The following is a 57671-nucleotide window of genomic DNA, read 5'->3' as shown; positions in this document are numbered from 1 at the left end:
TGTTTTTAATAGCGAGAACAATAGGCTCGTCGTCACCGATAAACGCTGCCTGAAAACATGGGAGCAGATGCCGCTTGGCGAAGGTCAAAGAATAAGCCGGGTTACCCAAAGCGGCAATTCTCTGTGCCTAGATATGCATGCGCCTTTTCCTCTTCAAGTCATCATTGAGCTTACTGCTGATGCGGAGCTTAGCTACACCATTACAGCGGATCTTGACGCTTCCTTTGAGAAACTAGCTTTCCCCGCTGCTTTTGTCACCCCAGATAGGAACCATTACTTACTTCAGACGGATAGTGAAGGCTTGCTGCTTCCCGTGGATGATAACTTCTATCCGCTGGAGGAGCAACCTATCTTCTTCTGCGGCGGGGGCGCCGCTATGGCCTGGATCGGCATCACGGATTCGTCGATGGAAACAGGCTATATGGCCATCTTTGAAACACCCTACGATGCGGCAATTTCACTCCATCGCGAACAAGAGTTGATCACCTTCGCGCCCGTCTGGCTTAGTTCAATGGGCAAGTTCGGCTACGAACGCAAAATCCGGTACGTCTTTTTCGATAAAGGCGGTTACATTGCTCAGTGCAAAAAATACAGATCCTATATTTGGCCGAAAAATAACGTATTGACCCTCAGGGAAAACCAGGAGCGGTTCCCGGCTATCGAGAAAGTGCTAGGAGCCGTGCACATCTACATTTGGGACAAGGCGCGTGAAGTGAGCTTTGCCGAGCGGTTAAAGGAAGCCGGGATCGATAAAGCTTTATTTCTCTGGAATGCCAATCACCTGCCGTATCCGGAACGTGATCACAGCAGCAAGCTGAAGGAGCTTGGCTACGGAACGGGAGGCTACGAGCTTTTCACCGACATTCATCCGGATTCCGAACAGACAGCTGTCCGTTTAAAAGAAATTCCTCTCAAACGCAATGTATACCCCGGCTTGTTCGATCAGCTTGTGTCAAGAAAGCGGGATGGCACAACCTACGTTAACCAGTTCGGAACGTATGTATGTCCGGAGGCGGTTAGGCCGGAGATGATGAAGCGGGTTGAACGAGAGACCAGCATCTATACGCATGAAACGTATTTCCTGGATGTGTATCAAGCCAACGGCATATACGAATGCTACCATCCGGAGCATCCCTTGTCCCGCCAGCAATACGCAGAAGCGATTGTTCGAAATTACGAGCTGCTCGAGGAGAAATACGGCGTGTTCCTCGGCGGAGAATTCGGAGCGGACTTTACCGGTTCGCACGGTGTATACGTGCATGGCATGATGACGCTTCAGCGTACTTGGTTCGGTTCCGAAATCAACGAGAAGGGCACTATTTATCATTACGGGGATTGGAAGAACAATGCCAGACCGTCGATCATGCTAGGCGCGCGAACGGCGCCGGAACCTTATTTGCAATACTCCATTAACGAATATACGCGGGTTCCGTTGTACGAGTTGGTATATCACGATGCGGTCGTCACATCTTGGCGTTGGGAGGATTGCAACCATCATAATCCGGAAATATGGTGGAAAAAGGATCTGTTTAATATTTTGTACGGAACGGCTCCCTTATGGTCCATTGATCAAGACCGGTGGGAAAGCTTTCAAGTTAGCTTTATTGAGAGTTACAATCGCATTTGTCCGTGGCTGCAGGAAATCTGCTACGATGAGCTGCTAACCCACCGCTTTGTCAGCGAAGACCGCAGCGTACAGGAATCCCGGTTCTCCTCAGGAAAGCGAGCTGTGGTGAACTTTGGAGACAAGCCCTATTCGTTCGAAGGTCAAACGATTCCAGCGAGGGGCTTCCTCACCTTATCCAATAAAGGAGAGGGTCAACAGTTCTTCTGATAAGTATTCCGTTGATCGCACTGAAGCATTACCGTAGAATTCACATTCCGAGCGGCCAATCCAGAGAAACCTTTACCGTGACGCCCCAGATGCTCATGCTGCTTGATGAATCCATGGAATGGGTCGTGGAGCCGGGCGAGTTTCTGCTGATGCGGGGTGCATCGTCCTCGGATATCCGTCAAGCAATCAGCCTGTTCGTTGATTAGAACGTAAGAGAAGATGAAAGGGGATCAGGCAAATGCCGATCCCCTGCTTTATTTCTATTGCTTATCGTATACGGTTCTTGCTAGTTCTTAATCCCTTCCAGGATTGCTGCCGTATTTGAGAAGCTGTAAGTTCTGTCGATTGTTTGATAAGTCGTGAAAAATGATGGGTCGTCTTAAAGCCGCAGCGTTCGGAGATTTCAGTTATAGTCAACCCGGTATGAACGAGCAAATTAATTGCCTGCTTTATTCTTAAGCTCCATAAATAATGGATTGGCGTGTCGTTCTCGTATTGACGGAATAAGCGTACGAGATGCTCGGAAGAGACGCCCGCTTGTACAGCCAGCTCCTGCAAAGATATATCGTTCGCATAATTTTCCTGCATCCACGAAATGGCCTTATATACGGATGGATGTTTTTCCCTTTCGTTCACCAATCGCAAAGATTCCGTAGGATACAGCTGAAGTGCCGCTAAACCAAGCGTGCAAATGATTGGATCATCAGAATATGAGCTGTGCTGGAGAGTCAGAATCAAGTCCGTTAATCGATTCATCTCCTCTGTCAATGGAAGAACGGAAGGCAGTCCGTCAAGAAAAGCGTACAGCTCCTCAGACAAACCTTGTACATGAACAGCAACCCAACGATGCCAGGTATCTTCCGCCTTTGCGAAAGCAAAGGCTTCTTCCCGGCCTGGCATTAATTTGACTACACAGCCGGGTTGAACGCTTAGAAGCTGTCCATTGATAACAATATTCATAGAACCGGTATAGAGCATAACAAGCTGTATGTCCTGCTGAATTCGCGGACCGAATCGTCCGCCGGGCGGATATACGATTGAACCTGCGGTAACCGAATGTACGCTTTCCAAAGAAATAGCAGGGGCTGGCGATAGGGTCATAAAATATTCACCTTCCTGGCTCAAGCTTCAAATGTAATTGTAGTTCCGTCTCCATGTGATGTCAATTACAGACACATTACTGATAATTGCAGTCATTGTCGCGACAGCATTTCCGAGATATGCTGATCATGTTGAATGGATAAAGATAAATTTGAAAGGAGATCAGAAATGAACACGACGTATGTGCCGCCGCTACAGCCGCTGAAATTGGAGGATGTTGATTTTTTTAGGGAGAAAGGTTATTTTCTATTCCGCAAAGGAATGAGCGACGATCTTATCGATGCATTTAACGGACACATTTATGATATTCGCAACCAGAATCCAATGCCGGAATGGGCTGCTGTAGAAGAGAGCAAAAAGTATGCGCTGCGCCTTTTCAATCCGCATAAGCATGATAGCTTTTCCCGACAACTTATGAAAAATGCTGTCATTAGAGGAGCTCTTGCACAGCTAATGGGTAAAGAAGCCGTTTGCGTTCAGAGCATGTATTTCTACAAAGAACCCGGCTCTCCCGGCCAAGCCTCACATCAGGATTACTACTACATTAAGAACGATCCGATGACGATGATCGCGGCTTGGACAGCCATGGAGGAATCCGTAGACGAAGAAAACGGTTGTCTTTGGGTAATGCCCGGGACACATAAATTGGGCCTGTTGCCGCACGGCGCTGTCAAAAATCTGGAGGAGCATGAATCGTGGACGGAAGAAACCGAAGGCGTGGACACGAGCAGGCAAATTCCAGTCATTATGGAAAAGGGAGATATCCTGTTTTTCAGCGAGCTATTGATCCACTCTTCGAATAAGAATAGAAGCAAGGATCGTTGGCGCCGTTCCTATGTATGCCACTATATCCGCGAGGATTCGAATGTTCTGCACCGGGAAGACTTGCGTCAGAAATATCCGTTAGTATAAACCGGTTAAAGGTTTTTAACACTCGTTTAAAGCGACTCGCGGAATTTCCCGGGAATCATGCCGGTTAGCTTCTTAAAGACGGTAGTAAAGTACGTGGCATTCTCAAATCCGACCATTTCGGCAATTTCAAACAATTTCAAATCCGGCGATTTCATTAGGATTTTCGCCTTTTCCACACGAAGCTTTGTAAGATGCTCAATAATGGTTTCGTTGTTTTTTTTCTTGAAAATTTGGCACATATACTTGGGGCTGAGGTATACTTCCTCAGCCAATTGCTGAATCGTTATATTTTCCATGTAATTCGTTTCAATATACATTTTAATTTTATTTACAATTTTCTGGTTTTTGGAATGATGTTTTTTGAAGAAATAGGTAGAGGTAATGCTCAGCAGATTTGCAATATATACCCTAAGCGTATCAATATTACCGATTCCTTTAATCTGTTCTAATGTTTCGTTAAGTGAAGTACCGATTATTGCTTCATACGATTCGTCAAGCTCATGCAAATTGCGAGCCAAATGAAAGATGAATTCTGTACATAGATTATACACCTGCTCTACGCTCATGTTGGAAAGAATAACATCGTTGAACATGGTGTCAGAAAGTGAAATAACACGATCTGTATCACCGAGCTTTAACATCGTCAAAAGCTGATTCTCAATTTGATAAATATGTCTGTAATGCTCCCTTGTTTCCAAATTCTGATCTAAATCATCGATCGTGATGACAGAGCTTTTCCCTGAGAAAAAAGTATATTGAATGGCAGATCTTGCTTCCTGATAGGATCGGCTTAAATCAAGTATGGACGTGACGGCAGAGCCCATGCCAATGGAAACCGATACTTTAACAAACTGCCCGATGCACTTCACAATTTCATCACACAGTATCATATGCCTGTTTCCCTGAATGGATTTGCAGTTAAAAAGAATAACCAATTCGTTCTCCAACGTATTAGCAAAAGCAAATCCTGAATCTGCAACACCAAGCAATTCGCTGACAACATTGTGAATAGCAAAAAATAGAAGCTGTTTTTTCTCTTCATTATAGGCTTCAAGCGTTGTTTTATAATCATCAAGCTGAAGCAGGCCAACAATGACCGGTTCACCCTTCTGAAAGGGAACATGATAATAAGAGGCCTTCTCATAAGCTTCATATTCGTTTGAATAATAACCGGATATAAGTTGGACGAGAAGCCTCTCCCTTAGTGCAGGCAGACTGTCTTGCAGCTGCTTGCGAAGACGCTCCGTCGTCTGAACACGGCTTCGTTCCATCTGAATGTTGTGAGTCACTTTCTGAATGACCTCAATGAGTTCCGGAATTTTCACAGGTTTAAGCACGTATGCCTCAGCTTCGAGACTAAGGGCCGTTTTGGCATATTCGAAATCCTGAACTCCGCTGATGAGAATAACGCGCGTCCCGCTCGCATCCTCCAAGAGCTTTTGCGCCACTTCCAGTCCATCCATCATCGGCATTCGTATATCTGTACACAGGATATCCGGCTGAAGCTCTCTGCATAACTCGTAAGCCGTTACTCCGTTATCTGCAAGTCCAACGATTTCAATGCCGTAGTCCGACCATGGGATCACCAAGCTGAGTCCTTCACGTACAATATCTTCATCATCGGCAATGATCATAGTTAGCATTATAATTCCTCCATTGTTTTTCTGGCCGGTATGTTTATGATTGCTGTTAGCCCCGCATCCTCATTCACTTCGTAATGAAGGCCGTATTCATCGCCGAACCATTGCTTGATCCGTGAGTTTACGTTGCGTATGCCGAAAGATGTGTTGCCTTCATTCTCAGTTCCGAGCAGCTCGTTTATTTTTGCAACCGTATCCATATTACCCGAACCGTTGTCAATGACTTGTAGAATAATCTGTTTCTTGTGGATTGTTCCTTGAATCCGAATGTCTCCTCGTCCGTTCGTTTTATCGAATCCGTGGATAATCGCATTCTCGACAAGCGGCTGCAGCAGCAGTTTTACCGTAATATAGGAATATAGTTCTGGTGAAACTTGAATGCTGTAAGATAGCTTTTGATTCATTTTTATTTTTTGTATCGTCAAATAGGAAACGACCTGATTCAGCTCGTCCTCCAGCTTGATCATGCTCTGGCCCTTGTTCAGACTTAGCCGAAAAAAGTCAGACAACGAGGTAACCATCTGGCTAGTTTCTGGAGCCTTGTGTTTTAGCGCCATCCAATTAACGGAATCTAAGGTGTTATATAAGAAATGCGGATTAATTTGAGCCTGAAGCGCTTCAAGCTCCGCTTTTTTCTTAGTAACCTCCGATATATAGAGCCTGTCAATCAAATCCCGCGTACGTTGAATCATCTGGTTGAAGCGCTGGAAGAGGTAGGAGAACTCGTCATTTCGCTTATAATCCATCGAAACGTTATATAAATTTTCTTCTGCTTGCCTGATCGATTTTATAAATTTACGAATCGGATTCGTAATTGAATTAGAAAGCACGAGGCACAACAATAGGGCAAGTATCATACTAACCACCACAATCAGAACCATCAATTTTCTAAGGGAAACAAGCGGTCCGTTTAAGTCCATAACGGGGGTGAGGGTAATGATTTCCCAACCGAGTGTAGGTAAATGTTTACTTGCAACTAAGTTAGATACACCGTTCACAGGCATTACGGATGCCATAAATGCCCCATTGCCGGACAAGATCGAATGATGAATAGGAATCAGTTCTTTAAACGGTTCATTAGCTGCATTCATATCCGATCCTGCCATAATGGTTCCTTTTTCATTGACCAAATAGACAAGGCTATTGACAGAAGGCTTCATCGTAAGCAGTGTTTCATTGAAATTATTTATGCTTACATCGGCCGTGAGCAGGCCCGCGAAGGTCAATGACAAATCATCAAGCGCATAGAGCCGCTTAACAAATCTGATAGAATAGTTGTCTTTGCTGCTGTCACCGCTCTTGTATAAGCCAAGCACTTTGTATTTCTCCTTGAATGGAATGGATTGAAACCAGTCTAGATTCTGAATGACCTCTATGTTAAAAATATTCCCGATGAATGAAAACCGGCTGTACTCGGAGCGATCCATCAGGTAGAGCTCGAGTTGAAACTTGTTATCTGTCCGCTCATTGGAGCTATATGTTGCCAGCATCGCGTTCAATCGAGTCATCTCGTTAATCAGGCCGTAATCATCTGCTGGTTTGTCGGAGGATAGGATGGACTGAAGCTCAGAATTCATGTAAATGCTGGTCGTCATATTGTCAATCTCATCAACACTCTTCGTTAAATTAAGCTCCATCATCGTCATATTGCGTTCAATGGAATTTTTCATATTTTCGTTGTTAACGGATGAAGCATTATAAAGGGTCACGATAATAATAGAGGAAGGCAGAAGCACCAGAGCTAGAAAATAAGTAAGCAATCTTGTCCTTATGCTGATATTATTAAAGATCAAATCATAAATACTGCGCAGCCCTTGCATGACTCGCTTCCTTTCACGGAGAATAATCCCAAGCCCATGACCTTGCCCCAAATAGATGGACACAGAGAAAACCTCTATAATAAATCATGGAGGGGTTCACTATGGGACAAGGGAAGAAGTACGATAAAGCATTTAAGGAGCAGGTAGTCCTGCGTATCTTGGCTGAAGAATCAACGGTTGCAGAAACAGCCAAGGAGCTGGGTGTACACTATACAACGGTGAGGGACTGGGTCAGATTTTATAAACGCGACGGAGAAAGTGCCTTCCCAGGCAGCGGCAATCTTAAGGCAGAAGATGAGGAAATGCGTAAGCTCCGTAAGCAACTTGCTGATCTAAAGGAAGAAAATGAAATCCTAGAAAATGCGGCAGCCTACTTTGCGAAAAATCTGAAATAAACACGTTTAAGTTCATCTATGAACACCGCTTCGAATTTCGGATTGCGAAGATGTGCCAGGCTTTAAACGTCTCTAGAAGCAGCTATTATGCTTATATCAAACGACCAGAAAGCAATAGAAGTATTGAAAACCGGAAGCTGCTGGATACGATACGAAACATACACATAGGTAGCCACATGATCTATGGGTCTCCGCAAATCACCAAGAATTTACCGGCAGACCTGAAAGCTAGTCGAGGCCGTGTAGCCCGCCTTATGCAGGCAAACGGGATTCGGTCTAAAGTGGTCAAGAAATATAAGGCTACAACAAATTCTAAGCACAATCTACCGGTAGCAGATAACCTTCTGAATCAGAATTTTGAATCGAGTAAACCATGCGAAAAATGGCTAACAGATATTACGTATATCCCCACCGATGAAGGCTGGCTATACCTTGCTGGTGTCATGGATCTGTATGGCCGCTCTCTCATTGGATGGGCGATGGACAGCCGCATGAAGACGGAGCTAGTCTATGCTGCGTTGGAACAAGCAGTAGGCCGCACAGACGCAACAAAAGGTTTAATTGTTCATTCTGACCGTGGCGTTCAATATGCCAGCAAGAAATACCAACGTCTCCTGAAGAAACACGGCTTCATCTGCAGCATGAGTCGCAAAGGAAATTGCTATGACAATGCACCGATGGAATCTTTTTGGGGTAAGCTCAAAATGGAATGGCTGAATGAGCGCAAATTCAAGACTAGGGCTGAGGCTAAGAAAGCTGTATTTGAGTATATCGAGCTGTTCTATAATCGGAGGAGGGCACTCCTCTAACGGATATATCCCGCCATTACAGCTATCCAAGGCGGTTTAATGAATAAACTAATATTTGTAATTGAGGCTTTCTTACTGTCTACTTTTTTAAGGCAAGGTCAATCAGCCGCTTGTTGCAGAAGTGGACATCTATAGGGACAATCTTCGTATTTCTGTAAGAGCCTCCAGGCCCATTCACCGGCTGGAATGCGATCGTGAACGTGTGTTCAACCATGTGCCGGGCTTTGAGGCTGTGCCGCTATACGTAGAATTCGAGATATCGGACAAGGTCGAGTTTCGTATACGGGTAGAACATTCGGACTAGTATAATTTTTTAGGCGTTGTAGGTGTGTTCGTTATTCCATTCTGTTTCTATAATAGCCCGGAGGACAGCCTACTCGCTTTTTGAACAATCTAGAAAAATAGTATATACTGTTGAATCCGCATTCCGCACTAATTTTTTCAATGCTGTCGTTGCTGTTAATTAAGCGGATTTTGGCTTCCTCTAAGCGCTTCGCAATTAAGTCTTCTTTTGGACTCGTTCGGAAAAAGGTCTGGTACAGCACCGAGAACCGTTCCGGGCTTAAATTAACAAGATTGGCCATCCGTTCTACGTTCCATTCCTCTGCGTATCGTTCATGGACCGCAACTCTAGCTTCAATGAATTTCTTCTTGAACTCCCTCTCCGTAGGCGTATATTGCTCCATCTCTATAACAAGCTGCTGCTGCCTGCCAATCGTGCACATGACATCTTGAAGCTCAATATCTATTTTTTGTTCCCAGAACGGTCTTTTATGCGCTAGCTCGGCTTCGATGGCACGGAAATTGGCGGACAATAAATGCTTCTCACCCGTGCGGATTAGACTGTTAAGGGCAATACCGCACTCCTGCGCAAGCTGCTTCACGCCGCTGCCCTCAATATGTGCCCAATCATTGCGGAAGCCTTCTTTCATGCCGGCCGGTGTCCCGTGATACTGCGGGAACGAGGGGGCGTATAGGAGGCAATCCCCGGGCTCGCCGAGTTCCATCCCCGCAACGGTACGGGTGAAAAAAGGGGTGGAAAAACAGAGCAGGACGTAGCAGTCTTCGCCACGAGGCCGATCGACGACGAAGTCGCTTCGGTGGGGCGTATCAATGCCTAACAATTTGATATGGCTTTGTATGGTCATTGCTTCTTCAGCTCCTATCCTAGTTTCGAACGATTTACAAAGGAAAAGTTTAAATTATATAATGATTAGTTCATTTAAAACGAGGTTTTTTGTCTATATGATTAATCCTATCACAATCGATTAATACAAACAAAGTTAGAGGAGGTCACCTATTGAAAGCTCAAATTCTACATGAACCAGGGGTGCTGAAGCTGGAGCAGATCCCCATTCCGCCATGCGGAAGTCAGGATGTGCTCATTAAGCTCAAAACCTCTTGCATTTGCAACGGCTCTGATCCAGCCATTATGGCTGGAGCACATTGGGATACGTTCCCGATTGTATTCGGTCATGAAGCTTGCGGGACGATCGTGGAATGCGGCAGCGAAGTGAGCCGATTTCAGGTTGGCGACCGCGTCGCATGGTGGTTCACAGTCGGCGCATTCACTGAATATGTAATCGTCAAGCCGGAACAAGTGGCTATGGTCAAGCTGCCAAGCAGCATCAGCGATGACGAGGGACCATTATTCGAGCTTGCAGGAGCAGCGATTCGTGCGGTTGCAGCAGCAGAAATAAAATCTGGCGATAAAGTACTGATCGTGGGTCTTGGCCCGAGCGGGCTAATAATGTCTCAACTGGCCAAAAACATGGGAGCGGGAACGGTTATCGGATGGGATCTATATGCGATGCGCCGGGAGCTCGGCTTAAAGCTAGGATGCGACGGCGTATTCAATAACGACAGCGGCACCGTTAGGGAACAGGTCATAAGTGAATTCGGCGAGATGGATATTGTGATCGATGCTTATGCAGACGACCAATTGCCGGGAGCGCCAACGATAGGTGATGCTATCGCAGTAATGCGCCAAGGAGGTACGCTCATCTCTTACGGACACCCTCAGCGGGGCAGAATGATCGATATTTATCATTTTCAGCGCAAACAGTTGACGATGCGCGGTCCGGTTAACGATATTGAACTCGTTAGGGAATATTTGCAAAAGGCGGTAGATTACGCGTTGCAAGGGAAACTCAGCCTAGCTCCGTTAATAAGCGGCAGGGTCGCGTTGGATCAGGTAGCTGAGGGGCTGGAGCTGGTCGTTAATCATCCTGAGCAATATTTGAAGCTGTTGGTAGACATTCAGTAAGGAGGACAGACAATGAAATTGGCCATATCGGGTCAGGTTTTTGCAGAAACGCATCATTTAGAGGAGACGCTTGAAGTCATCAGCCGGTACGGGGTAAAGACAATAGAAATTTGGCCCGGAAACATCGCTGCTCTGGAAGAGGAGGTATGTCCGGATACCTATGAAGGACGTGATGTTTCATCAGCCAAGAAGGTGCTCGATCAGTTCGGGTTCTCCGTCAGCTGTGTATCGATGTCTGCCGCGTTTCACTCCGTTATTTCCGCTGACCTCGGCACATATGCGGCTGCACTTGTCCGCGCGGTAGAGGTAGCCAAACAGCTTGGAGCAAAGCTCGTGAATCATTACTGTTATAATCTGTCGCTCAATATCGTACCTGATCTGGAACGCATTAAACAAGCCATGACGCCTGCTTTGCGCTTAGCGGAGCGCGAAGGCATCGTGCTTTGTCTGGAAAATGAGGCGCATGACGCGACGCAAACGCCTGAAGGCATGCTGTCGATTATTAAGGCCATGGATTCTCCGAATTTCAAGACGAATTATGACGCTGCCAATTATTATCACGCTGGGCAGGAAGGCTTTCCGTTCGCATACAATCTGCTAAAGCCGCATATCGCTTATGTGCATTTGAAGAACGGTTGCATCTGCAATCCAACGCTTGGACATTCGGAGAAGAGCAAAGGATCAGTCATGACCGGTCCGCTTGCTCCGAACTATATTTATTACCCGACGCTTCCAGAGGGGGCGGTTAACATAGACGGCATGCTGGATCGTTTAAGCAAGGACGGCTATAGCGGTTACTGCACGATTGAGCCGCATACGAAGCCGGAGCTGGCTGAGCATTATTTGCAAGTTGAAACCGCATACGTCAGGGAACGCGGATATTTCTAACCCTATAACCGAAGAGGTGGTATATATAATGAAAGCAGCTATTCTTGAAAAACCAGGCGTCCTTAAGATTAAGGAAATAGATATTCCGAAAATAAAAAGCGATGAAATCTTGCTCAAGGTGCAAGTCGCGTCCATATGCAATGCGACGGACAACCATATTTATCATGGGGATTTCGACGGATTCCACGATTTTTATCCGCAAATTCTAGGTCATGAGGTTGCAGGCGAAGCCATTGAAATCGGTGCGGATGTAAAGGATATCAAGCTCGGAGATATTATTGCCCTATACACGCCGCGCGGTGCATTCTGCGAATATACGATTGTTAGACCGACAGATGACCTATGGGTGCGGTTGCCGGAATCTATCCCTCTTAGAACGCGTTCATTGGTGGAAATGTTCCACGGCGCCTATGTTTCTGCGGTGCATCCTGCTCAAATCAAACCTCACGAGACGGTGCTAATCGTGGGACAAGGCCCGCTTGGTCTGACAGCGGCCGCGACGGCAAAGCTGACAGCTCATCAAGTGCTAACCGTCGATGTCCATGAATTCCGCGTGAAAAAGTCATTGGAGATTGGTGCGGATGCCTCCTATAATCGTTCAGAAATGACGACCGATCAAATCGTAGAAGCGGTTCGCAGTCAAACCGGCGGCAAAGGCGCGGACGTTGTTGTGATGTGTATCTCAGAGGATCGGAGCGCGGAACGTGACGCATTTGACATGGCGCTGAAGTCGCTCAAGATGAGAGGCAGAATAACGGGGCTGTTCGTGGATGCCAAAGGTATTGAGAACAATCACCGTCTGAATCCAAGACTGTTGCTTCGCAAGGAAGCAACTTTCGCTCATACCTTGCAAGTATACGGTTCGCAAGCCGACGAGCTTAAGGCATTCCAATTCGCGGTAGACAAGGTTGCTGAAGGGAAAATTAACTTCGATGCTTTCGTTACGCATGAGATCGGCTTCGATGAGCTTGAGTACGGCCTTGACTTGTGCGTCAACCATATGAATGATGTAATTAAAGTCGTATTATATCCAAGCCGTTAGGGGAGATAGGAACAACGTTTGAGGTATAATAGATGCACGCAGCAATAAACGTATTTAATTATAGAATGAACCTGTCGATTTACTCGTTATACCGAAATCTTATACATGATTACGACCCTATTAAAAGATCTCGTCTCCATGTTGTCATTAATTTGGTTCTTTTAGAGTCGTATTAGCCTTTTGATTGGATTTCATCCAATCAAAAGGCTAGTAACGAGCTGAATACAAGGTTTGATTGGATTTGGTACAGTCAAATGGACGCCTACGGGCTGATGGGCGCAAGAATGCCGGATTAGACTGTATGTTTTCCAATCAAGTGTCACTTTATCGGCGAATGAGCCCGATTTGACTGTATGAAATACAGGCAAAACGTAACAACCCTATGCAATGGAGGGCAGTGCTTAGGAGTCGGTTGGAATGATCAATAATGAATCGACAGTCTAGAATGAATGGTGTGACACGGATGGATTACGAATTTTTCAGCGGTTTTACCCCCCGCATCATTGAGGTGGCTAATAGAAACAAACATGTGTGGGAAGTATTGAATTATCAAATCGTTAGGGAGCGGACGGGACTGCACTCGCTAGGTTACGTGTACGAAGGAGAAGGCGTTTTGCAGTTTGACGGAGAAGAGCGCACACTAGCCAAAGGCTCTCTGTTTCAAATATGGCCGGGCGAGCCGATGCTGTTAACGTCCAGCAAGTCGGAGCCCCTTCATTTTTATTCCTTCCAGTTTCAATATCGGACGGTCTATTGGGACGGCGGTGAAATGCACAGCAGAGAGTCATCGGGCAAGCTACCCTTGCAGCTTCGCAGCGTCGGTTCCGAGCAGTTGGCGATAGAATCGGCATTTCGAAGGGCATATGAGCTTTGGTCGGAAAAAAACAATGGCTATGACTGGTATGTAAAGCTGCAGCTATTCAATGCGCTTCAAATGATTCATCAATTGGGGCCAATAACAGAGGATGCTTCTACATCCGAATTTGCCGTCCGGAAAGCGATCCAATATATGAAATCGAATTATAAACAAGAACTTACTCGAGATCGTATGGCTGACCACGTATCGCTCTCTCCGGGTTATTTCTCCGTTTTGTTTCGGGAGCATACTGGCATAAGCCCGATCCGCTATTTAAACAAAATCAGAATCGACCATGCCAAGCTTCTTCTTCGAAACTCTGCTCATTCCATAAAACAAGTCGCTGAAGAAAGCGGGTTTGTGGATTCCTTTTATTTCTCCAGACTGTTTCAGAAGGAGACGGGAATGTCTCCGCGGGACTATCGAAAGTCCTAATCGTATGAAGCTCTGTTTCCAATAGCAGGGCTTTTTTTTTGCGTGGAAACAATCAATGTAATTAGCGATTTCATTTTTTCCAGATTATTTCTGAAAGAGACTGAAAGACTAAATGAAATCGCAATGTAAAGACGATTTGTTTAATCTAACAAAAATCCAGATTGTCATAACTTTTCTTCATGTACCTATCCGTCCCCGCGTTGTAGAGTGTAATTATAAACGATTACAAAAACGTAATGCGAAGGGACTGTGAAAAATGGCTAAACCAAAAATCATTGATGCCGACGTTCATAATGCAATTGCTCATTCAAAGGATTTGCTTCCATACCTGCCCCGGGTATGGCATGAATATTGGCTTTCAGCCGGTCCTGGTTACGGTGGAGGCTGGCACTCGCCCCTAAGCGTGCTTCGCACGGATGCAAAGACCCCCGAAGGCGGCATTCCCGGGAGCGATCCATCATACATGCTTCAGCATCATTTCAACAAATATAGCATTGATTATGGCATCCTCACTGGTTCAGGCATTCTCGGCATATCGTTAAATCCGAACCCGGATTACGGCAACGTGGTCGCGAGCGCCTACAATGATTGGCTGGTCGAAACCTGGCTGAAGGCGAGTCCGGTATATAAAGGCTCGATTCTCATCAATCATGCCGATCCGCTGGCAGCTGCGAAAGAAATCGACCGCATGGCGGTCCATAAGGATATGGTGCAGGTCATTATGTGCAGCGGCTCCCGCATGCTATACGGCCAAAGATTTTTCCATCCGATCTATGAAGCGGCAGAACGGAACGGTCTTCCTGTCGCCGTTCACCCCGGCACGGAAGGCAGAGGCATATCGGGCGCGCCGACTCCTTCCGGGTATCCGACGTCCTATTTCGAATGGCATAACATTCTTCCGATCAACTATATGGCCCACGTCAATTCTTTGGTATGCGAAGGCGTATTCGAGAAGTTTCCTAAGCTGAAGTTTGTCGCCATTGAAGGCGGGATCGCCTGGCTTCCCCATCTCATGTGGCGGATGGACAAAAATTACAAGGGGCTAAGAGATCTTGTGCCTTGGCTGAAGCGTCTGCCGTCCGAATATATCAAGGAGCATATTAGATTGACGACACAACCGATCGAAGAACCGGAGAATACGGAGCATTTGAATCAAATACTGGACATGGTAGATGCAAGCAAAACCGTCATGTTCTCATCCGATTATCCGCACTGGGACTTTGATAATCCGAAGATGGCGCTGCAGCCGATTCGCAAAGATCTTCGCCAGCGAATTCTGGCGGATAATGCGATCGAGCTGTACGGTCTGCATGAAGCTCCAGTCATCAAGGAGGATGCCTAAGCCGATGGAAAAAACACAAAATCGTTACGAAGCGGCATCGGTCGAGGAGCTTCGGCATGCGGGAAGAAAAATCGTTACGCTCAAAGGAATGGAAATAGGCGTATTTGCGCTAGGAGAACAGTTTATGGCGTGGAGAAATATTTGTCCCCATGCAGGCGCTCCCGTGTGCGAAGGTCCGGTTTGCGGCACCCGATTGCCGTCATTGGTGTACGAGTACAAATACGGCAAAGACAAGGAAATCGTTCGCTGCCCTTGGCATGGCTGGGAGTTTGATTTATGGACCGGTCAGCACTTGGTTGACGAGAAGGTAAAGTTAAGAGGCTACAAGGTCGAGGTAGAAGACGGGCTCGTGTATGTCGTTATGTAGGACGGGCGAAAGTTCGACTAGACAAAGATACGGTTAGGATCGATGGAGGTTACTACAATGATAAGTATTTATTCAAGAAGCAATCCGGTTGACATTCTGATCATCGGAGGCGGTCCGGCAGGCTTGTTCGCGGCTTTCTACGGCGGTATGCGCCAGGCAACGGTAAAGCTTCTGGAAAGCATGCCGCAGCTTGGCGGGCAGCTTGCCGCTCTATATCCAGAAAAGTATATCTATGACGTTGCCGGTTTTCCGAAAGTGACAGCGCAGGAGCTGGTTGATCGCCTAAAGGAACAATTAAGCCATTTCTCCACGGATATCGGTCTGGAAGAGAAGGTGCTGAACGTAATCAAGCATGATGAGTGGTTGTTTGAAGTCGTTACAGATAAGACCAATCATTTCGCCAAAGCGGTTATCATCACGGGCGGAGTCGGAGCTTTTGAACCGAAACGGCTTGAGCTTCCCGGGGCGGCTAAGTACGAGAACATAAACTTGCACTATTTCGTAGACGATCTCCACCGTTTCAAAGGCCAGAAGGTGCTGATCAGCGGAGGCGGGGACTCCGCGGTCGATTGGTCGCTTATGTTGGAGCCGATCGCGGAGCAAGTGACGCTGATTCATCGCCGGGATAAATTTCGTGCGCATGAGCATAGCGTGCAATCGTTAATGGATTCCAAGGTTCGCGTTCTTACGCCGAAAGAAATCGTTGCTTTGCATGGCGATGAACGGATCGAGGCGGTGACTCTCTTGGATGTGAAGACGAATGAAGAATCCCGCCACGAGGTAGATGCGGTTATCGTAAACTACGGTTTCATATCGTCGCTCGGTCCGATCGCGGAGTGGGGAATAGACATTCAGAACGGTTCCATAGCAGTGGATACCCGTATGGAGACGAGTATACCGGGCATCTTCGCTGCAGGCGACATTACGACTTATCCAGGCAAGCTGAAGCTGATTGCCGTCGGATTCGGAGAAGCGCCGACCGCCATAAATAATGCCAAAGTGTATGTTGACCCGAATGCGAAGCTGTCTCCGGGGCATAGCAGCAACATGAAACGAGCTTAATACTTTGAACATGGGGAAGTGAGCAGCATGCATAACGTCGCGGGTCATGTCAGATCGCCGGAAGCCGTTCTTGAAGTAGGCTTGCGGGTACCGTTCGGATGGGCAGCTAAGCCAGTCGTTCCTGGCGAAGGGAATGTCACCGAGCTGCATTGGGAGCGGCAAGACGCGTTATTATCGGACCATGCCCGTCTTCGGATCACGGTAGCCGTTGACGTGAGGGATAACAAACGGATCGAAGTGTTTGCTTTGGGTACAGGCTCCGTTCTGGGCACGCTGGATATCCGATTTGCGCATGTTTTTCAATTGTATGAGCTGCCGCTGCCTTTAAGCGCTGCACTGGCTGCCGTGAAGAAAGGCATCGGTCTTCGAATGACAGAAGGGGATTCGCCGCTTTGGTTTTTCGTGCAGGATGAGGCAGCCGGTCTTCGCGAGCCTGTATTAATGCCTCATTTGATGATAGGAAGTTCCGGCGAAGCGGCCGCGGCCTTCAATCAACGCTTGGATTCGCTCGCCAGCATTCAGCAGTTCGGCTGGATGGAAGGCTGCGTGCTGGATGGCCTAATGGATTCGGGATTTACGGCGACCGCTCGGAAGCATTTGGATCTGTACGTGAAGGAGAACGAATTGATTTATGAGGATCCGAGAAGCCGGCCGTGCGACGGCTCCTTCTATGGAATCGAGTCGACACTGCCGATCGCGATGCTGACAAAGCTTGAGCCGACCCATCCTCTTGTGGAGAAGGCTGTTGCGTATATGGCATCTCATGCCGATGGACACGGAATCATTAAAGACGGCGATACGTTATCTGCGGAAGGCAGCTATACGATTGGTTATCCGCTTGCTGTCATCGCTGCAAGGAGGAAGGACAAGCAGCTGGCTGAGATCGCGTTCAAGCAGCTGATACTGCGAAGAGATCTTCTATGGGAAAGCGGGGCGCTGTTCCTGAGACGACAGGACGACGGGACTCGAACTTTCCGTAATTGGGGAAGAGCTTACGCATGGCATCTGCTCGGGCTAATCCGTTCGCTTGAGGAGCTTCGGGGCAAGGGACTGCTGACCGCTGACCAAGAGCAGCTGATAGAGGAGGAATTCGTTCATACCTTGCGGCAAGCCTATCGTTTCCGAGACGAGCATGGCCTATGGAGCTGTTTCCTTGATGAACCCGTGACCGGGGTTGATACGTCAGCTTCTGCAGGAATCGCAGCGGCAGCGGCCATCTCCAGCCGGATTGGCATACGGCCCTATTCCGAATGTGGCGATGCGACGTTGTCCGCGACCTCGCTGCTTCGTTATTTAACGCCTGACGGACTCGTAACAGGAACGGCCCAAAGCAACAAGAACGGGGAAGAGCTGCAGAGGAGCGGGTACAGGGTCATTTCGCAAATGACGATGGGTTTGTTGGGGCAACTGCTTGCAGCAATAGGACCACAATAGGTGACGAACAAAAAAACGCGAGCCGCATCCGGCCCGCGTTTTTGTTTCAGTGAATGCAAGCCGCGGTTACTGTTCCTTTCCAACATCTGAAAACTATGTTAACATTGTTCGTACAAACGTAACGGATACTCCTATTACGACTGATACGAAAGCATAGCTTAAGCAGAGGTGACCGATGCATACACTAAACCGGGATTTGCCTATACCGTTATATTATCAAATTTATCAGATTTTGGAATCCGAGCTTGCGGATGGCAGCCGAAAGCCAGGCGACTTTTACTCCACTGAGGTAGAGCTGCAATCCAGGTTCAAAGTCAGCCGGGCAACGATACGAAACGCGCTTACGATGTTGGAAAACGGCGGTCATATTACAAGAATAACGGGCAAAGGGATTCATCTCGCTTCCGAGAAAGTAAAGGTTGATCTGCTTGGATTAATAAGCTTCAGCGAAGAAATGAGACGCCGCGACATGATTCCGGGCACTCGGCTCTTAGGTGTCAGCTTGTTAAATCCGCCAAAAAACATCTCAGCGGCATTGCTCCTTAAAGAATCCGCAGAAACGCTGCTGATTAACAGAATTCGTACCGGTGACGGGAACCCGATTGTTTATTCTCAATCCTATTTGCCATCAACATTAGGAATGACCTTGGACATGGATTATTCGGGTTCCTTGTATGAGCAGATCCAGATTCAAACCGGCAGAGCGGTAAGCGAAGCGCTGCATGTGATCGAGGGAGCCGTTCTGGAAGGAGATATAGCGAAGCTCTTGGGCGTCGATTCCGGCTTTCCCGGATTGCGATTCCGCAGAACCGCTTTCGATGAAGAGGGCACGCCGCTCGTTTATGAAGAAGGTATGATTCGAGCGGACAAATACTCCTACGAGGTTCGTCTTAAGCGAGGCTGAATCACGGATACAAAGTGCAGTGAAAGATAGGACTGATTATTCTTGCTTTTTTGAGGATAATCGGTCTTTTTTATTTGTACGAACAAACGAAATATGTTCTGGACAAAACAGATAAGGCAACTTATAATTAAAACAAATATACGATTGTACGTACAATCGAAATAACGAAAGAAGGAAGAAAGGAGCCGCTTGCCATTGCATTTAGGGATCGATTTGGGAGGGACTCATATAAAGTCGGTCATTCTTGACGCACACAGAAAGGTGTTGCAAGAACGACAAACGGAGACGAACGCGGCAGCAGGAGTTGAAGCAGTTACTGCAAATCTGTCGGAATTGATTCTTGATTGCGAGAGAGCTTCCCCAGGCAGCGTGCAGAGTATCGGCATTGCGGTACCTGGCGTGTTGGACCAGGAACGTGAGCATGTGCTGCTGCTTCCGAATTTCCCTTTTGACTGGAGCGGGAATCCGTTAAAGGACCAACTCCTTCGAATGACAGGCCGGAGCGTGGAACTGGTCAACGATGCGCGGGCGGCTGCGGCTGCTTATGCCGAGCTTCGGGCGGGGGCAAGCCGTGGCTGCTCCGACTTTGTTTTTCTTGTAATCGGAACCGGCGTTGGCGGAGGAGTGGTTCACAAGGGAGAGCTGATCATGGGCAGCCGAGGCGTTGCCGGCGAATTGGGGCATCAAGTTATTCGTCCTGGAGGATTGCGCTGCGGCTGCGGAAACAGGGGATGCTTGGAAACCATTGCCAGCGGTCCCGCAATTGCTTCTGCTGCTGTCCGTACCATCCTGCAAGGGCTGCCCACGCTTATACGGGACCTTGTGAAAGGCGATATGGGTCTGGTGTCGTCACGAATCGTAAGCGAAGCAGCAGAACGGGGCGACCGGCATGCGATTGAAATTTTAACGGAAGCGGCGGATGGCCTCGTGCAAGCGATTCGCAACAGCATCGCTTTGCTCAATCCGGAAGCTGTCATTATCGGCGGCGGGGTAGCCCGCTCCAAAATGCTGCTGGAATTGGTGCGCAATGGCTTGGAACGCGAGGTTATTTTGTTCCCGCCTTCGCTAGGCGGCATTGCGGTCAAAGAAGCGGAATTCGGAACGTATGCCGGCGCTGTCGGTGCCGCTGCTTGGGCAATGTCAACGAGATAAGGCTAGATACACGGAGGTGGGCTTTTTGAAGAAGCAACGAATGGCAAGAACGGTACTAGGCGATGTGCCTGCTGAGGAGCTCGGAATTGTATATGCCCATGAGCATTTGATTATTCAAGGCGGGTTAGGCGTCATGAAAAATAAAGACCTGCTGCTGAACCGGCTTGATTACGCAGCGGCCGAGATGAAGGACTGCATGCAATACGGTGCGCAGACCTTTGTCGATTATATGCCGCTCGACTGCGGTCGGAACCCGTCAGCGCTTGTAGAGCTAGCCCGTCTAACAGGGGCGCATATTATTGCGGTGACCGGCTTCCATAAGCCGATGTACTATGACGATCTGCATTGGATTTATCATTATCCGGTGGATAAAATTGCAGAGCTGCTCATCGCGGAATGCGAAACCGGAATGGACCGTCACAGCTACAACGGACCGCTGGTGGACCGGTTGGAGGCAAGAGCCGGAGTGCTTAAAGGAGCCTCCGATTATAACGTTATTGCACCTGTATCAAGGAAACTGTTCGAAGCGGTGGCCATTGCCCATCTGGTTACAGGTGTTCCGATCGCGACCCATACGGAGCACGGAACCTGCGGTATGGAGCAGATAGAGCTGCTGGCTAAGTTTGGCGTCGATCCGAAAAATGTAATTATATGCCATATGGATCGCAATCCGGATCTTTACTTGCACAAGGAGCTGGCGGCAACCGGTTGTTACTTGGAATACGACAATGCCTCGCGAATCAAATACCATTCCGACTCGCACGGAGTGGAATTAATTCTTAAATTAATTGAAGCAGGGCATGAGAAGCAACTGCTGCTGGGAACGGATTTCGCCCTGCGCTCCTATTGGAAAGCATACGGAGGCGGACCGGGAATGGCGCATCTGCTGGCGTCTTTCGTCCCCCGCCTGCAAGCAGAAGGATTGACCGCCGATCAGTTGGGACGTTTGCTGCGCCACAATCCGGCAGAGGCTTATTCTGTGAAGCAATTGCGACGATAGGGGAAAGGTTGGATAACATGATGCGTTTTAGTAACCAGTATGTTCTAGTTGTCGGCGGTACCGGAGGAATCGGACTTGAGACGGTCAAACGGTTCGTTATGGAAGGCGCTTGGGTAGCGGCAGTCGGTTTGGAATCGGAAGATCAACTCTCTGAAGCTCAGCGGAATATTTTGTCCAATCCGAATGTCGTCTATTTAAAGGCAAATGCCGCCGCAACAGCAGACATGGACAACATCGCCGCAGAGCTGGAACAGCGCTTCGAACGCCTGGATGTGCTTGTGCACGCAGCTGGAATTAGCGCAAGAAGGTACGGGGATGGTCCTATTGACGAATGCACCGAGGAGGGCTGGGACCAAGCCATGAACGCTAACGTCAAGAGCGTCTACCAGAGCAATCGCATAGCGCTGCAACAGATGCAGCGCCAAGGAAAGGGAGCCATTGTCAACATTTCTTCGGTACTCGGCATGGCTGGCACAAGAGCGCACTTTACTACGCATGCCTACGCTGCCAGTCGGGGGGCCGTCATATCGTTTAGCAAGTCGGCGGCGGTGTATTATGCGAAGAACAACATTCGAATCAACGTCGTATGTCCAGGATTGCTCGATACACCGATGTCCCAGAGAGCCGTATCCGATCCGGTTATAAGAGAAGCATTAACCGAATTTCAGCCTCTGGCACCGCATATTGGTTATCCGGACGACGTAGCGGAGGCTATCTTATTTCTGGCAAGCGAGGATTCCAAATTTATAACGGGCATCGCGCTGCCGGTCGACGGCGGCTGGAGCGCACAATAACATACTCAAAGGGGAAATAAAAAAATGTCTAAACCTATTAATGAAGCTTACAGCATATTGGAAACCGATTATTTGGATGGAGCCAAAAAAGTGATCGAGCGCGTTGAACAAACGCAGATGGATGTCATTAACCGAACTGCTGAAATTTGCTTTAACAGCATCAACAACGGCGGCTTGGTCCACTTGTTCGGAAGCGGGCATTCAAGGATGGCGGTAGAAGAAATGTATCCCCGTTACGGCAGCTTTCCCGGCTTCCATCCTATGGTTGAGCTTTCGCTGACCAACCACCATGCGGTGGTGGGAAGCAACGGACAGAGACAGGCAATGTTTCTGGAAAACGTGGAAGGTTTTGGACGCGTCATTGCGGACAATTTTCACTACGGACCTCATGACAGCATCATCCTATTCTCGCATAGCGGGGCAGGAAGCGTCATAATCGACATCGCTTTAGCCATGAAGGAACGTGAAATACCTGTCATTGCGGTAACCTCCGTTGGCCACAGCCGGCAGAGTCTCTCCAAACACAGCTCGGGTTCAAGGCTGTTCGAGCTTGCCGACATTGTCATCGACAACGGCGCCGTTCCGGGAGATGCGATGGTCAAGATCGACGGCCTGCAGACACCTGTGGGACCTGGATCTACGATAGGAAATACGGTTATCGTCAATCTGATTAAATGTAAAGTCGCGCAGAAACTGACGGATGCAGGGAAACCGCCGAAAGTGATCACGAGTTCGATATTCGTAGGAGATGAGGAATCCAACCGTCTCTTTAATGCTTCCTATGAGGAATATTGGCGTACGACCAGATCAATATGATTAACAGCGGAGGGAAGAGGACAGTGACGACTAGCAGTAAAAACGTTGATGTACTTGTGCTAGGGGGAGGCGCAGCCGGTGTATGTGCCGCGGTTAGCGCAGCGCGCGGCGGCCTAAAGGTGCTGCTTGTCGAATCGCAAGGCTGTTTGGGAGGCTCCCGAACAGCAACGGGAGTCGATACTTTCTATGGCTTTTATACACCCCAGCAGCAGCAGCGGATCGTGGGCGGAATTCCATGGGAGCTTGCGCAGCAATTAATCAAGATGAATGCAGCCTTCGAACGGAAGAACACTTATGGAGCCGGAACAGGAATTACTTATGATGTGGAGCTGCTGAAGGTGGTGTATGAGGATGCGGTGCTGACCTCGGGAGCGGAGCTCTTGTACCATACGTATGCAAGCCTCGTGCATCAATCGGAGGGGCGCATTACCGGAGTGGTGCTTGCCAACAAGCTGGGGTTGACGGAAGTATCGGCGAAGATTTATATCGATGCAACCGGCGATGGCGATATCGCGGCAAGAGCGGGTGCTCCTTTCGAGAAGAGCGACGCGATGGAACTGCAATCCTTGTCCACCATCTTCTTTATGGCTAATATAGATACAGATGCGGCCAAGAAAGTCAGTCACGCGGAGCTGGCCTCGATGATGAAGGAAGCCAATCAGTCTGGCAAGTATGTGCTGCCTCGCGAAGAAGGCTCTTGGCATGTCACCCCGAATCCAGGCGTCATCCAAGCCAACATGGTGAGGGTAGGCGGGGTGGATGCTACCGATCCATTCGCATTGACGATTGCCGAGGTCGAGGGCCGCAAGCAAACGCAGCAGTATGTGCGATTCCTTAAAGATTGCGTGCCGGGCTTCGAGAATGGATTCCTTATCGGTACCAGCCATCATATTGGAGTCAGAGAAACGAGAAGAATCATCGGCGGTTATATGCTGACGGAAGAAGACGTGGTCGCCGGACGCAGGTTCGAGGATGGAATCGCCTGCTGCGGCGCGCCGATCGAGGATCACGGGGCGGGCAAGGACACGCGCTGGGTGTATGTGCAAGGAGACGGTTATTACCATATTCCGTACCGTTCCTTGGTTCCGCAACGTATCGATAACCTGCTGGTCGCAGGCCGATGCTTATCTGCAACGCACGGCGCACAGGCTTCCGCGCGCAATTCAGCGCAATGCATGGCGATGGGGCAAGCTGCCGGCACAGCAGCGGCGATAAGCATCGAGCGGAATGTTGCGGCTAGGGATATCCCTTCTCAAGCTCTGCAGGAAAGACTTGTCTCGCAAAACGCGATAATTTAGTTTCGATGAGGGGTTGTGTGCATAAATGAACAAAATAGGTCGCTGGAGTTCGGACATCGATGAATTGCCCGCCTATCATTATACCGGCGGATATCCGTTCTTTGCCAAAGACAAAGCCGGTAATGACGCGAAGCTGCCCGAGGATCCCTGCTTTCTATTGGGCAATTATCGAGCTACCGTATTCGCGCATGCAAGCGGAACGTATGAATTAATAACCGGTGAACGCGGTTGGGCTAGACTGAATCATGCAGGAAAAAATAAAGGATGGAATCAATCCATTGTCCGTATGGCAACCGGGGATGAGCAAGCGAATCGAACGTTCGCAGCGTATTCGTTAGTTGAAAGCCAATCACTGGATCGGATTAAAGCCGATTCCAAGTTCGGAATCGGCTACGCAAACTATCGATATGAATTGCCTGAGCAGTTGTCCATTTCCAAAGTGATTTCTATTCAACCTTCAATGGAGCTGCATAAGGGCAATCCGTCCATGCTCATTCAGCTGACTTTCCAAAACGATGGACCAGCTCCTCTGACGATTCAATATACCGAAGAGCTGCTTATTCAATACATGATGATGAACGACCAATCCCATCCTTCCGGCAAACGGCTTGTCGAATACCGAAATAAGCTGTCTGTTCAGTCTGATCTGCAAATTGCAAAAGCTAACATTATCTGTGAGCCGGTCAAGCTGCTTGTTTTTCCAGATCGTTTGGAGGATAGCTATACGCATGATATTGCACCTCCTACGGTGTTCATGCACGCGGTAGCTGCAGCTTCCCACTCTAGCGAAGCAGCTTTCAAGAAAACGGAGTCGGGTGACCTCTTGTGTGCGGAATATGAGCTTGAGCTTCGTTCCGGTGAGCAGAAGTGCATCCAGTTCATTGTCGGGCTGACATTCGACCCTTCGGATGCTGCGGTTGAACGACAGATTGAAGACATGCTTCTACACGCAAAGCCGAGTAGCGGGGACACAGGAGCCTATGCGCATTTGTGGAGCCGGACTCTTCCTCTCTTAAGGGAGGAGAACGATCCGATTCTTCGTTGCGAAATGGTATGGAACGCGTACGTGCTTGAAGCAATGGCAACCTACAGCCAGTACTTTCAAGAAACCTATATCCCTCAAGGGTCGGTGTATGCGTATCATCTGGGAGAAAATGCTTCCAATCGAGACCATCTGCAGCATTGTCTGCCGCTCGTTTATACCAATCCTCCATTGGCCAAATCCTGTATACGTTATGCGATGAAGCACACATCGAGGGATGGGGAAATTAAGCGGCAAAACATTGGTTACGGCTACAGCGATCCTGGTATATATATGGAGAGTGATGCGCAGCTGTACATGTTTATGGCCGTTGGCGAGTATTTAAGGGAAACTGGCGATTATGGCTTCCTGAACGAATGGGTCAGCTATTATCCAGTCGAGTACGATCGCAAGGACACGGTGTTAACTTTTCTCGTCAAACATTTTATTTATTTAAGGGACGTTGTAGGCAGGGGAAGCCACGGGCTGGTCAAAATGCTGAATTCGGATTGGAGCGACAGCTTCTTTCATCCGTATTCCCCCAATATTTATAAGCATTCTGCGGAATCTCATCTAAACACGGCAATGGGACTTGCCGTAATTCCGCCATTAGTGAAACAACTAGAGCAATCGCTGACATTGGACGGGGAACAGGCTTTGATCCAATCCTTTATCCTCCAATTAACCGAGTTTCATGGCAAGCTGCAGGCTGCTTTCATGGCAGACATGCAAGGAAGGACGTTCTCGCCGCGCTGCTACTTAGGCGAAAACGTCGATTCCGCGCTTAAGTTCGGAATGGATCGTTTATGTATAGAGCCCCAAACCTATCTGCTGCAGGCAGACCATTATCCGGTCGAGAGGAAACGGCAGCTTTATGCGGAAATCAGGTCCAGAGTGCTTGATATGGAAAAACACGGTGCCCGCACCCGAGAAATTCCGCTTTGGACCAAAGGGGATGGAGAGGACGGAGGCATTTGGTTTGCCCATCAGGGTCCATTAATCGTCGGTATTGCCAGTTTTGACCGGGAGGAAGCAGCGAAGCTGTTCAAAAAGTTAACGTTTCATCGTTTTGCTGAACATTACCCGGATTATTGGGTCGGCCACTGGACGTTTGCAGACAGCTTGAATTCCACGCTATCCGATCGGGAGGGCTTATATCCTTTCTGGGTAAGTGACGCATTCCAGCCTTATTGCGCTCATGCGCATGCGTGGATGCTTTACTGCTACTATAAGGTATACGCGAAGCGGGAAGCAGCTGAGCTGCAGCTATAATCAAGAAACGGTAGAAACGAGCATTCGCTTAGAGTGCTCGTTTCTTGTTGGAGCGAAAGATAGCCGATTCATGACAAAGGTTAACCGTATCGTGCTACCAGCGAGAGAAAATTATTTTTAGAATGAAATCACTATAGCAGGCTTACAAGCCAAAATGATATAGTCTGAAAATGGCTAGAATAACTGGGAGGAATTAAAGTGCCATCACCGAAAATTGCAATCGTAGGCTCGCTGAACATGGATCTTATCGTATCGGTAGAACGCATGCCCTTGCAGGGCGAAACGCTGGAGGGGGATTCGATCCATTATATCCCTGGCGGCAAGGGAGCGAATCAAGCGGTCGGCTGCGCCAAACTTGGGGCAGACGTCTCCATGGTCGGCGCCGTCGGTCGCGATGCCTTCGGCAAACAGATCTTGAACAATCTAGACCATTACGGCTTGCCTGTTGACCATATTGCCATTCTGGATAACGTCCCGACAGGGACGGCAACCATCCTTCATACGCCGGAAGATAATTGCATCGTTATCGTACCGGGGGCAAACAGCGGGGTTACGGCAGCGTATATCGAATCGAAAGCCGAGCTCATTCGCGAATCGGATGTCATGATCGTACAACTCGAGATTCCTGTCGAGGCTGTCGAGCAGGCATTAATAATCGCAAAGGATGCCGGGGTAAAAACAATCTTGAATCCGGCGCCGGCGAAGCGGCTGTCAACAGAGCTGCTTCGTTTGCCTGATATACTGACGCCGAATGAAACGGAATTCGAGAACTTAAGCGGCTGTATGATAAAATCGGATACGGAGCTGGCGGACGCGATGAGGTCATGGGAGCAGAAGTATGGGAATACCCTTGTTATCACCCGCGGAAAGTTAGGCGTGTCTTATCTGCAAAATGGCGAGCTCTGCACGATGAAGGCTCCCATTGTTGAAGTTAAGGATACGACTGGAGCGGGGGACTGCTTCAACGCGGCGCTTGGCATAGGCATAGCCTCATCGTGGAAGTGGGAGGATGCCGTGGCGTTCGCCGTCAAGGCTGCATCCGTATCCGTAACGAAATTCGGGGCGCAAGCAGGCATGCCGGACCTAAGACAGCTCGAATAAAACAATAGCGGCTTTTATTTACCTGTAGTCATAGACAGGAGTTGTAGCCAAATCATGCGACTGCACATCGAGTACGAGCACGAAATTCCGATTAATGCTTTTATTTGGATTCCCGATTCGGAGAAAACGCCGCTCCACTATCACGCAAGTCTGGAAATCGGCTGCTGCATATCCGGCGAAGGAGAATTCTATTTCGGATCCAAAAAATATTCCGTCGGTCAAGGCGATATTTTCATAGTCAACCATACGGAAATGCACATCGCCTGTTCAGCCGAGCATAACCCAAGCACGTATTTGTTTTTGAACTTCGATCCAAGCCTGCTGCTTGCCGAGGATGAGCGGCTCCTGCTCCCCTTCTCCATTCCAGCGGAACGGTTTCAAAATCTTATTCCAGCTGCTTCTGATTTGGCGAAAGTGCTGCTTCCATTAATGGAGGGCATTTGGAGCGAGCTGGGTAACAAGCAGGAAGGGTATCCTATGATTGCAAAAGGGCTGCTGCTGCAAATTTGCGCCTATTTGCTTCGTTATTACAGCGCTTCCATTGACCCTGCCGCTTGGAGGCAGCTGACCGATTCATTCTCGAAGTTCCGTCTCATATCGGCCTATATGGAGGAGAATTTCCATGAACCGCTTGAGCTAAAACAAATTGCGCAAGTTCTTCAATTAAGCCCCTCTAGAGTATCCCGGTTATTTCAGGAGGTGCTGGGACGGGGCTTCAAGGATTATTTGCTGCTTCTCCGGCTGGCCGAGGCGCGGCGTCTTCTAGTTCGGACGAATATGTCGGTTACCGAGGTTTGCTTTGCAAGCGGATTTCAGAGCGTATCGACCTTCTATCGCTTGTTTGCCGGGGCGGAAGGGATCTCTCCCACGGGCTATCGGAATAAATACGCGGGAATTGCAATTTTTGAGAATGAGCCGCTTTGATCTGGGAAGCGGACGGCCTGACCTTCTTATATAATCATCTTAAATAGGCGGAAGGGATGGATTACGTATGGCTGGCTGGGATACATTGCAAGTTCTCGTAAGAGAAGAGGTTGTTCAAAGAACGCAAGAGGGCTGCGACACGCAGGGCTTCGCTCAGCGGGCGGCCGAAGCGGGAGAAGATGAAGGAAAGCTATTGGCATTAATGAAGGAGCTATCCCTGCTGGAGGTTCGCTCGGACTTTCCCTATCAGGAGCCCTCGGAGCTTGAGGAAATCCGCAAGCTGCGGCCGGAAGGACCGCGCAGCCTGCAGGCCGAATTGCCGGAACAGGAATGGCGCGACAAATTTCACGGAGCATGGCTGGGGCGGAGCGTGGGATGCGCCCTTGGGAAACCGTTGGAGCTTTGGCCGTTCATGGCAGGGGCAAACGGCAATCCAGGCTGGAAAAACGTCCAACTCTGGTTCGAAGGAGCCAACGCTTGGCCGATTCAAGGATTCACGCCAATCGAATCGCCGGGATCGAAAGAAATGGGTTTGGAACTCGCCCATTTCGGCTTGAAAAGCACGCGCGAGCGCATTGCTTTCATGGAAACCGATGACGATATCCGTTATACCGTGCTGGGATTGATCATGCTCGAGGAGAAAGGGCTCGATTGGGATTCCTGGGATATCGGCAAGCTTTGGCATTCCCGTCTCACTTATTCGCAGGTATGCACGGCGGAGACGCAAGCGTATTTGAATTTTTCCCGAATGACATCCCATATGAAGCCTGATAGACCGGACAACTGGAAGGATAAGCTCGATTGGGTACGCACGCATATGAATCCATACCGCGAGTGGATCGGAGCTCAAATACGGGCAGACGGCTTCGCTTACGGCGCAGCCGGACAACCAGAGCTGGCGGCCGAGCTTGCTTGGCGCGATGCTTCGTTCTCGCATATCAAAAACGGCATTTACGGCGAGATGTTCGTTGCAGCCATGATATCCGCTGCTTTCGTTGAGAAGAACCCCCGTCGCATCGTTGAGATTGGTCTCAGCGAAATTCCTGCGACTTCCAGGCTTGCAGCTGATATCCGCAAGGCAGTAGAGATCGCTTCCGCCGCTAAGGACCAGCTGTCGCTTGTCGATCAGATCTGGGAAGCGTTCAAGCATTATGATCCGGTTCATACGAATAATAACGCCGCGCTGGTAACGGCTGCGCTGATTTTCGGAGACGGCGACTTTGAGAAAGCGGTTACTACCTCCGTATTAGGGGGCTGGGATACGGATTGCAACGGAGCAACGGTCGGTTCGATTATGGGCGCGGCATTAGGAGCCGAAGCGCTTCCGACTTCTTGGACAGCTCCCCTGAACGATACCTTATATGCCGATCTGATCGGGTTCGATCCCATTTCGATCTCCGCTTGCGCGGATCGGAGCTATAACGTATTCCGCAAGCTGTCGAACCAATTGACGGAGAGCCGCTAAGCTGCTGTGAATAGAAACGAAGGGCTGCGCCGCCTGCAGATTGTCTGCAAGCGGCACAGCCCTTCTTTGCGTTACCGTTGATGAGTCTCTCTGAATTGACTTGGCGTAATGCCCTCATGCTTCTTGAATACACGGTTGAACCATGAGGGCTGATAACCGACCCTCTCGGCTATATCGCTTATCTTCAGATCCGTGTTCAGGAGCATTTCCTTCGATTTATCCATTCTGATCTTCGTCATGTAATCGACAAAATTGACGCCGGTTGACTGTTTGAATGCCTTGCTGAGCGTGGGGCTGGTCGTTCCGACCAACTCGGCGCATTCTTCAAGCGAGATGTCGTCCATGTACCGGTATTCCACGAGCAGCAGCGCCTTGTCTACCATTTGCTTCATGCGATGCTGCTGCGATTGATTGATTTGGCCGATATAGGGCTCGATAATTTTGTTGTTGAACCATTTCAGCATTTCCTGCGGCTGCCTAAGCTGCGACAGCTCCTCGTACAGATTCTGTCCTTCATGGAAGTCGTACACCGAGTAGCCGGCATGAAGCAAGGAGTGCTGAATATGGCCCAACAGCTGGATCATCGCTTGCTGGGCGTAGATCTCCAGTCCCGATCGGTTCTCCAATTCTTGCACGAATGCCGTTGCTTTCTCGAAGGCTTCTTCCGTTTGGCCCATTCGAATAGCATGTATCAAATCTTTCTCGATCCCGAACGGATAATGGAAGCGGTAATCGCCTTCCGCCTGCGACTCTTCCATATCGATTACTTGGTCGGTTTCCGTTAAATTTCGGTAACGGATCGTTCGTTGCGCCTCCTCCAGCATGTCCGGAATACGGCTGATTTCGTCGCTAAGATAGCCGATGCATACGACGGTCTTCTGCTTCAGAATGTGGCTCAGCATGCTCGTAAACTCTTCCGAGAGCGCAACGAGCTCCTCCTTGAGCTGCTTGGCAGGCAGCGCGCTTGGCAGGCCGACCAGCACCCCGACGGACATGTCTTGGAAATTGATGACATGCGATTGCTTTAACCGTATGCGTACAAGATCTTCAATGATATTGGAGGCGGCGAAAGATAGAAGCTGCTCGTCGCCTTCCCTGAATTTCTCAGATGCTTCCCTTTTGCCAACCAACTGGATGAGGAGCACGGTATAAACCTGATTGTCCGTCTCCCAGCCGTAATAGGTCATACGCTCCCGCAGCTCCGCTTCCGACAAATAATAGAGATGGCCTTGGGAAAGCTGCAGCAGAAATCCGTTTCTTAAGCTTGGCAATTGCTCCTCGAGTTTATTCTGAAGCAAGCGGCTTTCGCTGGATAGATTTTTCCACTCTCGCTCGATATATTTCAATTCATCGGCATCTTCTAACGGCTGCGAGCCTTTATCAGACAAGATGGCTCCCATGAGCCGCGCTATAGGATCGTGTATCCTCCTCGATGCAAACCAGGAGAGGACAATGGCAGTCAAAATGCCAATAACGCTAATAATGAGAATAATCCGGGTCATTAGGATAACCGGCGAGAAAATTTTGGAAATGTCGGTGGCCATGGCAAATGTCCAATTCATATCGGCTCTGGAGTAGGTGCCGTAGGAAACGGAATATCGCTTATCCTTATACGGGAGAATAAATACCGGCGAATCGCTTTTGGCTACATGCTCACTCACGGCCTCCTTGAGGAGATTGTCGAATTCCTTGTTGTTGTCATCGCCGTGATCGCCATGAATCAGCAGCTCGCCTTTCTGGTCGAACATGATGGTTGCGCCAATTCCTTGAGGATTATTGAAATAGCTCACTAATTGTTTTTTGTCTACCTTTAATAGAAGAGCTGCATATTTTTCGCTCGCTCCGCCGGCTATCCGAAGGATGAGCTTATAGGGAAATTCATCCGATTGCGTCGATTCGCCCGGCCTCAAAGGCGTTGGCAGGTTGTCCGTCCAGTAAATGTCGTATTTGCCTTCAGTCAATTGGTTTAGCTGCTTCAGCACGGCCGGATTTTCAATCGAATCGACGCCGAAAGAGTCGGAAACGAGCTTTTGAGCGGACGGGATATAGACAAACACATCTTCAATCAGCGGATTCGTTTGCTGTAAGATCATTAATGTTTTGAACAAGTCGCGCGTGTCATTCACTTCCCAGCCGAAATCGGCTGTCTTCAGCCGTTCGCCGAAGACGGGATTAAGCGCCCATTGCGCCAAAATAACTTCGAGGTTGGCTAGCTGCTCTTGAATTTGTTTGGTCGTTTGCTCGGATTGAAGCTGATGACTGCTGTTTAATTCGGATTCGATTTGTTTGACGCCGACCACGTACATGCTAAGCGCCAGGAGCGCTGTCGGCATGCATGTAATAAGCAAAACCATAATTAAGCTTTTTCGAAAGAAGGAAGAATGGATCGTTTTTTTATTTCCTGCGCTGTGCGTTTTTTTGCTTTTGCGAATCAAGCCTGTTTCCTCCCCAGCTGTTTTCCTCTAAAGAAAAGTATAGTCGCCGGCTCGATTTCCTGCAATTCGAGTTATTTTCTAACGGCGTTTCCTAAGGGTGGACTTTTTTGCAACGAGAGGGATTCAGACCCGCAAACCCTTGCTGTGTAAGCGTTTCTGACTATTCCTAATGACAACAAATATATCTCATTGCCGGAAACGATGACGGCTTCTATATTTAAGGCACACCGAAGTGAGCCTGACCACAAAACGAGAGAAGAATGTGAGGGAAGCATGAGATGAACGCGAATGCGACGATTGCAAAAAGCGCAGCCATTGAAAAAAGAAAAAGAAAATGGGCATCGATAAAGAGAGACAAATATTTATACTTGTTAGGATTGCCGGGGCTGTTATGCCTCATCCTATTTAAGTACTATCCCATGTGGGGCATCCTGATTGCCTTCAAAGATTTTTCACCCTTTTTAGGCTTTTTTGACAGTCCGTGGGTGGGGCTCAAGCATTTTGATTTATTTTTCAACCATCCCGATTTTTGGCTTCTAATGCGCAACACACTGGCGATCAATCTAATGAGCTTAGTATTCTTTTTCCCTATTCCAATCCTTTTATCACTAATGTTGAATGAAGTGCGGGTAGAGGTTTTTAAACGGACCATTCAATCGATCGTTTATTTGCCTCACTTTCTGTCGTGGGTCATTATTGCCGGTTTGACCTTCACGATGTTCGCGACAGGTGAAGGCCTCATTAATAAGATCCTTGAATCGTTAGGCTTCAGCCGGATCGAGTGGCTTACGACGACGGAATATTTCTGGGCGTTTTTGACAGGGCAAACCATATGGAAGGAAGCGGGATGGGGCACGGTATTATTTCTTGCTGCTATGGCCAATATTGACCCTACCTTATATGAAGCGGCGAAAATGGATGGAGCAAGCCGAATGCGGCAGATGTGGCATATTACAGTTCCAGCCATTCGGAACATTATTGTCATTCTTCTTATTCTGAAGATGGGCGATATGATGGATGTCGGCTTCGAGCAAGTATTTCTCATGAAAAATGCAGCTGTATCGAGCGTGGCCGAAGTATTCGACACTTACGTATACCGCGTCGGCGTGCGTCAAGGCTTGCTAAGCTACACGACGGCTGTTGGGTTGTTCAAGTCGTTCGTTGGTTTAGTGCTTGTTCTTGGAGCCAACAAGCTTGCGAAGAGATATGGAGGCCAAGGCTTCTTTTAAATTTATGATCGGTTAAGGAGTGTCCACAATGAAAGAATCTCTCGGGGAACGGATATTCAGCTATACGAATCACATCCTGCTTCTCATCATTGGCTTAGTTTCTCTGTTCCCTTTTTATTACGTAGTCGTTGTTTCCTTCACGGATCCTAGCGAATATATGAAAAGCAGCTTCATTTTGTTTCCGAAGCAATGGTCTACAGCGGCATACCAATATATATTGTCCACGAACGTCTTTATAAGATCGCTTGGCGTGAGCAGCTATCTGGCGATAGTGGGAACAGCGCTCAGCTTGATGGTGTCTGCAGCTTTTGGTTATATGCTGTCAAGGAAACGTTTGTTTGGAAGAAAGTTTCTCATTACCGCACTTGTCATTACGATTCTATTCAGTCCGGGTATCATTCCTAACTTCCTTGTGGTTAAGGATCTGCATTTAGTTAATACATTGTGGTCGATTATTTTGCCGGGACTGCTGAATAGCTGGAACGCTCTCCTGCTTAAAACCTTTTTCGATGGCATACCGGAAAGCTTAGAGGAGTCAGCTTTCGTGGATGGCGCCAACGATATTCGAATCTTCTTCCAAATTATTCTCCCGCTATCGCTTCCCGCGCTTGCCGCATTCGGCTTGTTCTTTGCGGTAGGATATTGGAACACGTTCTTTAATGCCATTCTTTATATAAGCGATTCAAGTAAATATCCGTTGCAAGTGCTGCTGCAGGGCATGTTGCTTCAAGCCGAGACGGGTATTGCAGATCCAGGCGTCGCTGCTCAATTATCAGCTGAGCGAACGGTGCCGCCGGAAACCATTAAGATGGCAGCCGTTGTCATCGCCACGGTGCCGATATTGGTGGTGTACCCATTCTTGCAGAAGCATTTTGCCAAGGGCGTCATGCTCGGCTCTGTCAAAGAATGATCACATAGATTTATAATCTAATTCAGGGGAAAAGAAAGGGTGGAAGAACAGAATGAAGAGAAAGAAGGCATGGACAACAGGAATTGCGGTCGCAATTGCTACGACGACGTTGCTGGCAGGGTGCTCCACAAACAATACGAATAGTACCGGCAATACGAACACAACTGACAATCAAGGTGTTGATGCAACTGCAAAACCAGAGGGAAAGAACGAGAAACCGACCGCATTCAGCCTCATGACGATTAACTATCTTCCGGAAGAACCGAAGGCGGATCACGCAATCTGGCAAGAGATCGAGAAGCAAACGAATACCGATGTGGATCTGACATTCGTTCCTTCGAACAACTACGGCGAGAAATTTCAAGTAACGCTCGCCTCCGGCGAAATTCCGGATGTTATCCTGACCACTTTTATTTACGACCCTACCGTACTGAATGCAATCAAGAACGGCGCGTTCTGGGATTTGACGCCATACATCGATCAATATCCTAATCTAAAAAACAATTATCCTAAAGAAAGCTTCGAGAATACAAAGGTTGACGGCAAAATTTACGGCCTGCCGCGTCCGCGTCCGTTAGTTGGCGGCGTGGCGTTCCCAGCACTGCGCAAAGACTGGCTCGATAACCTGGGTCTTCAGGAGCCGCAAACGATGGATGAGCTGTACAACGTATTGAAAGCATTCACGGAGCAAGATCCGGACGGGAACAAGAAGAACGATACGTTTGGCTTCGCAGGAAGCGTTGCCGAAGGCTGGATGGATCGACTGGCATTCGTTGAGGATGTTTTCGCAGGCTACCAAAACAGCTGGACGCCTATCAACGGCAAAGTGGAATCCAGAGATCTTCAGCCATCTACGCGCGAATCGCTTCTATGGCTCCGCCGCGCTTACGAAGAAGGCGTATTGATGCCGGACTTCGCAATCTTGAAGGCGACGCAGCTGAATGAATTCATGCAACAAGGAAAAGTAGGCATGGTTCCTACTGCGATGGACGCAATCAACATGGGGGATGCCACGACAACGCTAAGAAAAACAGTTCCGAATGCGGATATCGTACACTTGCCGTATTTGGTTTCACCGGCTACTAACGAAAAGTTTGCGGCAAAAGAAGGCGGATTTTTCGGCAACTATTTGATCTCGAAAAAAGTGCCTGAAGAAAAACTGAAGGAAATTTTGGAATTCTTCAACTACGGCGCATCGCCGGAAGGCATGGAGCTTGCCAACTTCGGCATTAAAGACGTGCACTTTACGGAAGCTGACGGCGTGAAAACCAAAACCGAAGAGTTCAATACGTCCGGCGCTGACGCTTACCGCAACATCTTCACGCTCGTTGATTCGTATTCCCGTATTAATCCGACGCCGAATTCGCCAGCCGACTACTTCGAGAAGAACAAGAAGATTATCGAGCAGCGTCTAGAGCATGGCGTGTTCATTAATACGAACGGCGTAACCTCCGAAACGGGGCTGACGTTCGAATCGGAAATTTTGAAGAAGCTTACCGATATGAAGGTCAAAGTCATTATGGGCAAAGAGCCAATCGAAGCTTGGGATAAGCTGGTTGAACAGACGAAGAACGACGCGACTATGCTGAAGATCCAAGAGGAGAAGACGGCAAGCTACAACAAATTGTTCGGTCGATAATAACGATAAGAGAGATGATGCGAGTTCAGCTCGCTTGATCTCTCTTCTTTTTAAAAAAGTTTTTTGACGAGGTGTGATTATCATATGAACAAGAAGACCATTATCCTTCGTTCATCCTGGCAAGTCGTAAATATCGGTGATATTGCTCATACCCCAGGCGTATTAACGCTGCTCGAAAGCTACTTGTCGGAAGCAGAAGTCATTCTCTGGGCTTCGGATGATTTTACGGAAGATGCCTTAACCATGATCCGCAGAAGGTTCCCAAGTCTTCAAGCTGTGAAGGGACGCATTGGAGAGGATGGGAAAGCAGCCAATCAGGAGCTTCAGCTAGCTTTGGATAAAAGTGATTTCCTGCTGCACGGCTCAGGTCCGCTGCTGGTAGCTCATGACGATGTGCTCGCTTATACCAAACACTTTGGGAAGCCGTTCGGCGTATTCGGTATCACCTATGGAGGCTATAACGAATCGAACTGGCCGGAAGTAAGACAGATATTGTCACAGGCTGCCTTTATTTATTTCAGAGATTCCGTTTCTCTGGAAAAAGCGAAAAGTGAAGGTGTAACCAGTCCGCTGATGAAGTTCGGACCTGACGCAGCCTTTGCCGTTGACCTAAGAGATGAGCTGCTAGCGCAAGCTTTTATGGCCAATAACGGCTTGGAAGACGGTCAATTTCTATGCTGCATCACAAGAAACAGATATACGCCGTTCTGGAAAGTGAAGGATGTGCCTTTCAACGAAGAGAAGCACGCAAGGAATGAGGAGATGAAGGAACAGGACCACGCGGATCTCCGACAGGCGATTCTAGAGGTCTTAAGGCAAACTTCTATGAAAGTGTTGATTTGTCCTGAAGATATGACGCAAATGGCGTTAACCAAGGAGATGCTGCTGGACAAGCTGCCGGAAGATGTGAAACACCGCGTTGTTTGGCGAGAACATTTTTGGCACCCCGATGAGGCGTTGAGCGTATATGTGCGCTCTGCCGGACTGTTCGGAAGCGAGATGCATTCTCCCATTATGTGCGTAGGTAACGGAATACCCGCTATCGTATGCCGATGGATGGAGCAATCGACCAAAGGATATATGTGGAAGGATATCGGGCTGGCGGAGTGGCTCTTCGATTTGGATCAAGAGGAGGATAGAAGAGCCCTCGTTCCTACGGTGCTGGAGCTCGCCATCCATAATAGAGAAGCACGAAGCAAAGCTTTGGCGGCCAAGGGGCGGGTAACTGAGCTTCATAAAGAAATGGCGGCCGTCCTGAGGGATGAACTGGAAAAAATTAATTCGTGGATAGCAGAAAGGGGACTGGAACTCATGAGAGAAATACGCAACGAAGGCATTCGCCAGGAAGCCAAATATTCCGAGCGGCCGGTGCTGACGAGGGAGTTTTGTGAGGAGGCAATCGTATTCATATTGAAAAAAGTGGATGAGAACTTGGAAACGTTCACGTATAAATATCCGGCACCTGCCAGCGAAAACAATATTTATCCAGCCATCGACAATATCGAGTGGACTTCCTCCTTCTGGACGGGCATGCTGTGGCTGGCTTATGAAGTTACCGGCGATATGAAATATCGCAACGTTGCCGAAATTCAGTTGGAGAGCTACAAGAAGCGAGTGGATGAGCGGATCGCAACGGGTACGCATGATCTTGGATTTCTTTATACGCTGTCTAGCGTAGCGGCATATAAATTGACGAATAACGAAGAAGCAAAGGAAATTAGCCTAAAGGCTGCCGATCTGCTTATGGAGAGGTACTTCGAGAAGGCAGGCATCATTCAAGCTTGGGGCGGCCCGGATGACCCGGAGAACGGCGGCCGCATGATCATCGACTGCTGCATGAATCTTCCTCTGCTATATTGGGCCAGCGAAGTGACGGGCGATCAAAAATATTACGAAGCCGCCTATTCTCATGTGAAGATGGCTGAGAAATACATCATTCGCGAAGATTCATCCAGCTATCATACGTTTTTTATGGACATTTACACGGGTGAACCGAAATACGGCAGAACGGTTCAAGGCTATTCGGACAGCTCCTGCTGGGCTAGAGGCCAAGCGTGGGGAATCTATGGCTTCCCGCTTAGCTATAATTATACGGCGGATACGGGGTTAATCGAGCTTGCCAAAAAAGTAGCCAATTATTTCATCAATCGTCTGCCCGAAGACTCGATCGCCTACTGGGATCTGGTGTTCACCTCGGGAGTCGACGAGGAGCGGGATAGCTCTTCAGCGGCAATCGCGGCTTGCGGTCTTCTGGAATTGGCCAAGAGCCTGCCTTTGCTCGACAGCGACAAGCGATTATATGAAAATGCCGCCATGCAAATCGTGAAATCACTCGCCGAGAACTACACCAGCAAACAATTGCCGGAATCCAACGGCGTCTTGCTGCACGCGGTATATGCAAAGCCTCATAATAAAGGGATCGACGAGTGCAATATATGGGGAGATTACTATTACTTCGAAGCGCTTGTTCGGTTAATGAAAGATTGGAAATTGTATTGGTAGAAATAGAAAATGAGGCAAACGGGAGAAAAGTTATGATTAGATATGACAAGCTTTTGGCGAACAATCCTCTTGAAACGAGAGAAGATCTAGCGCTTGCCGTGCAGCATCTTTGTGATCCCCTCGTTCCCTACTACAGTCCAAACGGCGCCATGCTCGATATTGGGAGCACGGCTTCCAGAACCTCAGAGAGAACGGCGCAAATGGAAGCTTTCGCAAGACCGCTGTGGGGCCTCGCTCCTCTGCTCGGCGGGGGTGGAACTTGGGCGCATTGGGATATTTATATGAAAGGGATACGAAGCGGCACTGATCCGGAAAACAAGGAATATTGGGGAGATATCCATGATTGCGATCAGAAAATGGTGGAGCTCGCAACGATAGCGTTGACCCTCATATTAACGCCAGAGCGTATCTGGGAACCGCTCAGCCCTGTAGAGAGGTCTAATCTGGCGAGCTGGATCGGACAGACGAACAAGAGGGTGACGGTCGATACGAATTGGCTTTTTTTCCGGGTTCTGGTCAACGTGGCCTTGTTGAAGGTAGGCGCAGAGCATGACCGTGAGCGGATGGAGCAGGATTTGGACCGTCTTGACGCGTTTTATTTGTCGGACGGCTGGTATAAAGACGGAGACACGGAGCAAATGGATTATTACATCCCGTTTGCCTTTCATTACTACAGCTTGATCTATGCGAAGGTCATGGAGACCGAGGATCCGAGGCGCAGCCGAACCTACAAGGAGCGGGCAGCTTTGTTCGCCAAGCACTTCGTTCATTGGTTCGGCGAGGTTGGAGCCGCTATCGCCTTCGGCAGGAGTCTCGCGTACCGATTCGCGCAGAGCTGCTTCTGGGGCGCGCTTGCCTTTGCGGACGTAGAGGCGCTGCCTTGGGGCGCGATCAAGGGGCTTCTTCTCCGCAATCTGCGCTGGTGGTTCAAGCAGCCCATCTTTACGAACGAGGGCATCCTCACCATCGGATATTCTTATCCGAATCTTGTGATGGCAGAAAGCTACAACGCGCCGGGCTCCCCGTATTGGGCGTTAAAATCGTTTCTTCCGATCGCGCTTGCGGAAGAGCATCCATTCTGGCAGGCGGAAGAACTGCCGCTTCCGGAGCTGGCGCTTCAATCGGTGCAGCAAGAAGCAAGGATGATCTTATGCAGGGAATTCGCCGGCAACCATGCAGTTGCCTTCACATCAGGACAGCATGCGGGCTTTGAACCGGCTCATACCGCTGCCAAATACGGCAAGTTTGCCTATTCCAATTTATACGGCTTTAGCGTGCCGAAGGGCAACATCGGCTTGGAGCAGGGAGCATACGACAATAATCTCGCTTTGGCCGAGCGCGACGATCAGTTCCGGACCAGGCGAAGATGTGAGGCGTTCAGCATTGACAATGGCGTCCTTTATTCGTTATGGAGGCCTTGGAGGGATGTTGAGGTTCGTTCCTGGATCGTGCCAGGATTGCCTTGGCATGTGCGTATTCATCGCATTGAAACCAGCAGGGAACTGGATGCTGCGGAAGGCGGGTTCGCCTTTCCTAGGGAACGGAATATGGTTCAATGCAGGGATCAGGATATTGTCATTTCGGAGGGGAGCGCCGCGGTGCATCTCCCATGGGGAGGAGCAGGCATCCAATCCTTGCTGGGAGAATGCCGAGCAATATTGCTCCATCCGGAACCGAACACCAACTTGCTCCATCCCAGAACGATTATTCCGACACTGAGAACAGAATTGGATAAAGGCATCCATTGGCTGGCCAGTTCGATATTCGTCAGTACGGATACGGCTAATTTGAAGGAAGCGTATGAGAATGCGCCGGAACTCGAAGTCGCGGACGATACGATTACTGTAAAAGCAAATAATGAAGTGCTGCTGAAGCTTGCGATGCTGTAAGTCGCCGATTCGACAGGCGAATGAAGAGAAGGCCAGGAGGAGCAAGGCAACTTGCTCCTTCTGGCCTTCTTTGGTCTCACAGCATGTTCCAACTCGGCGAAGGTTCGCCGAAGTCGGGGATGGACAGCAGCTCGCCTCCGCGAAGCGCCGACTCGTGGGCGATAATGCCCAGGGCGCAGTATTTAGCCGCATTCCAAGCATGGATGGGCGGCAGTTTGTGCTGGCTGACTGCCTTAACGAAGTCGTCCGTCAGAAACTGGTGGGACCCGAAATGTCCGTTGGGCATTCCTTCGAATTCGCGGGGCAAGCGGTCGACGTCGTGAACAAGGCTGAGTCCACTCTCAAAGTCTTGACGCAGAGCCAAAGGGATATCCGGATCGGACTGCTGATTCACGTAATCGTTGCTGTGCAGCAGCTCATCCAAGCTTTGCAGGCTTCCATGCTCCAGAGACGACCATACCTGCGAGCCGGCATGCTCCTCGTAGCTGCCTTTTGTGCCGAACATGCTCAAATATACGCAATTTTTCCCCGACCAGCCTACGCGTCTGAATTCATTGAAGCGCGCCATGCCGCCGTCGGAAGTTCTCACAAGAGCCGTTTCGTTGCTGAACGGGTTATCCCATAGGTTTGCGCCTTCCCGGTATATCCCGTCTTCATGACGGTCGCGGTATCCGAGACAGGAAACCTGGGTTGCCCGAGCACCGGTAACCGACAAGATCATACTAACGGAATGCGTTGGATAATACATGGGAGGAAACCCTGCCGCCTTCTTCCAGTCGGCTCCGCCGGAATGCTGGAAAGCTTCGTAGAAGCCATGCGACAGATCATGCAAATATTGCGCTTCGCCGTATACGAAGTCACCGAACCCTCCTTCCGCAAACCGGTTGCGGCAATAGATCGTGCTTGGATAGTAGTAGCTGGTTTCTCCGGACATATAGAGAAGTCCGCTGCGCTTCACTTCATCGAGAATGGCTTGGACATCCTCCAAAGAATGAGCCATCGGCACGGCGCAATACACATGCTTACCGGCGCGAAGCGCTTGAATCGTTTGCGGCGCATGAAGATGTCTTTGCGTGAAAATGGCAATGGCATCTACGTCGCTCCGGCATAGGTCTTCCAGGCTGGAATAGGTTTCTGTTATTCTGAATGTATCGGCGACCTGCCGCAATCTGTCAGTATTGATATCGGCGAGCACCACTTTGTCGACTTCAGGATGAACTTTGTACAGCGGAATGAATGATTTGGCGAACATGCCTGCGCCGAGAACACCGATTTTAATTCCCATCTTTTGAACCCCCTTGAACGTATTGAAATATGCCGGCACTCTTATTGTACGGATCGATCGCAGGGTTGTATTTAGGCAAAGCTTAGAAATATGTATCCAATTACACTATTTCGCGTGAAGCAGGAGGCATTGATTTTTGATGAGAAATGACATGGCTTATTGGGATCCCGCTGAGACGCTCGAGCATCTGCAGGATTACTATTTCCCGCCGTACATCACGCTGGCCCATATGTTCCACGCACCGGACAACTGGATCAAACCCGAAGGCTTTCATAGGCAGTATCAGATTCAGTATACGTACCTCGGAGTCGGCATTTACGAGATTAACGGGAAGTCGTACGTAACGAAACAGGGTGATTTAATTATTCACCGGCCGTACGAAGTTCACCGGCTGTCGATGGTTCCGGGTGAGCCGTATTCTTGTATCTCGATCGTGTTTCATTTTGGAAGCTCGGGGTTTCCTTTGGAGGAGCTGATTGATGGACGCCATTACTTCGGTTCGTTCGAGGAGCATCCGGTTAAAGAGTGGCTTCAACGGATTGTTATGCATTATCACCAGCCGGGAATTGTTCATCAGATGGAGTGCCAGCAATTGCTCGTTCGGACGATTGTTGAGGCTGCTAAGCAATCCAAGTCCGCTTCGCTTACGCCCATTCAACTGAAGAACGCCAACAAGCTGATGCAGGTGAAGAACTTTATCCGCAATCATTATCAAGAGGACATACAACTCGGCCTGTTGGAAGGCGTATCGGGGCTCTCGCGAAATTATATCTGCCGATTGTTCAAAGCGGAATTCGGATTGCTGCCTCTTCAGTATATGGTGTGGCTGCGCTTTCAGAAAGCCAAGCAGCTTGCGGTTACGACGAACATGTCCGTTACCGAAATCGCAAGAGCGGTCGGCTATAACGATGTTCATTCCTTCGGCAAAATGTTCAAGAAGAAGACGGGCATCAGTCTGTCGCAGTTTTCTTCCAGCTTTTATATGACCGAAGGGCAGCTAGGGTTGGATGATCCGCCATCTAATAGACATACGGAGGATGATCGTGTCGCTCTGCCTCCATTCAAGGAAGCTTGTGATCGTCTTCCTTGTGAGGCGCCTGCGTAAATAGAGAGGAACAAAACCGGCTTAAACTGAAGCCGGTTTTTTTCTTGAACATTTTGCCGAACGTATGGACGTCGCTGTAGCCTACCCGTTCCGCAATTTCCCCGATGCTTAAGCTCGTATGCAAAGCAAGCTCCTTCGCTTTCTCGACCCGGACATGAATTAGATATTGGATTGGAGTCATACTGAACGTATTTCGGAACTGTTCGATAACGTAATCGCGGCTGAAACCCGTTATTTCCTCCAGCATTTTAATTTGAAGATTGTCGCTGTAGTGCTGAAGGATATGGTTTTTGACAAGCACCATTTTGGAAACATTATTGCGCTGCGTCGGCGTGGACTCGTCACTTACTCGGTCATGCAGCATTCGATTCAGCTCCGATAAAATATCCATAAGCAGCGACTGAGCTCTGAATTGCGAGGAAAGCCCGGGCTGCTGGTAAGCGAGAACGAGATTCGTCAGCAGCCTCTCCAACTTCTGGCCGGCGAAATTCCCCATGTCATGCGAAGAGGAGAGAAGGCTGTCGATGGGAAACGTCTCGTTTCCAAAATGAAAAACGATTGAAATGCAGACGTATTGCAAGCCGGAGGCAGTCGTAATTTCGTGAACTTCTCCCGGACGGTGAAAGACAAGGTCGCCGCGCCTTGTCTCGTATACGCGATCACCGATACGATATTCGGCTCGTCCGCCCATGTTGTACTGCAATTGAAATTGCTTCAGGACGCGGGATCGGATGCCCCACCCTTCAGGCGCATGAAACACATGGGCCAATGTGATGTAGGGTGGGAAATAGACGTCCTTAAGCTCTTCGATTGTTTCATTCGGGCTTTTGAAAAAGAGCGGGCGGTTTTCTTGCATGGGATCGTCCTTCTTCCTTCGAATAAGTACTTTCAGCATAGCTGTAAAAAACCGATTTTGGCAACCAAATTTCCGATTTGGACTAAATACACGCGGTCGATTTCTCTCTAGAATAGGATTTGTAGCTATCGATTCATGACAAGAAACGACATAACGATAAGGAGAGGGTTGCAGTGGCCGATATAATCCGGAAAAGGGATTACAGCTTAACGGGGCCCGAGGGGAAGCTGGCGGAAGAACGCGGCATGGCATCGGCAGAATGGTATAAGACACCGATTCCGCGGACCAGGATGAAGGAACTGATGAAACGGAAGGACGGTCCAGCGATACGCGACACGATCATTTGGTTCGTGCTGCTTGCGGCACTCGGCTATGTTGGAGTTCTGAGCTGGGGGACATGGTGGGCCGTTCCCGTATTTGCTTTGTACGGCATCTTGTATGCGACGCCCGGTGATTCCCGTTGGCACGAATGTGGTCATGGGACGGCATTCAAAACATCGTGGATGAACGAAGCGGTATACCAGATCGCTTCGTTCATGGTGCTCAGGTCGGCAACGCCGTGGCGATGGAGCCATACGCGGCACCATACTGATACGTATATCGTAGGCCGCGACCCTGAAATTCATACCGAGCGGCCTCCAATCTGGCGAATCCTCATCATGCAGATGCTCCATCTGTACGGAGGTCCAGTGGAACTGAAGCGTTTCCTGCTGCATTGCGTCGGCAAGCTCGACAAGCAAGAGAAGGAATATATCCCGGAGAGCGAATACGGAAAGACGTTCCGCGAGGCGCGGATCTATCTTCTTATCCTGGCGGCCGTCATCGTGCTATGCGTATGGCAAGGCAGTCTGCTGCCTGCCATGTTGATCGGAATGCCGTCTTTCTACGGTGTAATCCTCGTCCTGCTGTTCGGATTAACCCAACATCTAGGCCTCTACGACGACGTGCTCGATCACAGACTTAACTCGCGAACGATGAAGCTTAACCCGGTCTTGCGATTTCTGTACTGGAACATGAACTACCATGTTGAGCACCATATGTTTCCCATGGTGCCTTACCACGCGCTTCCTGCGCTGCATGAGGAAATGAAATACGACACGCCGGCGCCGCGCAACGGTCTCTGGTCCGCGCTTAAGGAGGCGATCGGCGCATTAATTCGGCAGGGCAAAGATCTGAGCTATGCGGTAGTCAAGCCGCTCCCGGATACGGCACGGCCTTATATGTACGGCTTGAGCGATATCCCTTATATTACGGAACGAATAAGGCAAGCTGCGGGAATGGCGATGAATCATTCGGATAAGGAGGGAGAATCAGCATGAGCGTGAGCGAGAACAATTGGGTAGAGGTGTGCATGGCCGATGAGATCGAACAGGAGGATGTGATCCGATTCGATTATAAGGAACGTTCGTATGCGGTGTATCGGTCGGAAAACGACGGCTACTATGCAACGGAGGGCTACTGCACCCACGAGCGGGTTCATCTGGCTGACGGCTATGTCATGGGTTCGACGATCGAATGCCCCAAGCATAACGGAAGGTTCGATATAACGACCGGAAAGGCCAAAAAAAACCCTGCTTGCGTGGATCTCAAGACTTACCCAGTCAAGGTGGAAGACGGCAAAGTATATGTGATGGCGGATGCATAAAGGGAGTGTATGAAAAATGAATAAAGCAATAAACGCTTTACTCTTTTTTGTAATCTTTTTACTGCATGTTGTGCTGCCTCGATTAGGTCCAATGCCTGCATATCGCCATCAGTATCATACAGATCCCAACCTTGATATAGGGACGAATACTCCAATAAAATCCGATCGAGCCTGAAATCGAAAAGAATGCGGTTGATGAAAGCAGCGACTGACAAGACCAGCGGACATCTCATGAACGATTGCCCGTGTTGCGCCATAGCTTCTTTGATGCCGGTTTTTTTTCAATCTGCAAGTATAATTGCTACTATGATATACTTTGAGTATATGCTTTGCATTGGAGGCTGAACTGGAATGAATCGTACACATGACCTAGGTAAGTTGATTAAACTGACAGGGGACCGTGCAAAAATAGACGCAAAAGCAAATGACACCTACATCGTTTATAAAACGAAGGATGGTGTATTTGTAAAAGAATACAGCAATGGGGAAGTTGTCCGAATGAACGAACGGGACTTACATCATGAATGATACCTTGGCCACAATGTTTGTTTTTGCAGGAAATAATGGCAGCGGGAAAAGTACAATTCGTAATCTCATAGTGGATAAGCTTGGTGTGAGCGTGAATATTGATCCTGATGCATTAGCAAGAGGCATTGATCGTGAAAATCCTGAGAGTCGTAAAGTTTCAGCTGGAAAGGAAGCAATTAGGCTCGCAAGAGAATGCATTCACCAAAAACGGGATTTTACAGTTGAGACAACACTTGCAGGCGGTAATGTGATCCGCCAAATGCGTGAGGCGAATGCGAATGGATTCGAAATTTTTATGTTCTATGTAGGTCTTGGTGATGTTCGTCTTAACATTGAGCGAGTGGCTGCGCGTGTTCGAAATGGCGGTCATCATATTGAAACAGCAGATATACTACGACGACAACAAACTTCCATAAACAATTTGCTCGACCATCTGGTACTCATTAATCATTTAATTGTTATTGATAATAGTGGTGCTGGTGGAGAAATTGTAATGGAAGCTGATTGGACGCAAATAAAGTACTATACGCCGGAGTTGCCTGAATGGGTGGAAATGATTGAGCAAGCGCTCGTAGCGCGAAATAACACAGGGGATTAGACCGATTAAGTCTTTTGACTGAAATCGGTTTTTTTACATCGGGTTGTGTTCACAACGTCAAAAATTCGACAATACAGGTGAGGATCTCGAAGACTTGATTAGCATCGGGACAATCGGACTGATCAAAGCGATCGAAAGCTTCCAGACCGGCAAGGAAACGAAGCTCGCGACGTTCGCGGCTCGCTGCATCGAGAATGAAATACTTATGCATCTGCGGTCTTTGAAGAAGACTCGGAAGGACGTTTCGCTGCATGATCCGATCGGAACGGACAAGGAAGGCAATGAAATTACGCTGATCGATATCCTCGGCACGGAGGCCGATGATATTGTCGATAAGGTGCAGCTGAAGATTGAGAAGAGCAAGATTTATAAAAATCTTGATATATTGGATGACCGTGAGAAGGAAGTCGTCATCGGCCGTTTCGGACTGGAGCACGGAGGGGATGAAAGGACGCAGCGGGAGATTGCGAAGGAATTGGGGATCTCGCGGAGTTTTGTTTCGCGGATTGAGAAGAGGGCGTTAATGAAGCTGTATCATGAGTTTTATAAAGCGAAGAAATGAAAATGTAAATATTGTTGATTAGCCGGCGATGCCGGCTTTTTCAATTTACAGGCCATGCCACGGGCAGTATACCATTATGAAGAAATACGAAGTTTGGGGAGGAGACTACAAAATGAAGCTTATCACAACCGAATTCCTTCTAAAATGCGCTGAGCCGCAAAACATAGCTCCACTTGTCGGAAGCCGAGTCCCTGGACATTCTTCAGAGGGCCTCTTATTGTGGAGCGCACCCAATCGGGAAAGGGATGGACGGCGTATTTATTAATTCCCTTGGCCGAGGCTAGCGCCTCCGCCAGATGGACGATAAAGGTGATGGAGGAGGCGTCAGCAGGGAGGCGCATGCTGCCTGACAGCCTTGGCACGATGACCCTGCTCCACAGCTCCCGGGCAGGAATACCGCTCGCGCCGAGCATACGGCCGAGCGCAAGCAGCTGGGCATCAGGGAGTGAAGCCAGCATCTCGTCGCAAGTCTCTTCGGTTAAGCCGCCTATATCAATGCAGTAAGTGCGGCCTTGCAAGCCCCTCAGCTGTCGGAGCGCGTCGTAATACCCCATGCTCATGCTGCGGCGTATCGCTTCGGGGTTAAAGCTCATCATACCGCCCAGCGGCTCGGAGGGCGAGATCGTCGTAATCGTGAGGCCAGGATAGCGGATTTTGCGCGTCACACCGAGCCCGAACGTTCGGACTGCGACGATGCTCGTATATCCTTTGCGAGCGAGCATGTTGATCGGACAATTGTCGTACAACCCGCCGTCGATAAAAGCTTTATCGTCGATGAACGTCGTCTGAAAGCCAGGAAAAGTGGCGCTGGCCATCAGATAGTCCAATACACGCCCCTGCGGAATATCCTCCTTGTAAAGCTCGAGCGGCGCCCGATCGCTTAAGGAGACCGTCACCAGGCCGAAGTCCACGGCGGCAGCCCGCAGCCGGCTTTCGTCGATGAGGGATTCAATTAACCGGCGCATTTTTCGCGTGTCCATGCCTCTGTCCGCGATTAGCCTCTTGGTGCGCGCGGCCAAGTGTCGTAAGGCGGCCGTATCGAGCTTTCGCCGCATCAGCAAGCGGTATTCTTCGTCGCTCATGTCGAAGATCGATCGGGCGTCCAGCCGCTCCCAGACCTGATACCCGATCTCGAAATCTCCTTGCGCGATGACGGCTCCGTTCAGGGCGCCGATCGAGGTGCCGGCTATGGCGTCGAAGGTTTGGCCGGCCTCCCGGTAGGCTTTCGCCACTCCCATATGGTAAGCGCCCTTGGCGCCGCCCCCTTCAAGCGCAAGGGCCAGCTTGCCTGTATTCGTTACTGTCACGACTTCCGAACCTCCTTCATTACTCGCTTGGACATTTATGAAACTTTAAAGTAGAGCCGTCTATATTCCGTGATGGAAAGTTAAGTATATTATAACGCGTGGTCTATTCGGGCGTACAATATCGCAACGCTAAACAACATGTTATTTTCGATGCAGGAGAAGAATGGAAGCGAGCCAACTCGATATGCTGATGATGGGTAAACGCGCCCAAGAGTGTAAGGTATGGTTAATGATGTACCTGGTCAACCGTGAGGACAGTTTTATTCGTAGTCGCCGATGTACGCCGAGTGGGAAGTGGTGGTCCGCGTAAGAACCATGGTTCGCCGCACGCTGCATCGAGAATGATTCGGATCACCAGGTCAGCCCACTGTCTGCGGACGAAATAACTGCCAGCGTTAGGTTGCTGAATAAAAACTAAATTTACTACAAGATTCATTTAATATAATCCATTTTTATTAATTATTCTTTTTAATATAATCACCTACATGAGCTACGCAAGTTATTCTAACTCAAAGGAGGAAAGATATTAATGAAAGCGGTTTTAAACAACTTAAGAGACAATATTAGTATAAAAAGAAAGAACAGCATCGTACTTAGCATAAAGAGAAATTATCTATTATATTTACTCTTACTGCTGCCAATGGTATACATCATTCTTTTTAAATACGGTCCATTATATGGTGTATTAATGGCTTTCCAGGATTATAACATTTTCGAGGGAATTAGCGGGAGTGAATGGGTTGGGCTTGATGTCTTCAAATACATTTTTGATCAAAACAGTTTCTACCGTGCTCTTAAAAATACACTTGTTTTAAACTTTCTGGATTTGGTTGCGGGTTTCCCGGCACCAATAATATTGGCCATTTTATTGAATGAACTCCGGTATGTGAGGTTTAAAAAAGCGGCCCAAACGGTTCTTTATTTACCGCACTTCTTATCCTGGGTCATTATCGGAGGAATGGCATACCTGATGTTTTCTTCAGGGGGTATGGTTAATAATCTCATAACTAGTCTTGGATTTGATAAGGTTGATTTTCTTTCTCAAAAAACGAACTGGATTATAATGTATATTGCAATTGGGGTATGGCAAAATGCAGGTTGGGGCACAATTTTATATTTAGCGGCAATGACTGGAATAAATAAGGAGTTATACGAGGCTGCAGATATTGACGGGTGCAGCAGGCCTCGTAAAATATGGCATATTACGTTGCCTGGAATCAAGGCTACAGTTATGATTTTGCTTATCCTGCAAATTGGAAGAATGGTCTCGATAGGGTTTGATCGGCCATATGTTTTGGGGAATTCACTAGTTATAGAATACTCCGATGTAATCAGTACTTATGTCTACAGGGTAGGAATTGGTTCTGGTGATTTTTCACAGGCAACAGCAGTTGGACTATTTCAATCTGTTGTAGGGTTAGTATTTTTATTGGGGGCAAATTATTTAGCTAAAAAAATGGGTGAGCAGGGAATTTGGTGAGGAGTGTGAGTACGTTGATTAGAACGCGAAGAACAAATTTAGTTGATATATTGATTATACTATTCATAATTGCGGCATCGATTACCTGTGTTGTTCCTTTTTTATATATGATTTCCCTTTCGCTAAGCTCAAATAATGCAATAATTTCACAGAAGGTTACTCTTTGGCCGGTAGACTTCACAATTGAAACATATAAAGCTATCTTAAGCGATAATGATATGATTTATTCTCTTGGGTACTCAGTTGTGCTGACTATTTTGTACACAATAATATGTATGCTTTTAACTATTTGTGCTGCGTATCCGCTTACAAAGAAGAAATTAAGCGGAAGAAACTTTATTTTAACAGTCATGATTATAACCATGTATTTTAGCGGAGGATTAATACCTGATTATATTTTGGTGAAAGATCTGCAATTGATAAATACAATGTGGAGCTTAATCTTGCCTGGCGCATTGAGCGTTTTCAATTTGATAATATTAAAAACCTTTTTTGAATCACTTCCGGAAAGCTTGGAAGAATCCGCAGCTATAGATGGTTGTAATGATCTGGGGACGCTTGTGCGGATAGTCCTTCCGTTATCTTTGCCTTCCATAGCAACATTAAGTCTCTTTTACGCGGTTGGTCGATGGAATGGTTTTCAGGATGCGCTTTTTTATGTGACAGAAGAGAATTTGTATCCGATTCAATTAAAACTCTACCAAATCATTACTGCAAATCAACAGATAGAAGGTGAGGGCAGCATTGGTGCCTATATTGTTCCAGAGTCATTGAAGGCTGCAAGTGTAATGTTTGCAACAGTTCCTATATTACTTATTTACCCCAAACTACAAAAATATTTTGTTGAAGGTGTAATGCTGGGGGCAATTAAGGGTTGAAGGAGCCCCGATCAACAGACTAGAGCGAGCGTGGAGAGGGGTTACACATATTGCTTTTCCATAAACTTGTCGACTAGAAAGGGGTGATGATAAACTCCCAATCAAGAGGCGCCAGTACCAATGGTTATGGATTTTAGAAATAACTAAATGAAAAAGTGAGGTTGAAAAATGAAGATAAAAAAAATGGTGGTTCTATTACTGGCATTGACGCTAGTATTAAGTGCATTGGCAGGATGCAGCGGTAATAATTCACAAGAAAACAACACTAATTCACCTTCAACGGAAGATGCAACGTCTTCAGAACCGCCGGTTACGTTAACGATTGAAGTATTTGACAGAGGAATTCAGGGACAGCCGGATTTGAACAATAATACTTGGACAAGGTATATCAATGAAAATTTCGGGAAACAGAACAATGCTATTGTGAAATTTGTTACGGTACCCCGGTCACAGGAAATTGACCAACTCAATGTATTAATGGCAGCTGGCGAGGCGCCTGATATCGCATTTACTTATGACAGCGCTACCGTATCGAAATATGCTAAAGTTAATGGCATTATGCAGCTGGATGAATTATTGGCCGAGCACGGTAAGGAATTAACGGAATATTTGGGTGAGACAGTTCTTTCATATGGAGTTTTTGACGGAAAACAAATGGCAATACCTGCTAAAAGGACTGCACTAGCATGGACAGGTTTGTTTATTAGAAAGGATTGGCTCGATAAACTGGGGATGCCGCTTCCTACTAATCGAGATGAATTATATAATACTTTAGTTGCCTTCAGAGATAAAAATCCAGGAGGCGTAGATGGAGTTATCCCTTGGGGATTGGCAGCTACCGGTATGAACTATGGCACAGGAAATTTAATGGAGTCATTCTGGGGGGAGCAGTCGGATGAAGAATTCGTTACAGTTCCGACTTGGCTGAGACCTGGAAATAAGGAAGGACTTAAGTTCCTCAACAAGCTCTATCATGAAAAATTACTTAGCCCTGATTTTGCTTTGGACAAAACAATGCAGCAGGCGGATGCAGACGTTACAAACGGAAAAGTCGGATTCTTCGGTGCAAACTGGGATTATGCGTTTAGACAAAATATTAGTGACCCGTTAAAAGCAAATGTGCCTGAAGCAAACTTTATTCCGATTGACACTTTCCTGAATTATGAAGGCAAATACAAGAAAATCGCTTACAATGAAAATGGAATATTTGTTTTTATCCCCAAGAGCAGTAAAAATGCAGAGCTGGCCATTAAATACCTGAATTGGATGTCCAGCCCCGAAGTGTTATTCTTCCTGCAATACGGTGAGGAAGGGGTTAATCACAAGATGGTTAATGGTATTCCGCAGGTTATCAATCAAACTGGGGACAATATGCAAACCGCCTATCTGAATCTGGATTATACATTGATTGTCAATGGTGTGGAGCTGGGAGACCCTGAGAAGAATATCAAGGCTTTATCATCAGTGTTTCCTGGAATGGAAGAGGTTGCAGAAGAAGCATACAAAATCAATACTACGGACACTTACACACAATACTTCTTCGATACGCCAAATGAGTCCAACATTAAGTTTGGCAAAACACTTGGTGATATGAGCAAACAGATGACGGATAAACTTATTTACGTTAATCCTTCAGAATTCGACAGTTTGTATGATAAACTGGTTGCAGAGTATATGGCAGCAGGCGGGCAGGCTGTTATGGAGGAAAATGTGAAAATCTACAGGACCATGCAATCAAATAAAAAGTAAAAAAACATAGCGTATAGGCCGTTGATATCAGCGGCCTATATGTATTCATTTAAGCACTGATGAGAGCGCTTCCAAGGAAGCGGGTTTCGAAACACATTCATGTGACAATGCAGGAGTGATAAGGGGGCTTTTTATGTATAGTATGATTATTGTAGACGACGAACCATGGGCGATAAGAGGAATACGGAATGCATTTAACTGGAATAAATACGGCTTCGAAATAACAGGGCAATTTACCAGCGCCCAAAAGGCATTCGAGTTTATATGCGAGAAGCGTCCCGATCTGGTTTTTACAGATATAAGAATGCCTGAAATATCCGGCCTTGACCTTATCAGGATGACCAAAGAAAAGGAGCTGGATGTTGATTTTATTGTTGTGAGCGGCTTTGCCGAGTTTGAGTATGCGCGGGAGGCCTTAAGGTACGGTGCGCTGGACTATTGCCTAAAGCCTATTGATATTGAGATGGCTGATCCCTTATTAGACAAGCTGGAGTTTCATTTTTCCAAGAAGAGAAGCATTCGAAATAACCTTATATTAGAAGCTCTAACCTCAACTGATAAAGGTGAATTAATACGATTGACTCACTTTTTTAGCCATTCGTCGGACTATTATTTTCGTGCAATAATAATTTATTCAAATCGTGATAATAAGGATTATAAGAAAATAAAGTTTTTCGATAATAAAAAAACATTGGAAGTTGAACTTGGCTCAAAAAAGACGCTATATATTCTCAAAAGTCGGGTAAAAATGGATCTGTATGATGGATTTGATTTTGCAGTTCTCGCTGGTTCAGATATTAAGTCGGTAGGAATTAGCGGGGTTTCACATCATTATAAAGATATCGCAAAACTTATTAAGGAATCAGATATTGCAGCATCAAAAACATTTATACATGAAGAAAAAGGGCTATTTGAATGTGACCAAAAGCTGCATTTGGTTAAAGCGTTTGTAGATGAAATAACATCCATTATTAAAGTGAAAAAGTTTGATGAAATAGTTGATATAATGGAGAGAGTTCTGAATTTCTTCAAACAAAATGACTTAGGTATGGGAGAGGTAGTTTATTTATGGAATCAAATGGTCAGTGTATTGATAAGCACATATGACGATGAGTTGAGAGACTTGGAACTTGAGTTCCTAAATTATTCAGAGCTGAAGGAGCGTTTTGAAAACTTTGAATCACTATGCAGTTTCTTATATGACATTGTAACATACATTAAGCAACTGAAATACCAATCCGTATATGACGGGGATATAAACGCCTGTTTTAACCAGATGGTTAGATATATAGACAATAATTACCGGAACAAGCTATACCTTAAAGATTTATCCGTTAAATTTTTCATAAACCAAGTATACTGCTGCCAACTATTTAAAAAAAAATTGGGTAAAACCTTTTCAGAATATGTAACAGAATTGAGAATAAAAGAAGCTTGCGAACTATTGATGTGTACCGAATTGTCAGTTGAAGAGATTGCTACAAATGTAGGGTATATAGATTACTATTATTTCAATAAAGTATTTAAGAAACAATGCGGGATAACTCCTGCGAAATTCAGGAAAAGTTGATGTCCGATCGGAGTTGGGAATTTGCGAATCGGTAGACTGAAACTAAAACATCAGATCTTACTACTATTTCTTTTCTCGGTACTAATATTTACAACAATGGGGTTCTATTCTTATTATAGCTTTAATAACCTGACGCAGAATAGAGCTGCAATATATGGAGATAAAATGATAGAACAATCACGGCAAAAGATAGATTCGGTTCTAAACGAGATTAAAATCAGTTCAAAAAAAGCGGTTAACAACAAAATTATACAAGAATTTACCACTGCAGACGAGTATAAGAGGAGGTTTGAAATAGGCGTCTATGTCCTTGATTTAATGGAATACATGAGGTCCTTTAATTCTTATGTGAATGGAATCGTTATTAGTGACAACCAAGGAAGACGAATTTACAGTTTATCTGCTGAAACTGGCAATGTTTATTTTTTAAATCAATATGATGATTATATTAATGAATATAGAAATGATAGGGAGTCTGATAAAAAAGGAGAGTTTACAAACTTATTAATAAGCAATAAAACAGGAGAAGAATATATCTTTTATATTGCACCAATTATTGAATCTATTGGCGGGGTTAATTTTTCTCGAAAATCAGGCTATTTTACAGTCGTGGTTAATTTGAAAAAAATAAAAGAACTTGTTGAAAATACCGAATTAACCACAGGCTCTACTTTATATATACTAAACAACCGCAATGAGGTCGTTGCTTCAAATAATGCCAATTTACGGAGCAATTTAGTCAATGATATACTTTCAGTTGATCGGAATAGTTATACCTTAGGGATAAAAACAAAAATAAATGGGAAAGAAGTCATCGTTCAGGAAAAAGGCTTGGAGCAGGCGGATGGGTGGCGAATAGTAAGTATTATTCCGGTGCATGAACTGACAGCGGACATGAATGCTATTAAAACTAATAGTATTGTAGCAGGGATTGCTATCATACTAATTATGATTATTCTGGGGTATTTTTTCTTAAATAGTCTGACTCGGCCTGTGATGGGTCTTGTGGCGGATATGAGAAAAATCGGTGGAAGAGACATGGGCTTTAGGGTAAAGGTACGCTCAACTAATGAAATTGGCGTATTGGCATATGATATTAATAACATGATTGACACGATGGAGGAGATGACAAGAAGTATTTTTAATACGCAGGCAAGATTGTATGAATCAGAGTTGAGTCAAAAGCAGGCTGAATTTTCTGCGTTACAAAGTCATATAAACCCGCATTTCCTTTATAATACATTAAATTGCATAAGCAGTATCGGGCTTGAATACGGCAGCAAGGAAATCGCACAGATCACTTCATGTATGTCAAAGATATTTCGATATAGTATTAAAAAAGACGAACTTGTTTTGATAAGTGAAGAAATTGAGTGTATTAAGTCGTATATGAAAATTATCTCGATTAGATATGAAGACAAGTTTGCGATGGAAGTCGATGTTGATGAAAAACTAATGGGAATGAAAACTCCTAAAATGATACTGCAGCCCATCGTTGAGAACGCCGTATATCATGGACTTGAACGTATTGACGATGGAGGCCATCTTCGCGTGAACGGTAAAATAGATGCTAATGGAGATGTATGTTTTCAAGTATCGGATTCTGGAAAAGGGATAGGCAAAGATGAGCTGGAGAGCATCAAAGCGAAACTGAAAATGAAACATTCGGAGATAGTGAAAGACAGTTTTCACAGGGATAGTATCGGTCTTTCCAATATTGATAACAGGATAAAACTACTGTTTGGAGAAGGTTATGGATTAGGGATAGAAAGTCAAATTGGTGTTGGAACTACAGTTGTCGTTAAGATCCCATATATTTGCGATCAGTGACATCGAGCTAGGTGCTCTGGAATCTACTCAATCAGGGAGGATTCGCCTTGAGCGACCCGGTAGCCGCGGCGGACATCCGGGAAAGTCTCCTTTTAAGTTTGATGAACAATATATCATTGAACGAATACGACGATAGGGTATTGATTCTTCTTAGCTTAATGGTGGCTTATCCTATCCAGCTCGTCCGTTCGAGTCAAAATGGTTTCGTTTCTCTATAATTTCCTGGGGTAAGGCCTTCTACCTTTTTGAAGACTCGAATAAACACGGTATCACTTGTATATCCGACCAATCTTGCAATTTGAGCATTGGTCAGCTCGGAATCTGCCATAAGTTTTTTGGCGTGATTTAACCGAATGCTGGTCAAATAATCGCTAAAATTCCAACCGCTCATCTTTTTGAAAAACTGCGAAATGTATTGTGGCGTAATCTGCAGATGTTCGGATAACAAATTAAGCTCATGTTAGGATCGGCAAAGTTCGCATCGATATGGGTTTGTATTTGTTCGAGGAGTTGTACACTGTGATCGCGCCGCTCCAGTTTAAAAGATTCGGTGACCAATACATACAACTCTTTGGTTTTTGCAAACATTTCGTCGGTTGTTTTGCAGGAAAGCAGCAAACGAACCGGATTTATTTCTCCCTCGGCAAATTCCCGAAGAACAGGAGTATCTGAATTCAAAATACGCAACAAGGTTCCGGAGAGACTGAAGAACAAGCATCTTCCCAACTCGGGAGCTAATGATTCGTTGCGAAAATTCATTTCAAACAATCCCGTCAGCAGCAGGACAACTTGCTCAGTATCACCGCTTCGAATGCAATTCATTAATTGCAATTCCGTTTCGACAGGGTAATGATATTGTAACTTCTCATGCCGTATAGAATGAAAGTAAAATATCGATTGCTGTTCATTTACCAGCTTGTATTCCAAAGCAGCAGCGGCTTCCAAATAAGCTTCTCCAACCTGCTGCTGGCCCTGATGAATCCTGCTTACGGCAAAGCTTGTCTCTAGTTTAAAGCGATTCTCCAGCATATCATGTAATTTCGAAACGAAGCTTTTGATCCGGCATGTTCGATGATCCAACTGATCTTCTGCTAGATTCACTATCAATGCCAATCGGTCTTTCTCTAAATCGACGGTATGGACGGTATGGATGTCAAAGACTGAATCTACAGCCAGATTTCCGATAATAAACCGAGCCAGTGCCCATTGTTTCTCGCTTTGGTCCGGTGTGAATCTGGACATACTGCCAACTTGAACAAGAATGACGACGAAATGAGGATGCGAAAAATGAATGTCCATAAATTCAAGGGACTGTTTCATCTGTTCTGGAGGCTTGAAATAACCGTGCATCAATCGATACAAATAATTAGAGCGAAATAACGGCAGTTGTTGAGCAAGTTTATTCTTGATATCCTTCTCTTCATTCCAAGATACTTTGACCATCTCCATAATGTAATCGAGCTCGTTCATGGCAAGCTGATGCGGTTTAGATGTTCCGGCTGATATCGTTTCGACGATTTTTTTGATCGGAGAATAATTTTTATAAGCGATTCTGTAAGCTGCGACGCTGCCTGCAAATAGGAATAATAGCAACAGGATGAATGCGAAATGCTCCATTTCTTTCATTCTTTTTAAATATACTTCCAAAGGCATCACAGAGATATAGTACCAACCGACTTGTTCGGAGGTTGTGTACGAAACCATAACATCTTGGCCATTCAATC

Annotated in this window: 46 protein-coding genes and 4 pseudogenes (2 of these 50 cut by a window edge); 40 read left to right on the top strand and 10 right to left on the bottom strand. The window is 47.3% G+C overall.

All coding sequences use genetic code 11. The features are described 5' to 3' along the window. Window positions 1-1834, top strand: partial view of a glycoside hydrolase gene (locus tag H581_RS0120090; RefSeq protein WP_036719481.1) — the 3' portion only. Its footprint begins 38 nt before the window's first position; 1834 of the gene's 1872 nt are visible here — the last part of the coding sequence; the start codon falls outside the window, past its left edge; it ends in the stop codon at window positions 1832-1834. 11 nt (window positions 1835-1845) lie between these two features. Continuing rightward, on the top strand, window positions 1846-2040 hold the full coding sequence (locus tag H581_RS0120085) for a fibronectin type III-like domain-contianing protein (RefSeq protein ID WP_028611586.1): 195 nt from the start codon (window positions 1846-1848) through the stop codon (window positions 2038-2040). A gap of 61 nt (window positions 2041-2101) precedes the next feature. Here the strand turns inward: H581_RS0120085 and H581_RS0120080 are convergent, their stop codons facing one another. Then, window positions 2102-2935: a helix-turn-helix domain-containing protein gene (locus H581_RS0120080; protein ID WP_036719478.1), complete on the bottom strand. Its 834-nt coding sequence runs from the start codon at window positions 2933-2935 to the stop codon at window positions 2102-2104. Window positions 2936-3103: 168 nt separating this feature from the next. On the opposite strand from H581_RS0120080, the gene H581_RS0120075 reads away from it, so the two are divergent. Further along, window positions 3104-3847, top strand: coding sequence for a phytanoyl-CoA dioxygenase family protein (locus tag H581_RS0120075; protein WP_028611584.1), 744 nt, complete (start codon window positions 3104-3106; stop codon window positions 3845-3847). A gap of 26 nt (window positions 3848-3873) precedes the next feature. On the opposite strand, the gene H581_RS0120070 is transcribed toward H581_RS0120075, so the two are convergent. Next, window positions 3874-5490 carry a response regulator gene (locus H581_RS0120070; protein ID WP_028611583.1) on the bottom strand — a complete coding sequence of 539 codons (1617 nt, stop codon included), beginning with the start codon at window positions 5488-5490 and terminating at the stop codon, window positions 3874-3876. Next, complete coding sequence (locus H581_RS36575; RefSeq protein WP_156889646.1) at window positions 5490-7370, bottom strand: sensor histidine kinase; 1881 nt, start codon at window positions 7368-7370, stop codon at window positions 5490-5492. The genes H581_RS0120070 and H581_RS36575 overlap by 1 nt, the downstream gene beginning before the upstream one ends. Before the next feature lie 38 nt (window positions 7371-7408). Between H581_RS36575 and H581_RS34675 the strand changes: the two are divergent. Together H581_RS34675 and H581_RS39840 are read left to right on the top strand one after the other, a co-directional pair. Continuing rightward, window positions 7409-8551 (top strand): annotated as a pseudogene (locus H581_RS34675) (IS3 family transposase). A 69-nt stretch (window positions 8552-8620) separates the two neighbouring features. Next, window positions 8621-8815: pseudogene (locus tag H581_RS39840) on the top strand (ulvan lysase-like protein); the annotation flags it as partial. 31 nt (window positions 8816-8846) lie between these two features. Here the strand turns inward: H581_RS39840 and H581_RS36570 are convergent. Next, window positions 8847-9659, bottom strand: a complete 813-nt coding sequence (locus tag H581_RS36570) for an AraC family transcriptional regulator (RefSeq protein ID WP_028611581.1) — start codon at window positions 9657-9659, stop codon at window positions 8847-8849. A gap of 152 nt (window positions 9660-9811) precedes the next feature. Here H581_RS36570 and H581_RS0120045 point away from each other — a divergent pair, with 152 nt between their 5' ends. The 18 genes from H581_RS0120045 to H581_RS0119960 all read left to right on the top strand — a co-directional run bounded on the left by H581_RS0120045 (window position 9812) and on the right by H581_RS0119960 (window position 29950). Then, window positions 9812-10777, top strand: a complete 966-nt coding sequence (locus H581_RS0120045) for a zinc-dependent alcohol dehydrogenase (RefSeq protein ID WP_028611580.1) — start codon at window positions 9812-9814, stop codon at window positions 10775-10777. Window positions 10778-10789: 12 nt separating this feature from the next. Beyond that, window positions 10790-11665 (top strand): sugar phosphate isomerase/epimerase family protein, encoded by an 876-nt coding sequence (locus H581_RS0120040; RefSeq protein WP_028611579.1) that lies wholly within the window; start codon window positions 10790-10792, stop codon window positions 11663-11665. Between the two features lie 28 nt (window positions 11666-11693). After that, window positions 11694-12707, top strand: coding sequence for a zinc-dependent alcohol dehydrogenase (locus tag H581_RS0120035; RefSeq protein WP_028611578.1), 1014 nt, complete (start codon window positions 11694-11696; stop codon window positions 12705-12707). Between the two features lie 463 nt (window positions 12708-13170). Beyond that, window positions 13171-13998, top strand: coding sequence for a helix-turn-helix domain-containing protein (locus H581_RS0120030; protein WP_028611577.1), 828 nt, complete (start codon window positions 13171-13173; stop codon window positions 13996-13998). Between the two features lie 256 nt (window positions 13999-14254). Next, entirely contained in the window at window positions 14255-15340 is a 1086-nt protein-coding gene (locus H581_RS0120025; RefSeq protein WP_028611576.1) for an amidohydrolase family protein, read from the top strand. A 4-nt stretch (window positions 15341-15344) separates the two neighbouring features. Then, window positions 15345-15707 carry a Rieske (2Fe-2S) protein gene (locus tag H581_RS0120020; RefSeq protein ID WP_245600099.1) on the top strand — a complete coding sequence of 121 codons (363 nt, stop codon included), beginning with the start codon at window positions 15345-15347 and terminating at the stop codon, window positions 15705-15707. Between the two features lie 57 nt (window positions 15708-15764). After that, window positions 15765-16769 carry an NAD(P)/FAD-dependent oxidoreductase gene (locus H581_RS0120015; protein WP_028611574.1) on the top strand — a complete coding sequence of 335 codons (1005 nt, stop codon included), beginning with the start codon at window positions 15765-15767 and terminating at the stop codon, window positions 16767-16769. 27 nt (window positions 16770-16796) lie between these two features. Next, entirely contained in the window at window positions 16797-18203 is a 1407-nt protein-coding gene (locus H581_RS0120010; RefSeq protein WP_028611573.1) for a glycoside hydrolase family 88 protein, read from the top strand. A 175-nt stretch (window positions 18204-18378) separates the two neighbouring features. Next, window positions 18379-19107, top strand: coding sequence for a GntR family transcriptional regulator (locus H581_RS0120005; protein WP_028611572.1), 729 nt, complete (start codon window positions 18379-18381; stop codon window positions 19105-19107). Between the two features lie 195 nt (window positions 19108-19302). After that, window positions 19303-20259, top strand: coding sequence for an ROK family protein (locus H581_RS34665; RefSeq protein WP_051251104.1), 957 nt, complete (start codon window positions 19303-19305; stop codon window positions 20257-20259). A 25-nt stretch (window positions 20260-20284) separates the two neighbouring features. Beyond that, on the top strand, window positions 20285-21259 hold the full coding sequence (locus H581_RS0119995; protein ID WP_051251102.1) for a phosphotriesterase family protein: 975 nt from the start codon (window positions 20285-20287) through the stop codon (window positions 21257-21259). 17 nt (window positions 21260-21276) lie between these two features. Beyond that, on the top strand, window positions 21277-22053 hold the full coding sequence (locus H581_RS0119990; RefSeq protein ID WP_051251100.1) for an SDR family NAD(P)-dependent oxidoreductase: 777 nt from the start codon (window positions 21277-21279) through the stop codon (window positions 22051-22053). Between the two features lie 24 nt (window positions 22054-22077). Next, the gene (locus H581_RS0119985) at window positions 22078-22869 is read left to right on the top strand and encodes a sugar isomerase domain-containing protein (RefSeq protein WP_036719475.1); all 792 of its coding nucleotides are present in this window, start codon (window positions 22078-22080) and stop codon (window positions 22867-22869) included. Window positions 22870-22892: 23 nt separating this feature from the next. Continuing rightward, window positions 22893-24167: an FAD-dependent oxidoreductase gene (locus H581_RS0119980; RefSeq protein ID WP_028611568.1), complete on the top strand. Its 1275-nt coding sequence runs from the start codon at window positions 22893-22895 to the stop codon at window positions 24165-24167. 25 nt (window positions 24168-24192) lie between these two features. Beyond that, window positions 24193-26460, top strand: a complete 2268-nt coding sequence (locus H581_RS0119975; RefSeq protein WP_028611567.1) for a GH36-type glycosyl hydrolase domain-containing protein — start codon at window positions 24193-24195, stop codon at window positions 26458-26460. A gap of 198 nt (window positions 26461-26658) precedes the next feature. After that, window positions 26659-27561 (top strand): ribokinase, encoded by a 903-nt coding sequence (rbsK, locus tag H581_RS0119970; protein WP_084134670.1) that lies wholly within the window; start codon window positions 26659-26661, stop codon window positions 27559-27561. A 54-nt stretch (window positions 27562-27615) separates the two neighbouring features. Then, window positions 27616-28485 (top strand): helix-turn-helix domain-containing protein, encoded by an 870-nt coding sequence (locus H581_RS0119965; protein WP_028611565.1) that lies wholly within the window; start codon window positions 27616-27618, stop codon window positions 28483-28485. Window positions 28486-28552: 67 nt separating this feature from the next. Beyond that, window positions 28553-29950 carry an ADP-ribosylglycohydrolase family protein gene (locus H581_RS0119960; RefSeq protein ID WP_028611564.1) on the top strand — a complete coding sequence of 466 codons (1398 nt, stop codon included), beginning with the start codon at window positions 28553-28555 and terminating at the stop codon, window positions 29948-29950. 71 nt (window positions 29951-30021) lie between these two features. On the opposite strand, the gene H581_RS0119955 is transcribed toward H581_RS0119960, so the two are convergent. After that, window positions 30022-32385 carry a helix-turn-helix domain-containing protein gene (locus tag H581_RS0119955; protein ID WP_245600098.1) on the bottom strand — a complete coding sequence of 788 codons (2364 nt, stop codon included), beginning with the start codon at window positions 32383-32385 and terminating at the stop codon, window positions 30022-30024. A gap of 278 nt (window positions 32386-32663) precedes the next feature. Between H581_RS0119955 and H581_RS0119950 the strand changes: the two genes are divergently transcribed. The 6 genes and pseudogenes from H581_RS0119950 to H581_RS0119930 all read left to right on the top strand — a co-directional run bounded on the left by H581_RS0119950 (window position 32664) and on the right by H581_RS0119930 (window position 40554). Further along, window positions 32664-33614: an ABC transporter permease gene (locus H581_RS0119950; RefSeq protein WP_051251096.1), complete on the top strand. Its 951-nt coding sequence runs from the start codon at window positions 32664-32666 to the stop codon at window positions 33612-33614. A gap of 28 nt (window positions 33615-33642) precedes the next feature. After that, window positions 33643-34524, top strand: a complete 882-nt coding sequence (locus tag H581_RS0119945; RefSeq protein ID WP_028611561.1) for a carbohydrate ABC transporter permease — start codon at window positions 33643-33645, stop codon at window positions 34522-34524. 52 nt (window positions 34525-34576) lie between these two features. Beyond that, window positions 34577-36163: an extracellular solute-binding protein gene (locus H581_RS0119940; protein ID WP_028611560.1), complete on the top strand. Its 1587-nt coding sequence runs from the start codon at window positions 34577-34579 to the stop codon at window positions 36161-36163. A gap of 84 nt (window positions 36164-36247) precedes the next feature. Further along, a pseudogene (locus tag H581_RS38980) lies at window positions 36248-37207 on the top strand (polysaccharide pyruvyl transferase family protein); the annotation flags it as partial. 267 nt (window positions 37208-37474) lie between these two features. Beyond that, complete coding sequence (locus H581_RS38975; RefSeq protein WP_028611559.1) at window positions 37475-38665, top strand: glycoside hydrolase family 88 protein; 1191 nt, start codon at window positions 37475-37477, stop codon at window positions 38663-38665. 32 nt (window positions 38666-38697) lie between these two features. After that, window positions 38698-40554, top strand: coding sequence for a DUF2264 domain-containing protein (locus tag H581_RS0119930; RefSeq protein WP_028611558.1), 1857 nt, complete (start codon window positions 38698-38700; stop codon window positions 40552-40554). 76 nt (window positions 40555-40630) lie between these two features. On the opposite strand, the gene H581_RS0119925 is transcribed toward H581_RS0119930, so the two are convergent. Continuing rightward, a complete protein-coding gene (locus H581_RS0119925; RefSeq protein WP_028611557.1) occupies window positions 40631-41839 on the bottom strand; it encodes a Gfo/Idh/MocA family protein in 1209 nt (402 codons plus the stop codon). 139 nt (window positions 41840-41978) lie between these two features. Between H581_RS0119925 and H581_RS34660 the strand changes: the two genes are divergently transcribed. Beyond that, window positions 41979-42944, top strand: a complete 966-nt coding sequence (locus H581_RS34660) for an AraC family transcriptional regulator (RefSeq protein ID WP_051251094.1) — start codon at window positions 41979-41981, stop codon at window positions 42942-42944. On the opposite strand, the gene H581_RS34655 is transcribed toward H581_RS34660, so the two are convergent. Then, a complete protein-coding gene (locus H581_RS34655; protein WP_051251092.1) occupies window positions 42901-43800 on the bottom strand; it encodes a helix-turn-helix transcriptional regulator in 900 nt (299 codons plus the stop codon). The genes H581_RS34660 and H581_RS34655 overlap by 44 nt on opposite strands. Window positions 43801-43973: 173 nt before the next feature. Here H581_RS34655 and H581_RS34650 point away from each other — a divergent pair, with 173 nt between their 5' ends. From H581_RS34650 to sigK, 5 genes and pseudogenes are all read left to right on the top strand, one after another. Further along, the gene (locus H581_RS34650) at window positions 43974-45119 is read left to right on the top strand and encodes a fatty acid desaturase family protein (protein ID WP_245600097.1); all 1146 of its coding nucleotides are present in this window, start codon (window positions 43974-43976) and stop codon (window positions 45117-45119) included. Further along, window positions 45116-45445, top strand: coding sequence for a MocE family 2Fe-2S type ferredoxin (locus H581_RS0119905; RefSeq protein ID WP_028611556.1), 330 nt, complete (start codon window positions 45116-45118; stop codon window positions 45443-45445). The genes H581_RS34650 and H581_RS0119905 overlap by 4 nt, the downstream gene beginning before the upstream one ends. A gap of 351 nt (window positions 45446-45796) precedes the next feature. After that, window positions 45797-45973 carry a hypothetical protein gene (locus H581_RS38450; protein ID WP_169507524.1) on the top strand — a complete coding sequence of 59 codons (177 nt, stop codon included), beginning with the start codon at window positions 45797-45799 and terminating at the stop codon, window positions 45971-45973. Further along, complete coding sequence (locus H581_RS0119895; RefSeq protein ID WP_028611555.1) at window positions 45966-46571, top strand: ATPase; 606 nt, start codon at window positions 45966-45968, stop codon at window positions 46569-46571. The genes H581_RS38450 and H581_RS0119895 overlap by 8 nt, the downstream gene beginning before the upstream one ends. A gap of 58 nt (window positions 46572-46629) precedes the next feature. Further along, window positions 46630-47133: pseudogene (gene sigK, locus H581_RS34645) on the top strand (RNA polymerase sporulation sigma factor SigK); the annotation flags it as partial. A 122-nt stretch (window positions 47134-47255) separates the two neighbouring features. Here the strand turns inward: sigK and H581_RS34640 are convergent. Then, complete coding sequence (locus tag H581_RS34640) at window positions 47256-48440, bottom strand: patatin-like phospholipase family protein (protein WP_051251091.1); 1185 nt, start codon at window positions 48438-48440, stop codon at window positions 47256-47258. A gap of 529 nt (window positions 48441-48969) precedes the next feature. Here H581_RS34640 and H581_RS0119875 point away from each other — a divergent pair. The 5 genes from H581_RS0119875 to H581_RS0119855 all read left to right on the top strand — a co-directional run bounded on the left by H581_RS0119875 (window position 48970) and on the right by H581_RS0119855 (window position 55947). Next, complete coding sequence (locus tag H581_RS0119875; RefSeq protein WP_028611554.1) at window positions 48970-49920, top strand: ABC transporter permease; 951 nt, start codon at window positions 48970-48972, stop codon at window positions 49918-49920. Window positions 49921-49937: 17 nt separating this feature from the next. After that, a complete protein-coding gene (locus H581_RS0119870; RefSeq protein ID WP_425414636.1) occupies window positions 49938-50798 on the top strand; it encodes a carbohydrate ABC transporter permease in 861 nt (286 codons plus the stop codon). A gap of 168 nt (window positions 50799-50966) precedes the next feature. Continuing rightward, entirely contained in the window at window positions 50967-52547 is a 1581-nt protein-coding gene (locus H581_RS0119865) for an extracellular solute-binding protein (protein ID WP_036719472.1), read from the top strand. 133 nt (window positions 52548-52680) lie between these two features. Next, the gene (locus H581_RS0119860) at window positions 52681-54117 is read left to right on the top strand and encodes a response regulator transcription factor (protein WP_028611551.1); all 1437 of its coding nucleotides are present in this window, start codon (window positions 52681-52683) and stop codon (window positions 54115-54117) included. Window positions 54118-54282: 165 nt separating this feature from the next. Continuing rightward, complete coding sequence (locus H581_RS0119855; RefSeq protein WP_245600096.1) at window positions 54283-55947, top strand: sensor histidine kinase; 1665 nt, start codon at window positions 54283-54285, stop codon at window positions 55945-55947. 193 nt (window positions 55948-56140) lie between these two features. On the opposite strand, the gene H581_RS38970 is transcribed toward H581_RS0119855, so the two are convergent. Continuing rightward, complete coding sequence (locus H581_RS38970; protein WP_245600095.1) at window positions 56141-56338, bottom strand: helix-turn-helix domain-containing protein; 198 nt, start codon at window positions 56336-56338, stop codon at window positions 56141-56143. Beyond that, window positions 56335-57671, bottom strand: the 3' portion of a protein-coding gene (locus H581_RS34635; RefSeq protein ID WP_245600094.1) for a PDC sensor domain-containing protein. The gene runs 148 nt beyond the window's last position; only the last 1337 of its 1485 coding nucleotides appear in the window; its start codon lies beyond the right edge, outside the window — the gene reads right to left on this strand; its stop codon occupies window positions 56335-56337. The genes H581_RS38970 and H581_RS34635 overlap by 4 nt, the downstream gene beginning before the upstream one ends.

The organism is Paenibacillus harenae DSM 16969 (assembly GCF_000422465.1).
GTDB lineage: Bacteria > Bacillota > Bacilli > Paenibacillales > Paenibacillaceae > Pristimantibacillus > Pristimantibacillus harenae.
The sequence above is the reverse complement of the archived record's forward strand: the minus strand, read 5'-3'. Positions and strand labels throughout refer to the sequence as shown.

Excerpts from the sequence above, each read along its gene's own strand:
- H581_RS0120080 (WP_036719478.1), bottom strand. The coding sequence starts at position 2,935 with ATGACCCTATCGCCAGCCCCTGCTATTTCTTTGGAAAGCGTACATTCG.
- H581_RS0120075 (WP_028611584.1), top strand. The coding sequence starts at position 3,104 with ATGAACACGACGTATGTGCCGCCGCTACAGCCGCTGAAATTGGAGGAT.
- H581_RS0120070 (WP_028611583.1), bottom strand. The coding sequence starts at position 5,490 with ATGCTAACTATGATCATTGCCGATGATGAAGATATTGTACGTGAAGGA.
- H581_RS36570 (WP_028611581.1), bottom strand. The coding sequence starts at position 9,659 with ATGACCATACAAAGCCATATCAAATTGTTAGGCATTGATACGCCCCAC.
- H581_RS0120040 (WP_028611579.1), top strand. The coding sequence starts at position 10,790 with ATGAAATTGGCCATATCGGGTCAGGTTTTTGCAGAAACGCATCATTTA.
- H581_RS0120035 (WP_028611578.1), top strand. The coding sequence starts at position 11,694 with ATGAAAGCAGCTATTCTTGAAAAACCAGGCGTCCTTAAGATTAAGGAA.
- H581_RS0120030 (WP_028611577.1), top strand. The coding sequence starts at position 13,171 with ATGGATTACGAATTTTTCAGCGGTTTTACCCCCCGCATCATTGAGGTG.
- H581_RS0120025 (WP_028611576.1), top strand. The coding sequence starts at position 14,255 with ATGGCTAAACCAAAAATCATTGATGCCGACGTTCATAATGCAATTGCT.
- H581_RS0120020 (WP_245600099.1), top strand. The coding sequence starts at position 15,345 with ATGGAAAAAACACAAAATCGTTACGAAGCGGCATCGGTCGAGGAGCTT.
- H581_RS0120015 (WP_028611574.1), top strand. The coding sequence starts at position 15,765 with ATGATAAGTATTTATTCAAGAAGCAATCCGGTTGACATTCTGATCATC.
- H581_RS0120010 (WP_028611573.1), top strand. The coding sequence starts at position 16,797 with ATGCATAACGTCGCGGGTCATGTCAGATCGCCGGAAGCCGTTCTTGAA.
- H581_RS0120005 (WP_028611572.1), top strand. The coding sequence starts at position 18,379 with ATGCATACACTAAACCGGGATTTGCCTATACCGTTATATTATCAAATT.
- H581_RS0119990 (WP_051251100.1), top strand. The coding sequence starts at position 21,277 with ATGATGCGTTTTAGTAACCAGTATGTTCTAGTTGTCGGCGGTACCGGA.
- H581_RS0119985 (WP_036719475.1), top strand. The coding sequence starts at position 22,078 with ATGTCTAAACCTATTAATGAAGCTTACAGCATATTGGAAACCGATTAT.
- H581_RS0119975 (WP_028611567.1), top strand. The coding sequence starts at position 24,193 with ATGAACAAAATAGGTCGCTGGAGTTCGGACATCGATGAATTGCCCGCC.
- H581_RS0119965 (WP_028611565.1), top strand. The coding sequence starts at position 27,616 with ATGCGACTGCACATCGAGTACGAGCACGAAATTCCGATTAATGCTTTT.
- H581_RS0119960 (WP_028611564.1), top strand. The coding sequence starts at position 28,553 with ATGGCTGGCTGGGATACATTGCAAGTTCTCGTAAGAGAAGAGGTTGTT.
- H581_RS0119950 (WP_051251096.1), top strand. The coding sequence starts at position 32,664 with ATGAACGCGAATGCGACGATTGCAAAAAGCGCAGCCATTGAAAAAAGA.
- H581_RS0119945 (WP_028611561.1), top strand. The coding sequence starts at position 33,643 with ATGAAAGAATCTCTCGGGGAACGGATATTCAGCTATACGAATCACATC.
- H581_RS0119940 (WP_028611560.1), top strand. The coding sequence starts at position 34,577 with ATGAAGAGAAAGAAGGCATGGACAACAGGAATTGCGGTCGCAATTGCT.
- H581_RS38975 (WP_028611559.1), top strand. The coding sequence starts at position 37,475 with ATGAGAGAAATACGCAACGAAGGCATTCGCCAGGAAGCCAAATATTCC.
- H581_RS0119930 (WP_028611558.1), top strand. The coding sequence starts at position 38,698 with ATGATTAGATATGACAAGCTTTTGGCGAACAATCCTCTTGAAACGAGA.
- H581_RS0119925 (WP_028611557.1), bottom strand. The coding sequence starts at position 41,839 with ATGGGAATTAAAATCGGTGTTCTCGGCGCAGGCATGTTCGCCAAATCA.
- H581_RS34660 (WP_051251094.1), top strand. The coding sequence starts at position 41,979 with ATGAGAAATGACATGGCTTATTGGGATCCCGCTGAGACGCTCGAGCAT.
- H581_RS34655 (WP_051251092.1), bottom strand. The coding sequence starts at position 43,800 with ATGCAAGAAAACCGCCCGCTCTTTTTCAAAAGCCCGAATGAAACAATC.
- H581_RS0119905 (WP_028611556.1), top strand. The coding sequence starts at position 45,116 with ATGAGCGTGAGCGAGAACAATTGGGTAGAGGTGTGCATGGCCGATGAG.
- H581_RS38450 (WP_169507524.1), top strand. The coding sequence starts at position 45,797 with ATGAATCGTACACATGACCTAGGTAAGTTGATTAAACTGACAGGGGAC.
- H581_RS0119895 (WP_028611555.1), top strand. The coding sequence starts at position 45,966 with ATGAATGATACCTTGGCCACAATGTTTGTTTTTGCAGGAAATAATGGC.
- H581_RS0119875 (WP_028611554.1), top strand. The coding sequence starts at position 48,970 with ATGAAAGCGGTTTTAAACAACTTAAGAGACAATATTAGTATAAAAAGA.
- H581_RS0119865 (WP_036719472.1), top strand. The coding sequence starts at position 50,967 with ATGAAGATAAAAAAAATGGTGGTTCTATTACTGGCATTGACGCTAGTA.
- H581_RS0119860 (WP_028611551.1), top strand. The coding sequence starts at position 52,681 with ATGTATAGTATGATTATTGTAGACGACGAACCATGGGCGATAAGAGGA.
- H581_RS0119855 (WP_245600096.1), top strand. The coding sequence starts at position 54,283 with ATGATAGAACAATCACGGCAAAAGATAGATTCGGTTCTAAACGAGATT.
- H581_RS38970 (WP_245600095.1), bottom strand. The coding sequence starts at position 56,338 with ATGAGCGGTTGGAATTTTAGCGATTATTTGACCAGCATTCGGTTAAAT.